Source organism: Kitasatospora phosalacinea (genome assembly GCF_030268885.1).
Lineage (GTDB): Bacteria > Actinomycetota > Actinomycetes > Streptomycetales > Streptomycetaceae > Kitasatospora > Kitasatospora phosalacinea_C.
Map to the genome: position 1 here is coordinate 1 of NZ_BSSA01000029.1, position 56,253 is coordinate 56,253.

The window sequence follows — 56,253 nt, forward strand, 5'->3', positions numbered from 1 at the left end:
GACATCATGCGATGCCTCAAGCGATTCGTCGCCCGCGAGGTCTACCGCGCCCTGACCAGGACACCCACCCCACAAATCACCCAAACCGACCTCGCTCCAGCAGCTTGACAGCCATAGGAGCATCCCCGACCCCGCCTGACCCCGCGGCCGGGCGGGCTCCGGGCTCGGGTCCGGGTTCCGGGCCCGGTCCGGGCTCCGGGGTTCAGGGACGGCGGGCCAGGAAGACGTACTCCTTGCCGGGCCGGTCCGGGGCGTCCCGGACCTCCAGGGGTTCGAGGCCCGCGGCGCGCAGGTCGGCCTCGACCTCCGGGCGTTCGCGGAAGCGCAGGGTGGAGTCCGAGGTGAGGTGCCGCCCGTCGGCGGCGAACACGTAGTGCCAGCGGAACGACACCAACGGGCCGACGACGGAGAGCAGTTCGACCCAGGTCTCGACCGCGCCGACGCCCGGGAGCTCGCCGACCCGGTGGGACGCCTCGCGCGTCCAGGACTCCCAGGCGCGCCGGGCCGGGATCCTGCTCTCGAACACCAGGCGTCCGCCCGGGCGCAGCGCGTCGTGCACGCCCCGCAGGGTGGCGCGCCACCGGGCCGGATCGGTGACCTCCTGGGCGGCGTTGGCCGTCATGGTGACCAGGTCGACCTGCAGCGGGGGCAGGTCCGTCGCGTCCCCCACCAGCCAGCGGACCCGGTCGGCGCCCGGCTTGCCGCGGGCCACCTCCACCGACGCGGCGGCCGGGTCGACGCCGAGCACCCGCACCCCGCGGTCGGCCAGCAGCAGGGCGAACACCCCGGTGCCGCAGCCCAGGTCGAGCACCTCGCCCGCGCCGAACTCCTCGACCAGGCCCAGGTAGGGGAGCAGGTCCGAGCGGTCCGGGTCGAGCGCGTCGTAGAGCGTCGCCAGCGCGGGCAGCGTGAAGCATTCGTCGGCCATCCGGGAGAAGGTAGTGCAGGAGGGGCCGGGTCGGAAAAGGGTTTGCCGGGGGGAGCGGCGGTCCGTACGGTGGGGCGTGTGAACACCGGAACGGCCACGGGCCACGCACGGATCGGCGACCCGGTGGGCGGCTGACCCCGCCCCGGGCGGCGCAGGGGTGCCCGCGCGCCCGAGGGCCGCCGCGGCCTGGGAGCAGAGACGCGCGCCAGCCCCCAGACCGACCGACCCCGGAACGAGGTTCACCCCGCCGTGCCAGCCGCCTTCAACCACACCATCATCGCCTCCAAGGACCGCACCGCGTCCGCCCGCTTCTACCGCGAGCTGCTGGAGGCCGAACAGGCGCCCTCCTGGGGCCCGTTCACCAACCTGAAGCTCGCCGACGGCGTGCTGCTGCAGTTCGCCGAACCGCCGGTGGAGATCCAGATGCAGCACTACGCCTTCCTGGTCGACGACGAGCTGTTCGACCGCGCCCACGCCCTGCTGCGCGAACGCGGCATCGACCACTGGGCCGACCCGCAGATGCAGCGCCCCGGCGAGACCAACACCGAGCACGGCGGCCGCGGCGTCTACGTGCTCGACCCGTCCGGGCACGGCCTGGAACTGATCACCCGCCCCTACCTGTAGGCCGGCGAGAGGGGAGGACGGGGCGATGGGCCCTCAGGAACTGCGTGCCGCCCTGGCGGAGGCGCGGCGGACCCTCGCCCCGCACCTCGACGCGGACTGGAGCGTCCCGGCGGGCCCACTGGAGTGGAGCTGCCGGGACACCCTGGCCCACGTCGGCCACGACCTGCTCGCCTACGCCGGGCAGGTCGCGGCCCTCCCCGAGGACGGCTACCTGCCCTTCGACCTGACGGTGCGTCCGGACGCCGGGCCGGGCGAGGTGCTGACCACCGCGCTGGCCTGCGGCGAACTGCTGGCCCTCGCCCTGGCCGCCGCCGGGCCCGGCGCGCGGGCCTGGCACTGGGGCCCGACCGACCCGACCGGCTTCGCCGCGATGGGCGTCGCCGAGACGCTGCTGCACACCCACGACATCGCCACCGGCCTCGCCCTGGACTGGACGCCGCCGCCGGTCCTCTGCGCCGCCGTCCTGACCCGGCTCTTCCCCGACGCCCCGCCCGGCGACCCCGCCCCGGTGCTCCTCTGGTGCACCGGCCGGGCCGCGCTCGACGGCCGCCCGCGCCGCACCTCCTGGACCTGGCGGGCGGCGCTCCGCGGGTGACCGGCCCGGGAGCCGCCCCCGGGTGCGGCGCGGACGGCATGTGATCATGTCGGTATGGCATCTGGTCGGATCATCTTCCTCAACGGCACGTCCAGTTCGGGAAAGTCGAGCATCGCCCGGGAACTCCTGGAGATCCTGGACGACGGCGTCTTCTTCCACCTGGCGGTCGACGGCTTCAACGCGATGCGCACCAAGCGGGAACTCGGGGCCGCGGAACTCGACGCCGCCCTGCGGCGGACCAGGGAGGGCTTCCACCGCTCGATCGCGGCCATGGCCGCCGCGGGCAACGACCTGGTGGTCGACCACGTGCTGAGCGAACCGTGGCGGCTGCTCGACTGCCTGGCGGTGCTGCGCCCCGAGGACGTGCTGTTCGTCGGCGTCCACTGCCCGCCGGACGAACTGACCCGCCGCGAACTGGCCCGCGGCGACCGCCCGCCGGGCCTCGCGGCGCACCAGTACGGCCTGGTCCACCGGCACGGCGACTACGACCTCGAGTGCGACACCGGCACGGCCACTCCCCGCGAGTGCGCCCAGCAGATCAAGGACTTCCTCCCGCACCGCCCCACCCCCACCGCCTTCACCCGCCTCCGCCGACGCCACCTGCCCGAAGCCGTGCACGAGGGCTGACCGGGACCGGGGCGGGCACGGCGGTCCGCCCCGCCCGGTGGGGCCCGAGCCGGGCGGCGGACGGAACCGGCGGCGGGCCGTGGCGCGGCTACCCCCGGACGGTCTGCTCGCCGCAGTGGTGCGCGACGGTCTCCGCGAAGGCGCGGGCCAGGGGGGAGAGGGCGTCCCAACGGCGCACCGCCCAGCCCGCGGTGAGGGCGGGGAGCGCGGGGACGGGAACCAGTCGCAGGTCCGGGTGTTCGGGGCCGCTCCAGGCGGGCAGGGCCGGGACGACGGCGAGGCCCAGTCCCAGTTCGGCCAGCAGGATCGCGGTGTCCCAGTCGGTGACGCTGGTGTCGAACACCGGCCGGATCCCCGCTTCGGCGAGCCAGGCGCCGAGCTGCAGGCGGGAGGTGGAGTTCCGCGGGAGCCCGATGAGCCGGGCGTCCTGCAGGTCGGCCGGTTCGACGCGGGCCCTGGCCGCCAACGGATCGGACGCCGAGACGGCGAGCGCCCAGGGGATCTTGACGACGGGGCGCTGCTCGACGGCGCGGACCGGGGGCCCCAGGGTGATCCAGGCGAGGTCGGCACGGCCGGCGGTGAGCGCGTCGAAGCAGCCGCGGCTGGAGGTCTCGGTCTGGAACTCCAGGCTGGCCCGGGGGAAGCGCCGCCGGAAGTCGACGACGGCCGCGGCCATGAAGTGGCGGACGGTCGTGGCCCCCGTCGTGATCCGCACCGATCCGCCTTCCGCGCGTGCGGCTTCCTTGAGCCGGCGCAGGACGTGGTCGATGCCGCCCAGTCCCTCGGTGACCGCCGCGCCCAGCGCGTGTCCGGCCGGCGTGGGCACCACGCCCCGGGTGTGCCGTTCCAGCAGGCTCAGGCCCAGTTCCCGTTCCAGCCGCTTCACGTGCTGGCTGACGGCCGACTGCGTGCAGGAGAAGTCGCGGGCCACCGCGCTCAGCGAGCCGGCCCGGCAGACCGCGGCGAAGACGCGGAGATCGTCAAGGGTCACGACGACCCAAGGTATCGCTTGGGGTGGTGCCAGTAAATCCGCTGATTGACTTGGGTCCGGGGGCACTTGATCATTGCTGTCCAGGGCGGCAACCCGCCCGTCCCCCTCCGTTCCGGACGCGGCGCGGCGAGCGGCCGGCGGGTGTCGACCCGTCTCGCGCCGAGGACGACAGGAGCTCAGATGAACGCAACCCCGCTGACGGTGGCCGTCCTCGGGCCGGGAGGTGTCGGAGGTCTGATCGGAGCGCTCCTCGCCCGCGACGGGCACCGCGTCGTCTGCCTGGCCGGCGAGGAGACCGCTGCCGCACTGGGCCGGGACGGCCTGCGGGTCGAGAGCGCCCAGTTCGGGGACTTCACCGCAGCGGTCGAGGCGGACACGCGGTTGCGGGAGCCGGTGGACGCCGTCTTCGTGACGGTCAAGCAGACCTCCCTCGAGCAGGCGCTCGACCGCGTCCCGCCCCCGGCCCTCGGCGGTGCACTGGTGGTTCCGCTGCTCAACGGCCTCGACCACCTCCGCCTGCTGCGCGAGCGCTACCCCTCGGCCGGGGTCGTCGCCGGCACGATCAGGGTCGAGGCCACGCGCACCGCACCGGGGCGCGTCGAACACACCAGCCCCTTCGTCGACCTCGAACTGGCCGCGCCGCTCGACGGGTTCGCGGAGCAACTGCGGCACGCCGGTCTCGGCGTGACCCTGCGGAGCGACGAGACGGCGATGCTCTGGGACAAGCTCGCCTTCCTCGCCCCGCTCGCCCTGCTGACCACCCGGCACCGCGCGGACGTCGGCAGCATCCGCAGCGACCGGCGACCGGAACTGCTCACCGTGCTCGACGAGGTCACCGCCGTGGCCCGGGCCGCCGGCGCACCGGTGACGGCCGAGGCCGTGCTCTCCTTCTTCGACCGCGTCCCGGACACCATGAGGTCCTCCATGCAGCGCGACGCCGAGGCCGGACGCCCCCTCGAGGTCGACGCCATCGGCGGAGCGGTCCTCCGCGCCGGGGCCGCCCACCACGTCGAGACCCCGGTCACGGCCCGGCTGGTGGCCGAAGTCGCACGCCTGACGGCCCGGGAGGTCTGAACCCGATGCGGCGATCCGTCCCGCCCGACGGCGGCCCACCGGACAGCGACCGCGACCCCGCGGTGCTCCGCCCCGCCGTACAGGCCCTCCTGCGCGCCCGGGGCGCCGCCGGGACGGAGCACCCCGGCGGCACGCTCCTGGACCACCTGAACCGCGTCGCACGCCTGCTGGCGGAGTGGGGCGCCGACCCGGACCTGCAGGCCGCCGGACTGTGCCACGCGGTGTACGGGACCGACGGGTACGACCACGCCCTGATGGGCACCGACGAACGCGCGCTCCTCGCCGGGCTGATCGGCGAACGGGCCGAGGCGCTGGTCCACCTCTACGCCAGCTGTGACCGCGCGGCCGTGCACCCCCGGTTGGGGAGCGGGCGACCGGTGGTCTTCCGCGACCGCTTCACCGGCCGTGAGCACACCCCGCCGCCGTCGGACGTGCGCGCCTTCGTCGAGATCACCGCGGCCAACGAACTCGACGTGCTCGCACACGACCCCGACCTCGCCGAGCGCCACGGCCCCGCCCTGCACGGGCTGTTCACCCGCTCGCGGGACCTGCTCTCCGCCCCGGCGCGGGACGCCTGCGAACGGCAGCTGGGGAGGTACGCCCCCGAACCGGGGCCGAGGATCCGGATCACCGGCCTGGACCACCTGGTGCTGACCGTCGCCGACGTCGAACGGACCGTCGACTTCTACGCGCGCGTGCTGGGCATGCGCCCGGTCACCTTCGGGGAGGGGCGCCGCGCCCTGGCCTTCGGCGCCAGCAGGATCAACCTCCACCGGGCCGGCGACGAGGTCCTCCCGCACGCCGCGCACCCCGTCCCCGGCAGCGCGGACCTGTGCCTGGTCACCGACGTCCCGCAGGAACAGGTCCTGGCCCGGCTGGCCGCCTGCGGAGTGCCCGTGCTGGAAGGACCCGTGCCGCGGACCGGCGCCCGAGGGGCCCTCACCAGCACCTACCTGCGCGACCCGGACGGCAACCTCGTCGAGATCAGCACCTACGACCCCCGTCCGGCGGCCGGACCGGAGCACCGGCCCGGGCCCGACCCGCACTGAGCCCGACCGGGTCCGCGACCGCGAGCGGCCCGGCTCACGGACCGGCCGGGCCGTCGGGACCGACCACCCGGAAGCGCTCCGCGACGACGAGGGTGCGGCCGTCGACGACCGGGGTGCGTCCCAGGTACTCGCTCACGCCCTCGCTGCGGAAGAACTCCTCGTGGGCGGCCCGCCACTCGGCCGCGTCGGCGTAGCCGCGCCCCTCGGCCCGCGCGAAGTCGTCGTCGATCTCCCCCAGGGGGACGACGCGCACGTCGACGACCTCGATCGTGACGGCCGGGCGCCCCCGGGAGTCGAGCACCGAGAACCGCTGACCGGCCGTCGGCACCGCCTCCCCGGCGTGTTCGTAGATCTCCAGGAGACCCGTGAGCGCGGTCTTCCGACCGCTCAGGATCGCCGCCACACCCCGGTCGCGCTCCGGACCGGGGAAGGCGAGTTCGAGGGTCGGAAGGTCGTCGTGTCCCATCGGGCGAGGCTACGGAGCCCGGCGGCGTCGATCAAGGGCCCCCGCCTCGCCCGCCCCCGCCCGCAGGGGCGCGGTCGGCTGCCGGCGACGCCTCCGGGCCGGATTGATCACCTCCCGACGCCCGCCCTAGAGTCGGGCCATGAGCGAGCAGGCGGAGCAGGTGGAGCAGGCGGTGCGGGCGCCGTTCGGGGAGTTCCCGCGGGTGCGGCGGGCGGTGGACGTCCTCGCGGAACTGGCGCCCCCGGTGGCCGGGTTGCTGGGCGGCTGGGAGGCGGAGCCGGCCCGACAGGTGCTGTACGTGGACACCGATCCGGAGCTGGCCGACACCGCCGCGTTCTGCGCCGCGTACGGCGTCCCGCCGGAGGCGTCCGCGAACTGCGTGGTGGTCGCCGCGAAGCGGGGCGGGGAGACCACGCTGGCCGCCGGGCTGGTGCTGGCCACCACCCGGCTCGACGTCAACAGGGCGGTCCGGGGTCACCTGGGCGCGCGGAAGGCCTCGTTCGCGCCGATGGACACCGCCGTGGGCGAGAGCGGCATGGAGTACGGCGGCATCACCCCCGTCGGCCTGCCCGCGCACTGGCCGCTGCTGGTGGACGCCGCGGTCGCCGCCACCCCGTACGTGCTGGTCGGCAGCGGGCGGCGGCGCGGGAAGCTGATCCTGCCCGGCGCGGTCGTCGCCGCGCTGCCCGGGGCGCAGGTGCTGGAGGGGCTGGCCGGCTGAGGCCCGGCCGACCGGGGGACGGGGAACGTCCGCGGTCGGGAACACCGCGGGCGGCCGGACGGTTGGACCGGATGGTCCCGCCGGGGTGATGCCCCCGGGCGGGACGAGTCGACGTCCCATGCGAGGAGTGAGTACGAGATGACCACGGACCGCGCTGTCCTGGCCGGCGGGTGCTTCTGGGGTATGCAGGAGCTGATCCGCAAGCTCCCCGGCGTCCAGTCGACCCGGACCGGCTACACCGGCGGCCAGAACGCGCACGCCACCTACCGCAACCACCCCGGCCACGCCGAGGCACTGGAGATCGTCTACGACCCGGAGCGGATCAGCTACCGGACGCTGCTGGAGTACTTCTTCCAGATCCACGACCCGAGCACCCTCGACCGGCAGGGCAACGACATCGGCAGCAGCTACCGCTCGGCGATCTTCTACGCCGACGAGGCCCAGCGCGCCACCGCCCTCGACACCATCGCGGACGTCGACGCCAGCGGCCTGTGGCCCGGCAAGGTGGTCACCGAGGTCACCCCGCTCGGCGACTTCTGGGAGGCCGAGCCCGAGCACCAGGACTACCTGCAGCACTACCCCAACGGTTACACCTGCCACTACCCGCGGCCGGGGTGGAAGCTCCCGGTGCGCGAAGGGGCCTGAACGGCGGCGCCGACGCAGGCGCGCGGGTGCGGAGCGTGAAGCGGCGGCGGCCACCGGTGGGGTGGCCGCCGCCGCGGCGTGTCCGGGGGCGGCAGCGAAGGCCCCTTGGGTAATTAATTTTTTGCCTAAAGGGCCTAGGTGGGGCTAGCGTGGTCCCCGTGAGAGAGCTGACCGACCCCGAGATCCGCGCCGCCTTCCTGAACTGCTCCAAGGGCGAGGCGAAGCGCATGAACCTGCCCCGCGAGCTGGCCGAGCAGCCCTGGGCCGAGCTGGACTTCCTGGGCTGGCGCGACCCGCAGGCCCCCGACCGCGCCTACCTGGTCACCGAGCTCGACGGCCGCCTGCAGGCCGTCGTCCTGCGGGCCTCCTCCGGCGCCTCCTGGCAGCCCCGCCGCAGCATCTGCTCGCTCTGCGTCACCACCCACACCGGCGGGGTCTCCCTGCTGGTGGCCCCCCTGGCGGGCCCCGCCGGGCGACAGGGGAACTCGGTCGGCGCGTACATGTGCAGCGACCTGGTCTGCTCGCTGTACGTCCGCGGACTGCGCGAGACCGGCAGCAAGATCCACGAGTCGCTGACGGTGGAGGAGCGGATCGAGCGGCTGCGCGGCAACCTGGCCGCCTTCCTGGCGAAGGTCCGGGGGGAGGGCGAGCAGGGCTGAGCCCCCCGGAGGAGGGCGGGCCGGGTCGCACCCCGGGACGGGACGGCGAGCGGTGCGGCGCCGGGCGGGCGGCGGGGGAGGGGCGAGGGCGCGATCGAGGCGTTCGACGCCCTGGAACGGCGGGCCCGGGGCGGGCGGGCCACCGCCCGCGCTGCGAGCCTCGCCCGGCTGCGCGCCCACCCCGTGCCCGCGCTGCTCGACGCCGCCCGGGTCACCGCCGAGGGGCGGTGGCCCGGTCCCGCGACCCGGGCCGCCTTCCCCGGCGAGGTGCCGCACCACCGGACCCCGGAGGTCCGGACCAGGACCGAGCGGGAGTTCGGGCGGCCGGTCGGGGAGTTCCGCGCTGCGGACGGTGCCCCGGCCCCCCGGAGGCGGCCTTGCTGGCCGTGGCCCGTTGCCGGGTGGCGGCCGGCCCGTTCCGGCCCGCGCGGGATGCTCCTATGGACGTCAAGCTGCAGGAGCAAGGTTGGTTTGAGTGATTTGCCGCGTTGGTGTGCTGGTTAGTGCGCGGTAGATCTCGCGGGCGACGAAGCGCTTGAGGCATCGCATGATGTCCTTCTTTGACAGGCCTTCCTTGGTGCGGCGTTCGACGTAGGCGCGGGTGCGTTCGTCGTAGCGCATGCGGACCAGCACGATGGTGTGCAGGGCGTTGTTCGCGGCCCGGTCGCCGCCTCGGTTGAGCCGGTGGCGGTGCGTGCGGCCGGAGGATGCCGGGATCGGTGCGACTCCGGCGAGGTGGGCGAAGGCGGCCTCGGAGCATGTGTTCGGGGTTGTCGCCGGCGGAGGCCAGGAGTTGGCCGGCGGTCTCGGGGCCGACGCCGAACAGGGCGAGTAGTTCCGGGGCGGCCTGCTTGAGCAGTGGGCCGATCTCGGCGTCGAGCTCGGCGATCTCGGCATCCAGGGCCTGGTGGCGGCGGGCCAGGCGCCGCAGCGCGGCCTTGGTCGCGGCGAGCGGGGTGGACAGGTCGCCGGCGGAGCGCAGGCGGGCGGCGGTGCGTATCAGCACGCTGCGATCGAGGCCGGCCAGTTGCTCGCGCAGCACCGCCGGAGCGGACACCAGCATGCCCCGGATCTGGTTCATGGCCTGGGTGCGGGCCTTGACCGCGCTGCGGCGTGTGACGCGCAGGACCCGGACGGCCTCGACCACGCCGTCACGGCTCTTCGGGATCCCGGTGGCCCGGCCGGAGGCCACCGCGGTTGCGGCGGCGTAGGCGTCGATCGGGTCGGACTTGCCCTTCATGCGGCGGGTCCTGCGGTCCGGCCGGTCGACGTCGACGACGGCGATGCCAGCCGCGGCGAGGACCCGGGCGAGTTCGGCTCCGTAGGCACCGGTGCCTTCCACCCCCACTGCGGTCGGGGTGCCGTGTGAGCGCATCCAGTCGAGCAGGGCCCGGTAGCCGGCGATGGTGGCGGGGAACTCGCGGTCGGCGAGGTGGCGGCCGAGTGGGTCGATCACGGCCGCGTGGTGTGTGAGGCCGTGGGTGTCGACTCCGCCGGTGATCTCCGGGCTGTGATGCGTCATGCTGGTGATGTCCGTCCTTGCCGCTTGTCCGAGCCGAGGGCGGCACGCGCCGGTCGGGCGGGTGGACAAGACAGTGACGGGGCTTCTGGCCAAGCTCCTATGAAGTCACAAACGCCCGTCCGGCCGCGTGCGTGATGGCCTGCTGATGAGCCGACAAATCCCAAACAGGACAGCCCGAGGCGTCAGTCAGGGGGCGGGTCAGGCTCATCAGCAGAACCACCAGTCACATCATCACTGTCAGGGGAGTTCGACGGAGAGTTGGGTGCCGAGTTCGCGGAAGCCGAGGCGGGCGGCGATGCGGCGGGAGGCGGGGACGCGGGCGCGCCACTGCGGGAGCAGGCCGGCGGCGAGGGCGTGTGCGGCGGCGGCCGCTGCGGCGGTGCGGGCCAGGCCGCGGCCGCGGGCGTCCGGGGCGGTGAGGACGCTGAACTGGGCGGTCCGGTACGGCCAGGTGCGGTAGCCGCAGGCGGCCAGCACGCGTTCGCCACAGAGGACGGCGAACGCGGGGGAGGTGATGTCGCCGAGGTCGGCCTCGTCGCGCTCCTCCTCGGTGACCCCGGCCGCCAGCTCGCGCAACGCCGGGTGGTGGGGCGGGAGTCGGCGGACGGCGCCCGGGGCCGGGGCCGCCGGTTCGAGAGCGTCCGGGGCGAGGTAGGTGAGTGCGGCGGGGCCGAGGATCCGGCCGACGGGGAGGGCCGCGCGCAGCAGGGCGGTGTCCCGGGCCGCCTCCGGGCGGGAGCGCAGGGCGGTGCGGAGCAGATCGACGCGGCGGGCGTCCGGCGCGGTCGCCAGCACCGCGCCGCCCAGGGTCAACAGGCCGACCCAGCCGGGCGGGCACAGGCCGGAGCGCGGGGAGACCACGACGGCGGCCGCGCCCGGCGCGGGGAAGGCGGCCGACCCGGCGGCCAGCCCCTCCCACAGGTCGGCCGCCCGGCGGAGCAGCGAATCGTCCGTCACCACCCCATCCTGGCAGGGAAGTCGGCCGCGGGCGGAGCGGTTCCGGCCGGGGCCGGGCCGTCAGTGGCCGCCCCGGGGGGTCTCGCAGCCGCCCTCGGCGTACGGGCCGTGCACCTCGATGTGCGGCGGGTCCGACAGCGTGCCCGACAGGCAGGGCCCGACCTGCGGGACGAAGAAGGAGAAGTGCACGCCCTGACCGGCCCGGGCGACGGTGGCTCCCGGGTAGCCGAGGCGGGTGAGCAGGGCCTTCGCCTGCTCGGGGTCGGCGGGGGTCTGCCGGGCCAGCTCGGCCGCGAGGCGGGCGGCGTGCGCGTCGCCGCGGCACTGCGCGAGGGGGCTCAGTGCGGTGGTCGTCAAGTAGCCGTGGTTCTCGGCGTACTTGGGGTTCTCGGGCTGCGGGCCGGAGGAGGCAGTGGGGGCCGCCGCGGTCGGCACGGCGGTGGACCTCCCCGCGCAGGACCGCGCGACGGCCGGGAACGCCCGGTCGTGCTCGGCGCTCGCCTGCTCCGCCTGCTGCTGGTACTTCTGCTGGGCCTCCGACGCGGTCTTCGACGCGTCCTGCTGCGCGGGCTTCGACGCGCCCGCGGCGGTGTCACCGGAGGTGCCGCCGGAACCGTGGACGGAGCCGCAGCCGGTGAGCAGGGCGCCGACGGCGAACAGGGCGGCGGCCGCGGCCAGGACGGGACGTTTCACGGTGGGTGCTCCGGTCGGCGGGCGGGCCCGAGCGGCCCGGCGGTCCGGTCATCGTTCCGTGTGCGGTGGATCTTCGGCTAGAGTACGCGTACTCAGACCGCACAGCGGAAGGGCCTCCGGGGGGAAGGTTGTACGTACGGTTCCAGGCGACGGAAGCCAACCGGCGCGGCACCTTTCCCGGCGTCTTCGCCCTGGTGAACGGCCTGGCGGCGGCGGGCAGGCTCACCCCCGCGCAGGAGTCCTTCCGCCGCTCCAGCTACGACTGGTACGACGCGCACCTCGCGAACCCGTCCCACGTCGACCCCACGGTCTACGACCGCGACCTCCACCACGGCGCGGAGGCCTGGTTCAAGGAGTCGGCCGTCGAGCACCTCGCGCAGGTCGCCGGTCACCTGGAGATCCTGACGCTGCACGGGGTGGGGTACGACGTCCTCCGCTCCACCGACCCGGGAACGGTCCTCTACGAGGACGAGCACCAGGTCGTCGTCCTGCCGCACCCGCCCCGCCCCGGCGCCGAACTCCCGGTCCGCTGACGCCGACGGGCCCTGCGCCGCCCCGCCCGCCCCCGCCCGGCCGCGATCAACGTCCAGGAGCCCCAGGTGAGTTCGACCGGCACGCTGTCCCCCGACGACCGTCAGGAGGACACCGCCCCGGACCGCAGGCCCTGGCCGGTGCGCCGGGGGCTGCTCCCGGAGCCCGGCCCCCGGCGCGGGCTGGCGCTCGGCGGGTTCGTCAACCAGCTCGGCACCGTGGCCTTCCTGGCGACGGCGCCGCTGTACGCCCTGAAGGTGGTCGGCCTGACGATCGGACAGGTCGGCCTCGCCCTCGGGATCGCGGGAGTGGTCGGCCTGCTCGCCGGGCCGCCCGTCGGGCACCTCGCCGACCGCCGCGGCCCGCGCGGGGTCTTCCTGGTCACCCTGCTGGTCCAGACCGTCTCCGTGCTGTCGCTGCTGTTCGCCCACTCGTTCGTGGCGTTCACGGTGTCCATGGCGGTGACCGACCTGGCCGGTGCCTCGGGGGGTGCAGCGCGCGGCCCGATGATCCGCCGGTTCGGCGGCGACGAGGTGCCGAGGTTCCGCTCCTACCTGCGCGCGACCGCCTTCCTGGCCAGCACCTTCGGCGCGCTGGCCGCCGGTGCGGTGATCCAGCTCGACTCCGGCGCCGCCTACCGCGCGCTCGTCGTCGCCGACGCCCTGACCTTCGTCGGCTGCGCGGCCGTCGTGCTCCGGCTGCCCGCGCTGGAGCCGCTGCCCGCACCGACCGGGACGGATCGGTGGCTCGCGCTCCGGGACGGGCCGTACGTGGCGTTCGTCGTGCTGGACGGCGTCCTGTGGATCCAGGGCGAGGTGATCACCTACGCCCTGCCGCTGTGGGTGGTCCTGCACACCCACGCACCCCGCTGGTTCGTCGGCGTCGCGCTCGCCGTCAACACCGTGATGGTGGTCCTCCTACAGGTCCGCACCAGTCGCGGGACCGAGGGCGGCCGGGCCGCCGGTCGGGCCACCCGGCGCGCGGGGCTGGCGTTCCTGGTCGGCATGGCGGTCATCGCGACCGCCCCGGCCCTGCCGGGTCCGGCCGCCGCGGCGGCCGTGGCCGTCGGGGTCGCCGTCCACACGGCGGGTTCGCTGTGGCACGCGGCCGGGTCGCTGGAGCTGCGCTTCCGGCTGGCCCCCGCGCACGCGCAGGGGCAGTACTCCGGCGTGTTCGGCATCGGCACGGGCCTGTGCTACACCGTCGCCCCGGGCCTGCTCGGCCTGCTCTGCCTGGGCTGGGGCGCCCCCGGCTGGCTGGTCATGGGCGGCGTCTTCGTCGCGGCCGGCCTGGCCGTGCCGCTCGTGGTCCGGTGGGCCGGACGGTCCCGGGAACTCGGCGGCTGAGCGGGCGGACCGGGCGGGCGCGCGGCCCGGCGCGGGGAGGGGAGTCGGCCGGTTCACGGGTGGCCGACGGCCGTGCGCAGGGCCGGGAGGTGGTCGGCGAGGAAGTCGTCGACGGTGCGGGCCGGGCGGCCGAGCAGGGTGGGGACTGCGGTGGTCACCCCGGCCAGCGAGCCCGCGGCGACCTCGCGCAGCAGCGCGGCCAGGTCGGCGGCGAAGGCGGGCGGGGCGCCCCGGGCGGTCAGCGCGGCGGCGGTCTCGTCCGGGGCGAGGGGGAGCAGACCGACCGGGCGGTGCAGCGCGCGGGCGACGCGGTCGGCCAACTCCCGGTCGGTGAGGGCCTGCGGGCCGGTCAGGACGAAGGACTCGCCCGGACGCGGCGGTCCCGTCAGCAGGACCTCCGCGCACTCGGCGACGTCCCGGGTGTCCAGGTGCGAGACGGGCGCGTCGCCGTAGCGGCCGACCAGCCGCCCGTCCGGGGTGAACGCCCCCGGGAGGAGCAGGTTCTGCAGGAAGCCCGAAGGCTGCAGCAGCGTCCAGCCGGGGAGCGCGTCGGCCAGGCGGCGGTCCAGTACGCCGTGCGCGCCCTGGGCCAGCAGGCTGTCGGGCGCGGCGTGCCACACCGAGACCTTCACCACCCGTTCGACGCCCGCCGCGGCGGCCGCCTCGATCGCGGCGGTGAACTGCCGGACCATCGGCTGCTCGCCGTCCACCGGCAGCGCGCCGGGGCCGCCGAGGAACAGCCGGTCCACGCCCGCGAAGGCGGCGGTCAGCGAGGCCGGCTCGTCGAAGTCGCCGACGGCGTACGCGCAGCCCAGGGCCCGGCCCTTGGCCTCGTCGCGGACCAGGGCGCGGAACTCGGCCCCCCGGGCGGCGAGTCGGCGGACCAGGTGGCGGCCGATCGAGCCGGTGGCTCCGGTCAGCAGGATCACGGCGGGTTCTCCCTGTCTGGGCGGTGGGCGGTGGGCGGTGGGCGGTGCGGGGCGGGCGGTGAGCGGTGGAGGGGCGGGGGCGCCCCGGTTAAACTGAGGTTGCCTCGACTTCGACACAAGTCGAGGATGCCTCGACTTGTCGGCCGGGCGCAAGGGCCCGGCCCGGAAAGGGAGTTGCCGTGACCGGAGCCGCCCCCCGCCGCCCGCGCGCCGACGCGCTGCGCAACCGCGAACGGCTGCTCGCCGAGGCCGACGCGGTCTTCCGCGACCAGGGCACCGACGCCTCGCTGGAGGGCGTCGCCCGCCGGGCCGGGGTCGCGATCGGCACCCTGTACGGCCACTTCCCGACCCGGACCGCCCTGATCGCCGCCCTGCTGGACGCCCGCAACCGGGAGCTGTTCGCGCACGGCGACGCCCTCGCCCAACACCCCGACCCGGCCCGGGCGTTGGCCGACTGGGTCCGCGCCGTCGTCCGGCACGCCGCCGCCTACCAGGGCCTGGCCGCCGCGCTGGCCGCCCGGGCCGACGAACTCCAGGACTCCTGCCACCGGTTGACGGCGATCAGCGAACGCCTGGTCGACCGGGCCCGCGCCGCGGGCGCCCTGCGCGGCGACACCACCGGCGCCGACGTGTTCACCCTGATGAACGCCGCCGCCTGGGCCCGCGCGCACGACACCCCCGCCCAGGCCGACCGGCTGCTCGACCTCGCGCTGGCCGGGATGATCGCCGGATGAGCGGGGAGGCCGGGGGCCGCGGCGTGGAGGTGCGCTGCGGGCGGAACGGGGCGGTCGGCGTCCTGCTGAACGACCGTCAGGAGGAGGACAGCGTGGTGCGGTTCGCGGTGCAGCTGCGGGCCCCCGGCCTGGCGGCCCGGCTGACCGAGGCGGTCGACCTGGCGCCGGACGTCGGGCTCGCGGGCTTCCTGGCCGCCCTGGCCGCGGACTTCCGGGGCTGGGAGGGCGAACGGGAGTGGCGCAACGCCGACGGCGACCTGGCGCTCCGCGCGGTGTTCCGCTCCGGCGGCCACGTCGGCCTGGCCTGGGCGCTGCGGCCCTGGCGCGCCGCCGACGGCGGTTGGCGGGCCGAGGCGACCACCTGGCTGGAGGCCGGGGAGCAACTCGCCGCCCTGGCCGCCGAGGTGGCGGCGTTCCTGGACGGCGGGGAGCGAGGGTGAACGGCTGGGTGGAGCTCGGACGGTGCGAGGCGGGGGAGGGGCGGCCGCCGGTGGCCGAGACCGTGGCGGGGTGGCTCCGGGAGCGGGGGATCGACGCGGCGGGCGTGACGGCCGATGACGTGCTGGTCCAGCCGCTGTGCGGGCGGGAGGCGGACGGGCGCCGGTCGCGGGAGTGCCGGGTGCTGGTGCGCCGGACCGTGCTGGGGGCGGGGGAGTAGGGGTGGAACGGCGCGGGTCGGCACCGTCCACGTTCCGTCGGCCGCACGGTCCACCTCCCGGTCGTGCAGCCGCCGCGGCGCCTGCACCGGACGGAGGTGGAGCACCTCGACGGGACTTGCGGCGGGCGGTGGGCGCCGTTCGGGCCGGGCGCGCGGCGCCGCGTCGTACGAGAGGGGTCGGCGGCCTCGGCGCCCGTCAGCCGTTTCCCCGCACGACCGGCCGGGCGGGCCCCCGGGAGGACCGGCGCCGAGGCGCCGTCGAAGCCACGAGCCGGTGGTACGCGGTCGCCAGGGACTGCGCCATCGCCGGTGCGGAGAAGCGGCTCGCCACGCTCCGGCGGCCCGCTTCCGCGACGCGGGCGAGTGCGTCGTCGGGGAGGCCGACCAGCTCGGTCAGCCGCTGCGCGAGGGCGGGGACGGAGTCCGTGGCCAGCAGGAACCCGTTGACGCCGTCGCGGACGTAGTGGGGGACGCCCCCGCGCTGCGGGCCGGCCACGGGGAGGCCGGAGTCCATCGCCTCCAGCACGGCCAGGCCGAACTCCTCCTTCGCGCTGGGACACACGTACAGCACGCGGCCCGTCCGGTCGCCGGAGGCCAGGGCCCTTTCGAGGACCCGGACCTCGTGGTTGGGCAGGGCGGGCCACAGGGCGATGCGCCGGCGCGCTTCCGGGTGGCCGGAGAGGAGTTTGGCGATCCTGGCCCGCATCTCCTCCTCGACGGGTGTGGCCGTGCCGGTGGCCGACCCGCCGATCAGGAGCATCGTCGTCGACCGGTGCAGGCCCGCTTCGAGCCAGGCCTCCACCAGCCGGTCCTGCTGCTTGACCGGGTGCAGGCGGCCGACGTTGAGGATCAGGCGCAGGCCGCGTGCGGCGGTGTCGACGCCGTCGGGGCGGGCACCGTCCCGGAAGAGCCGGTCCACGAGGGCGACGGCGACCTGCTCGTCGTCCGCGCGCGGGGCGAACGCCGGGATCCCCTCCGGGGCGGAGGCGGTGCGTCGGGTGCGCGCCGCGGTGCCCAACTGCGGGAAGTGCGCGGACAGGTCGTCGGCGCCGGTGCGTCCGGGGATGGTGACCAGCAGGTCGGAGCGGGCGACGAGGCGGTCACCGACGAAGATCCGGTGCAGGTCCAGGCGCAGGGCCGCCGCCGGTTCGCTCCGCGAGGTCCGCGGCACGCCCCGGTGCCGTTCGGCCATGGTGCGGTGCGGATCGGGGGCGACGGTGAACACGAAGCGGGAGCCGCACCGTCGCGCGGCGTCGGCCACGGCCAGCGAGCAGTCGTCCGCGAAGCGGGCGTGCACCACGTCCGGAGCGGCCCCGGGAAGCCCCAGGAGGCGGGCGGTCCACCAGGCGACGGCGGGACGCAGGTACAGCGCCGCGGCCGGGTCGACCTGCCCGTCGCCGGGCACCGGAACGTGCAGCGCCCAGTGACCGGAGCCGATCCGTTCGACCAGCGGACGGCCGCGGCGCAGCCGCGAGGGGTCGGCCAGGACGACGGTGAGGACCCGGGCCACCTCCCGGGTCGCCGCCATGGCGTCACCGACCCCGGCGAGCAGCACGCCCGTTCCTCCGCTGAGGCCGACACCGGGCTCGCCCAGCCGTCCCGTCGTCATCGACTGGGCCACGACCAGCCCGGTGGCGGGCCGGGCGGGCAGGCCCCGGACGGTCCGGCGGAAACCGGTGCCCGGCAGCGCGCCCGGCTGCGCCCGGTCCCAGGCCGCCGACAGCAGCAGCGACTCGTACGGATCCGAGGTGAAGGGCCGTCCTGGCAGTACGTCGCGGCCCCCCGGGACACCGGAGAGGTAGCGCAGGGCCGCGTGCCGCTCCCACCGGTCCCCGCTGCGTGCGCGGGGGGCGCACTCGGCGGCGGTGAGCGGCAGCAGGCCGTGCGCCTCGGCCAGGTCCAGCAGGCAGGCGGCCTCCGTCCCGGTGACGGGCAGCAGCAGCCTGCTCCGCAAGGCCGCGCCCGCACGGTCCCGGTGCCCCGCGGTGACGGTGACCGCCCACGCCTCGGCGAGGGCGCTGCGCAGCATCGGACCGCCACGGGCCGCGGTCACCAGCGCAAAGGGATCCCGCGGGGCGTCGGCACGCGCCGCCCTGCGCAACTGCGCGGTCCGGTGGTCCTCCGGAGCGAGTGCGTGCGCCCCGCGGCGCTCCGCGCCGTAGCCGTACTCGGCCCGGGCCAGCAGGGACAGCAGGTCGTCGCCCCCGGGCGCGGGCGAGGCGGGGGCCCACCAGTGGCGGCGCCACCGAGCCACCGCGTCGGGGACCGCAGGGGCCGCTGCGGTGGTGTCGTCGCCCGGAGCGGAGGTGTCGCGCGGCATCGGGGAGAGCCCTTCGTCGGTGGCGCTGCCGGGCGTGTTTCGGAGCGGGGGCCCCGACCGGATCGATCGGCCGGGCGTCGCGCGGACGGGCGCCGCGTGGCCCACCATCGAGGGGAGCCGCCACTCGCTCCCGGCCGTCACCGGCGACGGCCGGGAGCGGGTCGTCAACGGAGGATCCCGTGCCCCGAGTCGTCGTCATCAGCCCGCCCTTCCGCTCGCACGCCGCGCCCCTGGCCGTCCTGGGCGCCGCGCTGCGCGACACCGGGGCCGACGTCACGCTGGCCTGCGCACCGGCCTTCGCCGGCCTGGCCGAGGAGCACGGTCTCGACTTCGCCGAACTCACCGTCACCCGCAACGCCAACCACGGCGTCGCCGAGCGGACGGAGCAGGCGGACGACGAGGCCCGGCGGCTCCGGGAGTTCCTGGACGCCACGCGCGACGGCGCCGTCGCGACGCTGCTCACCCAGGCGCGCCACCGGCGGGACGACATGCTCGCCGACCCCGACCGGATCCTGGCGGAGGTCCGCGGCCTCGACCGGAAGCTACGTCCCGACTGGTACCTGGTGGACCAGCTGAGCTACCCCGTCACCCTGGCCGCGCACTGCCTGGACCTGCCCTACGCCACGTTCTGCCCCGGCCACCCCAGCTACCTCCCCGCCGGCCCGGAGGCGTTCTTCGGCCTGCCCCACGCCTGGCCCGAGGCGGTACGCCCCGAGCCGGACGCCCTCGCGCGACTGCGGGACGCGGTGGCCGCGAACGACGCGGCCTTCACCGAGGCCTTCCAGCGCGTGGCCGGGCGCCACGCGCCCGGGCGGCCCCGGCCCGAGCGGGCCTTCGCCCTGTGCTCGCCGCACGCCCTGGTGTTCAACTACCCGCCCCTGCCGTGGCTCCCACCCGCCCCGCCCGGCCCGGTGCCCGTCTACGCCGGGCACTGCACGCCGCGTCCGGTCGGGCTCGACGCGCACTGGCGGGCCGTCGTCGCCCGCCTGACCGCAGGCGGACGCCCGCTGGTCCTGGTCGCCTTCGGCACCTTCCTGTCGGCCCGCCACGACGTCCTGCGCACGGTCGCGCGGGCCGCGCTCGACCGCACGGACGCCTCGGTGATCGTCGCGGCGGGCGGCCGCACCGAGGAGCTCGCGCACGATCCGCAGCTGGCCGCGGCACCGCCGGAACGCCTGCACGTCGCCGCGTCCGTCCCCCAGCAGGCGCTCCTGGCGCACACCGCCGTGATGGTCCACCACGGCGGCAACAACTCCTTCACGGAGTGCCTGGTGGCAGGCGTCCCGGCGCTCGTCCTGCCCTTCTCCAGCGACCAGTTCGCCATCGCCCACGACCTCGAACGCGCGGGCCTCGGCCTCGCGCGCGACCCGAACACCCTCGACGCCGCGACCGCGGGCGCGGCCCTGCGGGACCTGCTGACGACCGGCGGGCCCGGCACCGGAGCCTGGCGCGCCGAGGCCCTGGCCGCGGGCCCGCACCACGCGGCCGACCGGCTCGTCCGCGCCATGCGGAACGCTCCCCGCGCCTTCGCGGCGTCGTAGCCCTGCCGCGCGCACCACGGGTGCGCAATCGATGCGACTCCCGGTCGGGGCGCGGGCGTGTGCACGCTGGTCAGCGGGGGCCCGACGGAACGAGGAGTGAGCGCCATGGCGATCGTTCGCAAGCTGCACGAGGCCGGTGTCACCAGTGAGCACGCCTACGCGGCCGCGCTCGGCTCGGTGGGGCTGTCCCTGCTGAGCTGGGTGGTGTCGATGAAGGCCGAGCAGGCGGGCGTCGAACGGGCCGACCGGTGGGGCATCTTCGTCGGCGAGTGGGCGCCGACCTTCTTCGGCCTCGGCCTGGCCCTCGCGCAGTACGAGGACCGGGACTGACCGGCGGGCGGTGAGGGGCCGGGATGCGGCCCGGGTCCGGTGCGCGGGGCACCGGACCCGGGCCCGTCCTACTGGTCCAGGTAGCGGCGGTACGCGGCCGCCACGTTCTCCAGGTACCGCCGGGCGCCCGCCCGCTCGGTGTCGTCCAGGTCCGCCGAGGCGTCGAGGAGCAGCCCGAGGAGCGGGGCGAGCTCGCCCATGACGTGCTCGAAGCCGCTCTCCGTGACGTCCAGGACCTGGCGGCGGCGGTCGCCGGGGTGGGGGCTGCGGGTCAGGTGGCCCTCCGACACCAGCCGGTTCACCGACTGCGTCGCGGCGGCGCTGGTCACCCCCAGCCGCCGGGAGAGCTCCACCGGCCCGATGGGGGCACCGGCGCCCCTGGCGATGACCACGTGCTCGACCGCCTCGACGTTGGTCAGCGGCATGTGCAGGCGCTCGGCGAGCGCGGCGCGCGCCAGTTGAGTGAGCGTCAGCACCTCCCGCAGCGCTTCCGAGAGCTCGTCGCCCCTCGGTGCGCCGCTCGGTTCGCCGCCGGGTCGATCGGCCCCGTCGGGTCGGCCATCCGAGTCGGGACCGGCTCCGAAGGAGTGGTGTTGCGCCATGGGGGCAATTCTGACACGGTAGAAATCGCTAAGCTACTTAACGACTTTAGAGGGTGCGTTCCGTGTCCCCACACATGGCCGGCCGTACGAGCCGGTCCGTCCCGCACACCGCTCGCACCACGGGGCCGCGGCGGCCCCGGACCGTCGCGTGGCTCGTCCTGCTGCTCACCGTCCTCGGCCTCGGCGCCGTCTTCGCCCTGGGGCCCTCGGACGCCACCACCACGGAGGCCACCGGCGCCTCGCTGCCGGCCTCCTCGCAGTCCGCGAAGGTCGCCGAGATCGTCAAGTCGTTCCCCGCCGGAGCCGTCGCCCCCGCGATCGTGGTCTTCAGCAACACCGACGGGAGCCCGCTCACCGCCGCGCAGCAGGAACTCGTCTCCCAGCGGTCGGCGTCGCTCGCCACCCTCGGCCTGGCGCCCGAGGTCGCCCGCCCGCAGGTGGTCGAGGACAAGGTGGCCACCGTGGCGGTCCTGCTGCCCACCGGCGCGGGCGACGACGAGAACACCACCGCCGTCGACCGCATCCGCCAGACCGCGTCCGCGGACCTCGCCGCGCCCCTCCAGGCCCAGGTGACCGGCGGGCCCGCCTTCCGCGCCGACGTGACCAAGGTCTTCGCGGGCGCCGACAGCACCCTCCTGATCGCCACCGCCTCGGTCGTCGCGGTGCTCCTGCTGGTCACCTACCGCAGCCCCGTCCTCTGGCTGGTGCCGCTGGTCGTCGTCGGCGTCGGCGACCGCACGGCCGGCATCCTGGTCGGCGCCCTCGCCCCGCACGTCGGCGTCGAGGTCGACGCCTCCGCCGCGGGGATCCTCTCCGTGCTCGTGTTCGGCGCCGGCACGGACTACGCGCTGCTGCTCGTCTCCCGCTACCGCGACGAACTCCACCTCACCGAGGACCGGTTCACGGCCATGGCACGGGCCTGGCGCGGCACCGCCCCCGCCGTCCTGGCCAGCGGCACCACCGTCGTGCTCAGCCTCCTCACGCTGCTCGCGGCCGAACTCACCGGCAACCGCGGGCTCGGCTTCGCCGGCGCCGTCGGCATCCTGACCGCCATGCTGTTCGGCCTGCTCGTCCTGCCCGCCGCCCTCGTCCTGCCCGGCCGGTGGCTGTTCTGGCCACTGGTCCCCAAGGTCGGCGACCCGGTGGCCGCGGACCGGCGCGGCGTCTGGTCGCGCATCGGCCAAGGCGTCGCCAAGCGGCCCGCCCAGGTCGCCGTCGCCGGGACCGCCGTCCTGCTGGTCCTCGCCTCCGGAGCACTCGGCCTCCGGACGGGCCTCCCGCAGGAGGACTCGTTCCGGAAGACCCCCGAAGCCGTGCTCGGACAGCGCACCCTCGCCGCGGTCCAGCCCGCGGGCGCCGTCGACCCCCTGACCCTGCTCTCCGGTACGGCCACGGGCGACCGGGTGGCCGAGGCCGCCCGCCAGGTCCCCGGCGTCTCCTCCGTCACCCCGGGCGGCGGCACCGACCGCTGGGCGCGCGCCGAGGTGGTCCTCGACTCCGCCCCCGGGACCGCCGCCTCCGACCGCACCATCGACCAGCTGCGCCAGCGCGTCGCCCAGGCCGACTCCGGCGCCCTCGTCGGAGGCACCACCGCGGAGGCGTACGACACCGCGCGCGCCAACGCCCACGACACCCGCGTCGTCGTCCCCCTCGTCCTCGCGATCGTCCTCGTCGTCCTGATCGCCCTGCTGCGCGCGCTCGTGGCGCCGCTCCTGCTGGTCGCGACCGTGATCCTCTCCTACTTCGCCGCCCTGGGCGCGAGTTGGACGGTCTTCCGCACGTTCTACGACTTCCCCGCCACGGACACCAACGTCCCCCTGCTGTCGTTCCTCTTCCTCGTCGCGCTCGGCGTCGACTACAACATCTTCCTGATCGCCCGCACCCGCGAGGACACCGTCGCCGGCCACGACACCCGCCGCGCCGTCCTGCGCGCCCTCGCCTCGACCGGAGGCGTCATCACCAGCGCGGGCATCCTGCTCGCCGCGGTCTTCGCCGTCCTCGGCGTCCTGCCCCTCATCACGCTCACCCAGATCGGCATCATCGTCGGCATCGGCGTCCTGCTCGACACCCTCCTGGTGCGCACCGTCCTCGTCCCGGCCCTGGTCCTGCTCACCGGGCGGCGCTTCTGGTGGCCGGGGCGGCCCGAGACCGCAGGGGGCCGTCAGCAGGCGCGCCTCCCGGAGTAGCGGACGTCGAGCGCCGCCGCCCGGCTCAGCCCAGCCCGGGGTCGCGGGCCAGCAGCGCCGCCTGGACCCGGTTGGTGACCCCCAGGGCGGTGAGGATGCGGCTGACGTGCGCCTTCACGGTGCTCTCCCGCATGCCGAGGGCGGCGGCGATCTCGGCGTTGGCGTCGCCGCGGGCGAGCCGGGACAGCACGTCGTGCTCGCGCGGGGTCAGGGCCTCGATCCGGGTGCGTGCGGCGGCCGCGCCGGGGCCGCCGGTGTGGTGGTAGCGGTCGATCACGCGCCGGGCGGCGGCCGGGTGCAGCATGGCGGACCCGGCGGCGACCAGGTGGACCGCCCGGAGGATCTCGGCGGGGTCGGTGTCCTTGAGCAGGAAGCCGTCGGCCCCGGCGGCCAGCGCGTCGTACACGTACTCGTCGAGGTCGAAGGTGGTCAGCGTGATCACCCTCGGCGGGTGCGGGAGGGCGCGCAGGCGGGCGGTCGCGGCAATGCCGTCCAGCCGGGGCATCCGCACGTCGACCAGGGCGACGTCGATCCGGTGCGCGGTGGCGAGCTCGACCGCCTGGAGGCCGTCGGCGGCCTGGGCGACCAGCTCGATGCCGTCGTCGCCGTCCAGCAGGTCGGCCAGCCCGAGGCGGACGAGGGCGTCGTCGTCGACGATCATGGTGCGGATCACGGGCGGGGACCGCCGTTCTGCTCGGGGTGCGAGGGATACGAGGGGTGGGGGAGGCGGGCCGCGAGCCGCCAGGAGCCGCTGCCGTTCGGCCCCGCGTCCAGGTGGCCGCCCAAGGCGTGCACCCGCTCGCCGAGGCCCACCAGGCCGAAGCCGGAGGCGGGCGCGGAGAGGTCCGTACCCGGGGCGGGGCGGCCCGGGCCGTTCACCAGCTCCACCACGGTGGCGGGCGGTCCGTAGTCGAGGCGCAGTCGCACCGGCGCTCCGGCCGCGTGCTTGCGCGCGTTCGTCAGCCCCTCCTGGACGATCCGGTAGAGCGCCAGCCGGTGGGCGGCCGGAGCCCGCTGCGGGTCGCCCGCGACGCTGACCTCGACCGGTTGTCCGGCCTCCCGGGCCTGCTCGACCAGCTCGTGCACGTCGCGCAGGACCGGGGTCCTGGCGCCCCCGCCCTCCTCGTCACCGGTGCCGTCGTGCAGGGCGCCCAGCACGTCGCGCAGGTCGGTCAGCGCCTCCGTGGCGGTGGTGCGCAGCAGCGCCAGGCGGTCGGCGACCGGCTCCGGCACGCTCCCGGTGCGGGCGGCCAGCACCCCGGCGTGCAGGGCGATCAGGCTGAGCCGATGCGCGAGGACGTCGTGCATCTCGGCGGCGATCCGGGACCGCTCGGCCGCCCGGGCCGCCGCCTCGCGCAGCTCGCGCTCCACCCGCAGGTGCTCCACCTCGGTGTGCAGCGAGGCCACCAGCCGCCGCCGGTTGCCCTGCCACAGGCCGCCCACCAGCGCCAGCAGCAGGAACAGCGCCGCGCCGTACGCCTGCGGCCGCCACAGCGACACCGCCGCCGGGGCGGCGGCGTTCGCCGCCAGCACCACCAGGCAGCAGGCCACCGCCTCCCGCCCCCGGCGCCGGGACGCCAGGTCGAACAGTGCCACCAGCAGCAGCGGCAGCATCGTCCAGCCCCACAGGCCGGTCGCCACCACGGTCAGGACGGGCGCGAGGAACCAGGGCGAGCGCGGCACGAGCAGGGCCGCCCCGCACAGCACCGCCAGGACGGTCCGGGCCGTCGCGTAGTCCCCGCCCGCGACCGCCGCGCCGTTCTGCACGGCGCCGGCCGTCAGCAGGACGACCAGGCCGCGGCGTCCGTACGTCGCCCAGGGCCGGGTCCGCTCTCCGCTCATGCTGCCGATGGTAGGCACCGGCCCCGGGCGGGGCCCTCCGCCGCCGGTCGTGGGCGCCCCCCTACTTTCGTCGGTGGAGGGGGTCGCAGATCGGCCGACCCATGGCCGAAGGGGCATCCATAGCGTCAAAGCCATGGACCAATGGACGACTTCCCGTGATCGTGTCCTCGCGCAGCGCCGCGCCGAGGGCTGGACGTTCCTGCTGGAGGCGGTGCGCGACCTCCACGCCACCGGGGCGGTCGCCCCCAGCAGCAGGGCCCTGGCCCGCGCCCTGTGCGCACCGCTGGACACCGCGCCCGGCGGCCCGCTCGACGTGCTGGAGGCCGGGGCCGGGACGGGCGCCGTCACCCGGGAGCTGATCGCCCGGCTCCCGGCGCGCAGCCGACTGGACGTGGCGGAGTCCAACCCCCGCTTCGTCCCCGCTCTGCGCCGGCTAGCGGACACCGGCACGGCACTGGAGGTACGGGTCCATCCGGGCCGGGTCGAGGAACTGGACACCGGACGCCGCTACGACCTGATCGTCTCCGGCCTGCCGTTCGCGAACTTCACGCCGCTCCAGGTGGAGGCGATCATGGACGGCTACCTGGAACGCCTCCGCCCCGGCGGCGTCCTCACCTACTTCGCCTACCGCGGCACCCGGCGCGTCCGCGCCCTGACCGGCCCCGCCCGCCCGGCCCGTCGGCACCGGGCCGTGGAGGAGGTGCTGCGCGCCTACCGCCGCGACCACGCCGCCGTCTCCAGGACGGTGTGGGCCAACCTGCCCCCGGCCAGGGTCTGGCAACTGCGCGTCCCGCCCCGGCCGCCCGTCCCCGCGGAGCCCCGCCGGGCCCGGGCCGGGGCGGACGGGTGACCGGGCCGGCCGAGGTGCTCGGCCTGCTCCCCGCCGGCGGCGCCTACGCCCTGGTGGCGGCGGTGGTCCTCGGCGAATCCGTGCTGGTGGTCGGAGCGTTCGTGCCGACGTTCACCGTGCTGCTCACCGCGGGCGCCCTCGCCCGCGCCGGGTGCCTCGACCTGCCGCTGCTGACCGCGACCGCGGCGGGCGCCGCCGCCCTCGCCGACTTCCTGGCGCACCGGACCGGCCGGGCCCTGGGACCGCGCCTGCGCACCTGCCGACCGGCCCGGCGGCTGCCCGCCGCGGCCTGGGAACGGGTGGAGAAGCTGCTCTCCCGCCACGGCGGCCGGGCCGTGTTCGCCGCCCGGTTCCTCCCGGTGGCCCGGACGCTCGCCCCGCACCTCGTCGGCGCTGCCGGGACGCCCTACCGCCGGATCGCGCCGTTCGGCCTCGGGGCGGCCCTCCTGTGGGCCACCGCCGAGACCGGCGCGGGCTACCTCGCCCTCGCGACCTGGCGGCCCGGAGCCGCGCCCGTCACCGGTGCCGTGATCGTGGTCGTCGCCGCCGTCGCCGTCCGGGCCCGACGGCGACGGCGGACGGTGCGAGGACGCAGCGGCGGAACACGGGGTGGTGGTGACGGCGGGGCTGTCCGCCGTGTCGCCAACGGTGTCCCGGAGTCATCGCTCGAAGGCGGGCGGAACCGGGTGGTTCGGGCGTGGTCGGGCACCGGAGGAGCGCAGGCGGGCCAGTCGCGGTCGTGTGCCCGCGGAGCTGGTGGAGGACCTGCTCGGGCCGTGGGGGAGCGCCGTCCGGTTCCGGGAGGACGAGCCCCTCGAGTCGCCCCCGACGTTCTGGCGGCCGTTGCCGCACCCCGTTCGTGCGGGGGCGCCACGGACTCCGAGATCCACGAGGACCGGCAGCAGCGGGCGGGGCGGAGGCCGCAGATCACCGGGACGGCTTCGCTCCTCCCGGTCCACCACGCTGCCGAGCAGGCCCCGCGCGTCCTGCGGCCCGGCGCCGCCGTCGGTCTGCCGTAGCCGCCCGCGGGCCCGTGTGGGCCGCGGCGGACCGGGCACACGCTGCGCAGTACTTCCCCTCCTGTCCGTCACGGGGTTCACTGGATCCGCCATGGCCGCACCCGGAAACACCGCCCACCACCGTCACCTGGACTTCCGTCCGGGCGGGCGCACCGGCCTGGGCACGGACTTCCTGCGCCGTGCCCTCGCGGACTGGTCCGTCGACCCGGTGGCCGGCGCCGATGTGCTCCTGGTCGGAGCCGAGCTCCTGTCCAACGCCGCCCGGCACGCGGACGGCCTGCGGCGCCTGGACCTGGACCTGGAAGCCGGGGTGCTGCGGGTGGCGGTCACCGACTCCTCGCCCGGCCTGCCCCGGGCCAGGCCGGACCCGCCCGGGGCGAGCGGCGGCTACGGCCTGGGCATCGTCGACCGGCTCGCCCTCGACTGGGGCAGCCTGCCTGCCGGGAACGGGAAGACCGTCTGGGCACGCCTGCCCGCCCCGCACGACGGATGAGCGGCGCCGCGCCCCCGGGGGGCGACGGCCTCCTCGACCGGACCCGACCCGGCACCGGGCGCGTTCGGCGGGCGCGCCCGAACGGGACGCGGTCCCGGTCGGCGGCGCCGTCGGCCCCTCCCGGGGGACTGCCGCCGGCGCCCGGCCGCACGGCGCAGCGAACGCCCCCGCTCCACCTCCTGCGTGTCGGCTCGGTGAAGAGTCCGGTACCGGTGCGGACGCGCCCGGCGCGTCGCCGTACGGTGGGGTACGGGGGTACGCCGACATGCAGAGAGGGACGCCTCCATCGACAGCGCATCGCAGAACCTGACCGTCACCACCGGCGACAACTGGGCCGGGCCGGTCCTCCTGTGCACCGGAGAGATCGACATCCACACCGCTCCCCGGCTGGAGCACCACCTGCGCCGCGCCCTCGCGATCCGTCCCGCACCGGCGGTCGTCCTGCTCGACCTGCAGGACGTCTTTTTCATGGACTCCAGCGGCCTCAACAGCCTGCTGACCGCTCGCCTGGAGGCCAACCGGCACGGCACCCTGCTCGCCCTGGCCCACCCCGGTCAGCAGGTGGCCCGGCTACTGCAGACGACCGGGACCGCCTCGCTGTTCCCCCTCAGCCCCCTGCCGCCCCGCCCGCAGCTACCACGCTGACCCGCGCCCCGCGCCGCGCGACCGGCGGCCGTCGCCGCGCGGGCGTGCTGGTGTCGGCGGCCGGTCGCGCGGCGGAGGGTCAGACGCTCTCGAACAGGAGTTGCGAACCGGCCGTGATCAGGCCCGGGACCTCGAACTCCAGCTCCACCAGGGTGCTGGCGCCGGGGGCCAGGACGTAGCGGCCGATCTCGCACCGCGGCACGGTGGGACGCACGTACAGGGTGCCGATCCGGGCCGGGCCGCCGTCCACCCGGACCGAGGCGGCGCCGTTCCAGGTGTCGCCCGGCACGTCGGTGGCGCCGGTGACGTTGGAGCCGAAGGTGAGCACTGCCGTGCGGCTCTGCGTCGAGGGGTTGGTCAGCCGGGCGCGCACGGCGTAGCGCATGCCGTAGTTGCCCCAGCTGCGCTGCGAGGAGTCGGACAGGGCGGCGGTGGCGGCCACCGTCTGGTCCAGCGCCGCGACCTGGCGCTGCGTGGTGTTGAGGGCCAGGCCCAGGTAGGCCCCCGCGGCGGGCACCGTGACGTCGAAGGTGCCGGTCTCCCAGCGGGAGGCGGCGTACACCCCGGCCTCGCGGCCGTAGGTGGTCGCGGTCTGGGAGGCGATGTTGCCGGGGGCGGCCTGCGCGTCGTTCTGGGTGTAGTTGACCGCGGTGGTGGTGCTGCCGTCGGTGGTGACCGCGGTGTACACGTACACGCCGCCCGAGGCGGTCACGTCCAGCAGGCCGTCGACGATCGAGGAGGTCATCGGGATCTTCGCGACCTCCACCACGGTGCGCGGCTGGACGGCGGTGGCGGCCAGGTAACTGCGGGTGGTCCCGGCCGCCCAGTCGTAGGAGGTGGCGTAGCAGGGGCCGGTGCCCGCCCGCTGGGCCGGGTCCTGGACCAGCGGCTTCTGGGCGTTGGTCCACACCGAGCCGGTGGCCTGGACGGTGACCGCGGTGCTGTTCGGGTTGGACACCAGGACGTGCAGGTAGGCCGTCGTGCCGGTGTTGTTCTGGTGGTACAGGTACACCGGGAAGGTGCCCGAGAGCGGGTGGGCCGAGCCGCCGCGGTTGGTGGTGGTGCGGGCGCACTGGGCGAGCCAGCCGGGGCCGGTGAAGGTCTCGGGGTTGTTGGAGACGAACATCTCCGCGCCGGTCGGGCCGCCGGGCAGCTGGAAGAGCTGGTCGCGCGGGACGGTCGGGCCGGGCGCGGACGGGGTGCCGACCGTCCAGGCGCCGACGTCGACGGAGGCGGCCAGCGCCTGGGCGCACCCGCAGGGGCCGTGGGCTGCTGACGAGTGGTCACTACCAGTCTTGGCGTGGGCCGGTGCGGCCGCGAGCGGGACGGCGGCCCCGGCGAGGAGGGCGGGGGCCAGGCCGAGCAGGGTCCGGCGGGTGGGGGAGGGGCGGTGGTTCACGTGTTTCTCCTCGTGAGAGTGGGGGATGCCCGGATCGCAGGCGTGCGGGGGCGGTCACGTGACGGACTCCGTGGCGGTCGACGACCGGCGCTTCGGAGCCATAGAGGTAGATACCAGAAGTGGCGGTGCGCCAGAAGTGGCTAGGACCGAATTGGCCGCCCCGTTGGATTGAATAGTGGCGCTATGTCCCTTTTGGTGGGGAAGACTTGGCGATTTGACCGGACGGAAGCCAACGGGGGGTTGACGCGAAGGGGGACCAGCTGCGAACTTTCTCGTCAAGTGGTCCGTACCACTTCCGGAACGATCCGGCCTCCTTCGCCTTTCCCCCGCCGTAGTAGGAGAGTCATGCCCAGCAGCAGAGGCATCCGCCTGGCCGCAGCCGCCGTCACCGTCGCCCTCGCCACGAGCGCCTGCGGTCTCGGATCGAGCGGCTCGTCCGCCGACCAGGGCGGCACGCCGTCCGGCAAGGTCGGCGGCACCGTCACGCTGGAGACGCTGCAGCTCAAGCCGACCTTCACCGACTACATGAACGGCGTCATCGCCGGGTACGAGAAGGAGCACCCGGGCACCAAGGTCAACTGGGTGGACATCCCGTTCCAGGGCGCCCAGGAGAAGCTGACCGCCGACGCCACGGCCGGCAACCTGCCCGACGTGGTCAACCTGAACCCCCAGTTCGCCCAGGCGCTGGAGGCCAAGGGCCTGTTCGTCGACCTGGACAAGGCCGCCGCCGACGTGAAGGCGTCCTACGTGCCCGGTGCCTGGTCGGCCTTCCAGGTGCCCGGACAGCAGGGGTCCTTCGGGCTGCCGTGGTACCTCACCTCCGAGGTCACCATGTACAACAAGGACCTGTTCAAGAAGGCCGGGCTGGACCCGGAGAAGCCGCCGGCGACCTTCGACGAGCTGCTCGCCGACGGCGCCAAGCTGTCCGCGGCCGGCCAGGGCGCCTTCTACGGCATCCACCCCGCGCTGGAGAACCGGTTCGTCACCGACCTCGCCAAGCAGGGCGTGCCACTGCTGGACGCCTCCGGCAAGAAGTGGACCTTCAACACCCCCGAGGCCGCCGCCTACCTGCAGAAGCTGGTGGACGCCTACAAGGGCGGCGTCTACCCGCAGGACTCGCTGACCCAGAACCACAGCAAGGAGAACGAGGCCTACCAGTCCGGCCGGATCGGCCTGCTGCCCTCGGGCCCCAACTTCCTCGCGACGATCAAGAAGAACGCCGCCGACATCGCCGCGAACACCGGCGTCGGCCCGCAGATCACCGGTGCGTCGGGCGCCACCAACATGTCCGTCATGGGCCTGCTGGTCCCGAAGTCGGGCAAGAACCAGGCCACCGCCCTGGACTTCGCCAAGTACCTGTCGAACGCGCAGAACCAGCTCGCCTTCAGCAAGATCGTCACGATCCTGCCGAGCACCCTCGAATCGCTCAAGGACCCCTACTTCAAGGCCGAGGGCGACACCAGCCCCGAGGGCACCGCCCGCCGGATCTCCGCCGAGCAGATCGCCAAGGCCGAGAACCTGGTGCCCGTGCAGTACGACTCGCGGGTGACCGCCGCCGTCATCGGCAAGGTCCAGCTCGCCCTGCAGGGCAAGCTGACGCCGCAGCAGGCACTCGACCAGGCGGTCGAGGAGGCCGACAAGATCACCGGCGCCGCCGGCTGATGCCCGGGGCCGGACGCCTCCCCCGCGTCCGGCCCCGCGGTCCTGCGCCACTCCCGGCGCGGTGCAGGACCCGCCGTCGCGGGCGGCCCCCCCGCCGCCCGCGACGGCGCCCCACCCGCGCCCGCCCACCCCGTACGACAGGAGACCCCCGTGACCGGCCGACGCTGGTACGTCCCCTGGCTCTTCCTCCTCCCGGCCCTGGCCATAGCCGTCTGCTTCTTCATCGTTCCGTTCGCCAACACCGCCGTGCTGTCGTTCACCGACGCCAGCACGCTGGGCGGCGGCACCTTCACCGGCACGCACAACTACGCGCGGCTGCTGCACGACGAGCAGTTCTGGCAGTCGGTGCGCAACACGCTGCTGTACATCGCCGTGGTGGTGCCCTGCCTGGTGGTGCTGCCGCTGCTGCTCGCGGTGCTGGTGCAGAAGCGGATCGCCGGCATCGGCTTCTTCCGGGCGGTCTTCTACTCGCCGGTGGTGGCGTCCATGGTGGTCGCGGGCCTGATCTGGTCCTGGCTGCTCTCGGACGACGGCCTGGTCAACTCGGTGCTGCGCGGGCTCCACCTGGCCGCCGGGCCGGTGCCGTTCCTCACCGACGCGCACTTGCTGCTGTTCAGCGCGATGGCGATGACGGTCTGGAAGGGCCTGGGCTACTACATGGTGGTCTACCTGGCCGCACTGGCCAACGTGCCCCGCTCGCTGCTGGAGGCGGCCGAGGTCGACGGCGCGGGTGCCGTGCGGCGCTTCCGCCACGTCACCCTGCCGCTGGTGCGGCCCACCATGGTGCTGGTCGCCACGCTGGCCGCGATCGGCTCCGCCAAGGTGTTCGCCGAGGTCTACACCCTCAGCGACGGCAGTGCCGGGCCGGGCGGCGAAGCCCGCACCCTGGTCTACACCATTCGCGAGGTCGGGCTCGGCCTGGGCGGCGAGGCGGGCTACGCCTCCGCGATGAGCATCGTGCTCTTCCTCGGCACCCTCGGCCTGTCCGTCGCCGTCACGCGCCTCAACTCCCGGGAGGAACGGGCATGACCACGCTGCAGACCCCGCAAGCCCCGGTCGCCGCCGACCCGCGCCGACCGGCCACCCCCGTCCCGACCGCCCGCCGGGTGCGCACCGCCGCCGGGCTGACCGGCCGCTACCTGCTGCTGGCGCTCGTGTTCGCCCTCACCGTCGGCCCGTTCCTGTGGCAGCTGTCCACCTCCCTCAAGGGCAACGGCGAGCGGGTCTTCGGCTACCCGCCCCAACTCCTGCCCGCCCACCCGACCCTGCACCACTACGCCGAGGTGCTGGACACCGTCCCCGTGCTGCACTACGCGGGCAACTCGCTGGTCGTGGCGCTCGGTTCGGTGCTCAGCAACTGCCTGCTCGGCTCGATGGCCGGCTACGCGCTGGCCCGGATGACGTTCCGCGGCCGCGGCCTCGCCGCCGGGATCTTCCTCGCCACCATGATCATCCCGTTCGAGAGCATCATGGTCTCCGAGTTCCTGGTCGCCCGCTCGCTGCACCTGACCGACACCCTGCTCGGCGTGATGATCCCCGGCGCCGCCTCCGGCCTGTCGGTGATGCTGATGCGCAACGCCTTCCGCCGCCTGCCCGCCGAGGTGGAGGAGGCCGCGGTCCTGGACGGCGCCGGGGAGTGGACGCGGTTCTGGCGGATCGCCCTGCCCTCCGTCCGCGGCACCCTGGCCGCCGTCGCCATCTTCAGCTTCGTCTTCAGCTGGGACGACTTCCTGTGGCCGCTGGTCTCCCTCTCCGACCAGAGCAAGTACACGCTGACCGTGGGGATCCAGTACCTGTCCGGCACGTTCACCAATGACCAGCGCGTGATCGCCGCAGGCACCATGATGGCCGTCGTGCCGCTGCTGGTCCTGTTCTTCGCCCTGCAGCGGTTCTTCTTCCGTGGCGTGGGTGAGGGAGCGGTCAAGGGATGAACACGACGACGAACGGCACCGCGCGCGGTGTCGGCAAGCAGACGCGGGCCACCGAGCCCCGCGAGCCCAAGCACGAGACGCTGCGCCGCGCCCTGCTCGACCTCGTCGAGGGCGCCGCGCCGCACGACCCGCTGCCCAGCGAACGCGACCTGATGGCCCGTTACGACGTCAGCCGGGTCACCGTGCGCCGCGCGATCGAACGCCTCAGCCAGGAGGGCCACGTCTACCGGGTCCAGGGCTCGGGCACCTTCGTCGCCGAGCGCGAGACGATCAGCAAGTCGCTGCACCTGACGTCCTTCTCCGAGGACATCCGCGCCCGCCGGATGACGCCCGCGGGCCGACTGCTGCTGATGGAACGCGTCCCGGCCGACGTCGTCAACGCCCGTCACCTGTTCGTCGAACCGGGCACCCCCCTGGTCCACCTGGAGCGGCTGCGCACCGCCGACGGCGAACCCATGTGCCTGGAGAACGTCTGGCTGCCCGAGACCCTGCTGCCCGGCCTGCTCGACCAGGGCGAACCCGCCTCGCTCTACACCCTGCTGGAGCGGGCCGGCGCCGCCCCCGAGAGCGCCCAGCAGACCGTCCGGGCCACCCTCGTGGACGCCGCCCAGGCCGCGCTGCTGAACGTGCCGCCGCAGTTCCCCGCCCTGTACGTCGAGCGGGTCACCCGCGACGCCCGCGGCCGCGCCGTCGAACGCGCCGTCAGCCTCTACCGCGCCGACCGCTACGACTTCACCTTCACCATCACCAGGGAACGCCGACCATGAGCACCACCCCCGAGCACCGCGCGGCGGTGCCACCGGTCCTGGCCGTGGACATCGGCGGCACCAAGACCACGGCGGCCGTCGTCACCGGAACCGACGGTCGACCCGTCCCGGCCGTCCGCCTCACCGTCCCCACCCCCGCCGCCGACGGCGGGGCCGCCGTCCTCGCCGCGGCCCTGCGACTGGCCCGGCTCGCGGCCGAGGAGGGCACCGCCCTCGGGGCCGCGCCGGTGGCCGTCGGGTTCGGCACGGCCGGTGTCGTCGACGCCCGCGGACGTCGCATCACCGCCGCCACCTCCGCGCTCCCCGGCTGGGCCGGGACCGAACTGGCCGCGGCCGCCGAGCGGGAACTGCAGCTGCCCGCCACCGCCCTGAACGACGTCCAGGCCTTCCTGGTCGGCGAGTGCGCCGCCGGAGCCGCCCGGGACACCGGGGTGGCCGTCGGCGTGATGGCCGGCACCGGCATCGGGGGAGCCGTCGCCGTCGGCGGCCTGATCCTGCGCGGCGCGCACGGCGCGGCCGGGCACCTCGGGCACCTGCCGGTCCCCGGCGCGGAGGGAACCACCTGCCCGTGCGGGGCGACCGGACACGTCGAGGCGCTGGCCGCGGGCCCGGCCATGGCCGCCGAGGCCCGCCGCCGGCTGCCCTACCGCCACCTGCCCGACCTCCGCGCCGTCGCGGCCCTGGCGAAGACCGGGGACCCGGTCGCCCAGTCCGTCCTGCACTCCGGCGGGTACGCCCTGGGCACGGCACTGGCGGGCGTCGTCGCCGGACTCGACCCCGACGTGGTGGTCCTCGGCGGCGGCGCGGCCGCCTCCGGCCCCTGGTACGAGACGGGCCTGCGCGCCGCCCTCGCCGTCCACACCCTGCCCCTGCTGGCCGACGTCCGGGTGGTGCGCTCCGCGCTGGACGCCGACGCCGTGCTGATCGGCGCCGCGGCGGAGGCTCGTCGACTGGTCGGGGCGGGGACCGGGGCCACGGATGCCCGTGCCGTGCGGACCGGGCGGACGCACGCTGTCGTCCCGGTGGGGGACAGCGGTGGGTCGGGGGGCGCGGACGCTCCCGGCGGGGGGACTGCCGAGGCCCGCAGGCCGGGCGGTGCCCGGCCGCCGTGGGCCGCGGATCCTGACGGACCGTCCGCCGCCCCGGGCGGTGGTGTCCGACGCACCGGCGGGCCCGTCGCCATCGGCGCCCGCCCGCCGCGGACCGGCGCCGCGTGCGCGGCGGTCCGCGCAGACGCCCCCGCACCGTCCGCCGCGCCGATCCGCGACACCCGCGGGCAGCGGGCCGCCGAACCCTCCGAAAGTGCAGGAACGCCGTGAGCTCCCCCCGCATCGCCCTGGTGCCGTTGGACGAACGTCCGGCCTGCGCCGAACTGCCGCGCCTGGTCGCCGCGGTCGCCGGCGCACGGCTGCTCACCCCGCCCGCCGAGGCCATGCCGGTGCTGCGGGAACCCGGCAGCCCCGCCGCCCTCGCCGGATGGCTCGCCGAGGTCGAGGCCGACGCGGCCGTCGTCTCCCTGGAGACGCTGGGCCACGGCGGCCTGATCGCCTCCCGCACCCGGCCGGCCACCGTCGCCTCCGTCACCGCCGCCTGGGCGTCGCTGCACGGCCTGGCCGCGCGCGGCGTCGCCGTCCACGCCGTCACCCTGATCACCCGCACCCCCGACTCGGCCGACGCCATGGAGGAACCCGCCTACTGGGACCCGCACGGCCCCGCCCTGCACCGGCTCTCCGCCGACCTGCACCGGAGCGCCGCCGACCCGGCCGCCGTCGCCACCACCCTGCGGGCCGCCGCGCTGCCGACCGACGTCCGCGCGGACTTCCTCACCCGGCGGGTGCGCAACCACGCCGTCAACCTGGCCGCGCTGGAACTGGTCGCCGACGGCACCCTGCGCACCCTGGTCGTCGGCGCCGACGACACCGCCGAACACGGCCTGGCCACCGCCGAACTCCGCTGGCTGGACACCTGGACGGCCTGGCTCGGCCTGGGCGAGCGGGTCAGCGTCCGGCCCGGCGCCGACGAGGCGTGCACCGTGCTGCTCGCCCGCACCCTGCTGGACCTGCTGGGCGGACCCGCCCCGACCGTCCGGATCGAGGCCGTCGACCCGGCCGGGCTGCGCCGCACCGCCGCCTACGAGAACGTGCCGGTGGCCACCACGGCAACCCGGCAGCTCCAGGCGTGCGGGGCGGTCGTCGTCCCGGAGGGGGACACGCCGGACGTCGTGCTGCTCGTGCACACCCCCGACGGCACCGGGGACTGGGCGGTCTCCCCGCCCGCCGCCACCGACCCCGCCCCGGCCCGGGCGCTGGCCGCCCGCGCGGCCGACCTGCTGGCCGCCGGGCAGGCCGTCGCCGTCGCCGACTGCGCCCAGCCCAACGGCGCCGACCCGCAGCTGGTCCGCGCCCTGGCCGAGGCCGGGGTCCTGGAGCAGCTGACCGCGTACGCCGGCTGGAACACCGCGGGCAACACGCTGGGCACGGTGGCCGCCCACACCGTGACGGCCGTCGCCGCCCGCCGGGCCGGGTGCTTCGACGAGCGCGCCCACCGGCGCCTGCTGCTGCACCGCCTGGTCGAGGACCGGGGCTGGATGAGCGGCGAACGCGCCCGGATCCGCGCCGTCCTCGGCAGCGACCCCACCCGGCACGACCACGTCCCCGACGGGCACCCCGTGCTCGCCGACATCGCCGACGGCCTGGCCCGGCGCCGCGCCGAACTGCCCGGCTTCGACGGCCTGGACATCGACCCGGAGTCCGTCCGACTGCCCTGGTCCCGGACCTTCGAGGTCGACTTCGCGCTCACCGACAGCGGCGGCGGCTGCGCCCCGGGCTCCGGCGCTGCTCCGGGGACCGGCGGCGCTTCCGCCAGCGGCTCCGGCCTCGCTCCCGGCAGCGGCGGCGGTTCCGTCAGCGGTGCCGGTCCTGCTCCGGGCCCCGGCACCAGGACCGGCAGCGGTTCCGGCGACGAAGCCCGTGTCGGCGGCGACTCCGCCCCCCTCCCCGGCTCCGTCGGCGCCGCCCACCCCGAAGCCGTCGCCCACCCCGAAGCCGCCACCCGCCCCGGCGCCCCGGAGGACGCCCGATGACACTCCACGAGACCGCCCACGTCCAGCAGTTGGCCGCCGAGATCGCCGTGATCGGCGGCGGGCTCGGCGGCGTGGCAGCGGCCCTGGCCGCCGCGGAAGCGGGTCGCACCGTGGTGCTGACCTGCGACCAGCAGGTGCTCGGCGGGCAGATCACCACCCAGCTGGTGCCGGCCCTCGACGAGCACCCGCACATCGAGGCGCCCGGCGGCGCGTCCGCCTCCTACCTGCGGCTGCGCCGCCTGCTGCGCGCCGAGTACGGCGGCGCCGACAACCCCGGCGGCGGCTGGGTCAGCCGCCTGTGCTTCGAACCCGCCGCGGCGCTGCGCGTCCTGGACGCGCTGCTCGCCCCGCACGTCGCCGCCGGTCGGCTGCGGATCGTCACCGGGGTGCGCCCCGTCCGGGCGGTGCGCGAGGACGGGCGCCTCACCTCGGTGCGACTGGGCGACCGGGACGGCCGCGAACTCGCCGTCGCCGCCGAGGTGTTCTGCGACGCCACCGAGACCGGCGAACTCCTCCCGCTGGCCGGCGCGCCCTGGGCGATCGGCTCGGAGGGCCGCACGGCGTTCGGCGAGAGCCTGGCGCTGCCCGGCGGCCCGCACCCGCACGCCGTGCAGTCCTGCACCACCGGCCTGCTGGTCGAGCACCGCCCCGGCGAGGACCACACCGTGCCGCGCCCCGAGGGCTACGAACGCTGGCGCGACGCCCAGCCGTTCACCCTGGAGATCGCGGGCTGGGACGACCGCGCGCACCGCTACCGGATGTTCACCGACGGACCGGACGGCCACCCGCCGTTCTGGACCTACCGGCGACTGCGCGAGGGTGCGCGGTTCGGCACCACCGACCTCGCCCTGATCAACTGGGCGGGCAACGACTACGCCGACGCCTCCCTCGTGCACGAGCCCGAACGGGCCCGCACCGAGTCCCGCCGACTGTCGCTGGCGTTCCTGCACTGGCTGCAGACCGAGTGCCTGCGCGACGACGGCACCGGCCGCGGCTACCCGGGCCTGCGCCCGGTCGCGGACGACGCCTGCGCCCCCGGCGGCCTGGCCGCCGAACCGTACGTGCGCGAGTCCCGCCGACTGGCCCCGCCCGCGCCCGTCCGGCAGCAGGACCTGGAGCCCGTCCCCGGCGCGGCCCGCGCCGCGAACCGGCCCGACAGCGGCGGCCTGGCCTTCTACCACATGGACCTGCACGCCCGGATCGGCCACGCGCAGTCCGCGTACTCGCCCACCGCGCCGTTCCAGGTGCCGCTGTCGGCCCTGGTGGCGGGCACCCCGCGCAACCTGCTGGCCGCCGCGAAGAACCTGGCGGCCACCCAGGCCGCCGCGGCCGCCTACCGGGTGCACCACGGCGAGTGGGCGGTCGGCGAGGCGGCCGGAACGCTGGCCGCGCAGTCCCTCGCCCGGGCCCTCGACCCGGCCGAACTGATCGACGAGCGCGATGAGTTGACGCTCCTCCAGCTCGCCCTCGTCCGGCGCGGCGTGCCGCTCGCCTGGCTGACCGACCTCGACCCGGCCGACCCGCTGTTCGCCCCCGCCCACCTGCTCGCCGCCGCCGGAGGTCTCGGCGGGGCGCGCCTGGAGCGGCTGACCGCCGACCCGAAGGAGCCCGCCGACGTGCCGGACCGGGCCGCGCTGTGCGCCGCCGCCGACCGGCTCGCCCCCGGCGCGGGCCGCGCCGCCGACCACCTGCCGGCCACCGCGCCCTGGCAGGACGTCGTCACCGCGCTGGGCGCGGCCGTCGAGCGCCGCCTCCCCGACACCCGCCGAGAAAGGCCGACCGTGCCCACCGCCGCACCGGCGTCCCGCCCGCCCCTGCCGCCCGGTCTGGCCGGACGGCTGGTGGTCTCCTGCCAGGCGCTGCCCGGCGAGCCGCTGCACGGGCCGCAGTACATGGCGCAGATGGCCGTCGCCGCGCACAGCGGCGGCGCCGCCGCCGTGCGGATCAACGGGCCGGCCGACATCGCCGCCGTCCGGATGGCGGTGCCGCTGCCCGTCATCGGCCTGTGGAAGGACGGCGAGGACGGCCCGTACATCACCCCGACCCTCGAACACGCCCTCGCCGTGGCCGAGGCCGGTGCCGACGTCGTCGCCCTGGACGGCACCGGCCGCCCGCGCCCCGACGGCCGCACCCTCGCCGAGACGATCGGGGCGCTGCACGCCCGAGGCGTCCCCGTCATGGCGGACGTCGCCACCCTGGAGGAGGGCCTCGCCGCGGCCGCCGCCGGGGCCGACCTGGTGAGCACCACCCTCTCCGGCTACACCCCCGACAGCCCCGACCAGGCCGGACCCGACCTGGCCCTGGTGCGCGCCCTCGCCGAGCGCCTCGACGTCCCCGTCGTCGCCGAGGGCCGCATCGCCACCCCCGAGGAAGCCGCCGCCGCGCTCGCCGCCGGTGCCCACACCGTCGTGGTCGGCGGCGCCATCACCCGCCCCGCCGCCCTGACCGCCCGCTTCGCCGCCGCCCTCGCCACCGCCCGCACCGCCCCGGAGGACCAGCCGTGACCACCACCCCGCCCGTGGACTGCCACGTCGTCACCCACGTGCACTGGGACCGCGAGTGGTACCGCCCGTTCGAGTCCTACCGCGCCCGCCTCGTCGAACTCGCCGAACGCGTCTGCGCCGAACTCGACGACGGCCGGATGACCACCTTCCACCTGGACGGCCAGACCATCGTGCTCGCCGACGTCCAGGCCCTGCGCCCCGACCTCGCCGACCGGCTCGCCGCCCACGCCCGGGCCGGACGGCTCACCCTCGGCCCCTGGCACGTGCTCGCCGACAACCAGCTCGTCTCCGGCGAGAACCTGGTCCGCAACCTGCTGACCGCCCGCCGCTGGGGCACCCGGGTCGGCGTGCTCGCCGACGTCGGCTACTGCCCCGACACCTTCGGCCACCCCGCCGACCTGCCGCGCATCCTCAACGGCTTCGGGATGGACACCGCCCTGGTGTGGCGCGGCGCCCCCGACGGCGTCGCCCGCTTCCACTGGCGCTCGCCCGACGGCTCCCAGGTACTGGCCGCCAACCAGGGCTACCACGCCGCCGAGGTGCTGTGGGCCGAACCCGACGGCGACAGCGGCCGCGCGGCCCGCCTGAAGGACTTCCTCGCCGCCGAACGCGACCGGCTGCCCGGCGGCCCCTGGCTGCTGATGAACGGCGGCGACCACCTCGCCCCCACCGACCCCGCCGGGGCGCTCGCCGCCACCGCCCCCGCCGCCGCCGAGCAGGGCGCCGTCCTCGGCGAGAGCACCCTGGCCGCGTTCTTCGCCGCCGCCCGCGCGGCCGCCGAGGCGGGCGGCGTCCCGCTGGTCGAAGGGCCGCTGCGCCACCGCCCCGGCCGGCTCACCTTCCTGCTTCCCGGCACCTTCTCGGCCCGCACCTACCTCAAGCAGGCCAACGCCGCCGCCCAGACCGACCTCGAGCGCTGGGCCGAACCCCTGCTGGCGCTGCACGCCCCCGACGACGCCACCCTCGCCGCCGAACTGCGCCACGCCTGGGAACTGCTGCTGCGCAACGCCCCGCACGACTCCATCTGCGGCTGCAGCGTGGACGAGGTGCACCGGGAGAACGAGGTCCGCTTCGAGCGGGTCCGGCAGACCGCCGACCACCTGGTGCTGCGCGCCCTGGGCGCCGCGGGCCTGGACACCCGCCGCTACGGCGACCCGGAGACCGAACGGGCCGCCTTCGCCGTCCTCAACCCGCACCCGCGCCCGCACACCGGCCCCGTCACCGTCGAGCTGCTGACCGCGCCCGGCCGCCACCCGCAGACGCTCACCGGCCCGGACGGCGCCCCCGTCCCGTTCGAGGCCGAACTCCTCGGCGAGGAGACCGCGTTCGAGGCCGACCTCGACCTGCTCCCGGACTCCCGCCCGGCCCTGCGCCACCGCCTGCACCTGCTGGCCGCCGACGTCCCCGCCCTCGGCCACGCGGTGCACACCGTCGTCCTGGGCGACACCCCGCGACCGGACGCGGGCGCCACCGTCGAGGAGGACGAGCGCGCCCTGCCGCTGCCCGACGGCGCCACCCTGACCGCCCGGGACGACGCCGCCCTGACCCTGCGGCTCGCCGACGGCACCGAACTGCCCGGCCTGGCCGCCCTGCTGGACGACGGCGACCGCGGCGACACCTACAACTTCGACCCCGTCCCGCACGACGCGCCCCGGGCACCGCGCCTGCTGGCCGCCCGCCGCCGCACCTCCGCGGTGCGCACCGTGCTGGAGCTCGACGCGGTGATCGAGCTGCCGACCGGCCTCACCGCCGACCGCGCCGCCCGCTCCGCCGACACGGTGGAGGTCCCGCTCACGGTCACCGTCGCGCACTGGCCCGGCCACGACGGCCCGCTGCGGTGGAACCTGACCTTCGACAACACCGCCGACGACCACCGGCTGCGGGTGCACTTCCCCACCCCGGCCCCGTCCGCCCGCTGGAGCGCCGACACCCACTACAGCCTGCTCGACCACCCGGTCGGCCCGGACCTCGGCCCGCTGCCCACCGAGCGCGCCCACGAGGCCGAGTACGGCTGCGTCCCCGTGCAGGGCGTCAGCGCGATCGGCGACGGCGAGCTGCGGATCGCCGTCGCCGCCGCCGGACTGCCCGAACGCACCGGCCTGGCCGCCGGGTCCAGCCCGTCCGGGCAGGACGAGCTGGTGGTCACCCTGCTGCGCTCGGTCGGCTGGCTCTCCCGCTTCGACCTGAACGCCCGCACCACCGGCGCGGGCCCGATGATGGCCACCCCCGAAGCCCAGTGCCGCCGCCGGCACTCCTTCGACCTGGCACTCGCCGTCGGCGCCCCCGTCGCCGCCGACGCCGACCTGGTCGACCTGGCCGAGGCCGCCACCGTCCCGCTGCGCGCCGCCCAACTGCGCCCCGGCACCGCCCCGGCGGCGACCGGCGCCCCCGGCCTGCGGGTGCGCGGCGCGCGGATGACCGCCCTCAAGGGCGCGGAGGACGGCAACGGCCTGGTGCTGCGCCTGTCCAACCCCACGGGGCGGCCCTCCGCCGTCGAGGTCGAACTCCCCGACGGCTGGCGGGCCGCGCCGGTCCGCCTGGACGAGTCGCCGACGGGAGAGCCGTACCCGACCGGAGCCCTCGCCCTGGACCTGGCCCCGTACGCCCTGGTCAGCCTGCGGTTGACCCGGAGCTGAGCCGGGCCGCTCAGCGGAGCCGTCCGGCCCGTTCCCTCCGCAGGGTCACCCTCCGGAGGGAACCAGCCCATCCGGTAACGGGCCTGACGGTTCGTTCCCGCTACCGCCGGGAACGGCAGGGTCGTCATGACCGGTGCGCGCACCGGCCGTCCTGTGCTATCACATCGAAGATCACCCGACCCGTCGAACGATCGGCCCATGCCCCTCACCGTCCGCGACCTCCTGGCCATCCCCGCCCTCCGGTTGCAACTCGCCGCGGGGGCCGCCGGGCTGGGTCGCACGGTCGGGGCCGCCCACGCCTCCGAGGCCACCGACCCGTCCGCCTGGCTGGAGGGCGGGGACGTGGTCATGACCACCGGCCTGCTGCTGGACTCCGCCCCCGACCGCCTGGCCGCCTTCGTCGGCGACCTCGACCGGGCCGGTGCCGCCGCGCTCGTGCTCGGCCTCGGCCCCTCCCTGCCCCACCAGCAGGTGCCGTCCGCCCTCGCCCGGGCCGCCGACCGGCACGGCCTCCCGCTGATCACCGTCCCCGAACGCACCTCGCCCGCCGCCGTCACCAAAGCCGTCTTCGACGCCCGCTCCGCCGAGGAGCGCCGCCTGCTGGAGCGCACCCTGCGCACCCAGCGCCGCCTCACCGCGGCCGCGGCCTCCCCGGACGGCCTCGCCGACCTGCTCACCGCCTGGTACCGCGCCACCGGCCTCGCCGTCGTGGTCTGCGACGTCCTGGCCAGACCGCTCGGCGCGGCCGGGGCCGACGCCGCCGAGGTGCTGGCGGGCGCCGCCACGATCCTGGACGCCGTCGCCCTGCGCGGCCTGCGCGGCAGCGGCGGCGGCGACCTGCCGGGCGGCCCCGTGCACGCCCAGCCGCTCGGGGCCGCCCGGCTGCGCGGCTTCGTCGTGCTGGTCGGCGCGGGCACCGCCGAGACCCGGCTGCTGGGCAGCGTCCTCGTCTCGCTGCTCTCCGTCGAACTGGAGCGCCGCCACCTCGCCGAGGAACCCCGCCGCCGCCACCGCACCACCGTGCTCAGCCGGCTCTTCGCCGCCGACCTCAGCGCCTCCCGGGCCACCGCCCTGCTCTCCTCGGTCAACCTGTCGGCCGGGCCGCTGCGCGCCCTCGCCGTGCACGTCGCCGCCCGCGCCGACCCGCCGCCCGGCACGGGTCACCCCAGCGAGGCCGCCGAGACCGCCGCCGACCTGGCCCTGGCGATACCCGGCGGCCTCGCCCGTGCCGTCGGCACCACCGTCGAGGCCGTGGTGCCCGAGGGCACCGACGCGCTCGCGCTGCTCGCCCGCTTCGCCCCCGGCCGCCCGGCGGGCATCGGCCCCGCGGTCGCCCCCCAGCACGCCGCGCTCTCCCTGCGCCAGGCCCACGCCCTGCTCCCGGCCAGCACCCAGGCCGGCCGCCCGGTCACCGCGGCCGAGGCGGGGTCGGTGCGGCTGCTGCTCAGCCTGGGCAGCCCCGCGCTGCTCGCCGCGTTCGCCGACACCGCGCTCGCCGCCCTCGACGCCGCCGACCCCGACCACGAACTGACCGAGACCCTGCGGGTCTGGCTGGAGACCAACGGGAGCTGGGCCGAGACCTCCGCCCTGCTCGGCCTGCACCGGCACACCGTGCAGAACCGCATCGCCAAGATCGGCCGCCTGACCGGCCGCCACATGGACCGGGCCGAGGACCGGATCGACCTGTGGCTGGCCCTGCGCGCCCGCGAGGCGGCCGCGCTCTGACCGCCCTTCAGTACGTCCGCAGGAAGCGGTCCAGCACCCGGACGCCGAAACCCAGCCCGGCGGCGGGCACCCGCTCGTCCACGCCGTGGAACATGCCGTAGTAGTGCAGGGACGGGTCCAGCAGCAGCGGGGCGAAGCCGTACGAGCGGACGCCCAGCCGGGCGAAGGACTTGGCGTCGGTGCCCCCGGACATCACGAACGGCACCGGCCGGGCCAGCGGGTCCTCGGCGCGCAGCGCCGCGGCCATCGCCGCGAACGCCGGGCCCTCGTGGTCGGCGGCCACCGCGTCCTCGCAGTTGATGAACTCCCGGGTGACGCCCGGACCGAGCAGCCGGTCCACGGTGGCCAGGAACTCCTCCCGGTGGCCGGGCAGGAACCGGCCGTCCACCTCGGCGTGCGCCCGGCCGGGCACCACGTTGACCTTGCCGCCCGCCGCCAGCACCGTCGGGTTGGCCGAGTCGCGCACCGTGCAGTCGAACAGTTCGCCGAGCTGCCCGAGCCGGACGGCCTCCTCCTCCAGCCGGGAGCGGTCGATGCTCAGGCCCAACTCCCGCTCCAGGGAGGAGAGCAGGGCCTCCACCGGCGGCGTCGGCGAGGTCGGCCAGCGGTGCGAGGCGAGCCGGGACAGGGCGTGCACCAGGGTCGCCACCGCGTTGTCCGGGTTCTGCTTGGAGCCGTGCCCGGCCGTCCCCCGGGCGGTCAGCCGCATCCACGCGGTGCCGCGCTCGCCGACCGCCACCGGGTACACCCGCAGCTCCCGCCCGGCCTCCGGCCCGCGCTCCGGCCGCGCGGTGATCGAGAAGCCGCCCGACTCGCTGACCGCCTCCCGGCAGCCCTCGAACCACTCCCGGTGCCGGGCCACCACGAACCGGGAGCCGAAGTCGCCGGTCGACTCCTCGTCCGCGAGGAACGCCAGCACGACGTCCCGCCGCGGCCGCACCCCGCTGCGCGCCCAGTGCCGCGCCAGTGCCAGCACCATCGCCACGGTGCCCTTCATGTCGACCGCGCCGCGCCCCCACAGGCAGCCGTCGACGAGGTCCCCCGACAGCGGGTGGCGCGCCCAGTCGGCGGCGTCGAACGGGACGGCGTCCAGGTGGCCGTGGACCAGCAGCGGCGGCAGCGAGGGGTCGTGGCCGCCGATCCGCGCCAGCACCGTGGAGCGGCGCGGCGCCGCCTCCACCAGCGCCGAGGCGATGCCCGCCGCGTCCAGCGCGGCGCCCACGTACTCGGCGGCCACCCGCTCGCCCGGGCCGGTGCCGTCACCGGGATTGGTGGTGTCGATGCGCAGCAGGTCGTGGCAGAGCCGGACGGCGTCGTCGCCCGCGGCGGCGAGGCCGGGCTCGGGAAGGGTGGTCATGGGCGGGTCCTCTCCGGTGCGGGGTGGCGGGGTGTCAGCCGTAGTGCGCTTCCGCGGCGGACGCCGCCACCGTGGTGCACACCTTGAAGGTGCGGGCGCCGTCGGTGGCGGTCGGCGCGGTGTAGGCGACGGTGCGCGGGCCGGTCCGCTCCACCGTCGGCACCGCCTCCACCGCCGCCGCCTGGTGGGTGGCGTGGAAGGTCACCTCGAAGCGGTGCTCGCCCGGCACCCCGGCCGGACGCCCCGCCGCGAGCGCGGCCCGCACCGCGGCCCGGGCCTGCTCCTCGATCAGGGCGGCGCTGCGGGCGGGCGGCAGGCAGACCGCCGCGTACCGGCTGACCGCCCGCTTGACGGCGGCGGTCCGCGCCCCCGGGGCCCAGCGCCCGGCGGCCGCACAGGTCAGGTCGTCCCCGGTGACCAGCAGCACCGGCACTCCGTGCTCGGCCGCGACCAGGGCGTTCATCCGGCCCTCGTCGGCGGCCCCGCCGTCGATCCGGAAGTCGACCAGGCCCGTGCCCAGGTAGGTGTGCGCGAGCACCCCCTCCTCACCCGCCCCGGTGTGGTAGCCGAGCATCACCACGCCGTCCGCGTCCTGCACCCCGTGCATCATGCCGAGCGGCTTGTGACGGCCGGTCAGGAGCTCGGCGCGCTCGTCCAGGTCCTCGATCAGGACGTTGCGCTGCGTGTAGTGGGCCTCGTTGACCAGCACCTCGGTGGCGCCGCCCGCGAACAGCCCCGCCACGCAGGCGTTGACGTCACCGGTCAGCAGGCGCCGCATCCGCTCCCAGGCCGCGGTGCCCGGCTCCACGTCGTCGGGCCAGGTGACGCCGGTGGCGCCCTCCATGTCGGCGGAGATCATGACGCGCACGGGTTGGTGTCCTTCCGGTCGTGGTGTGTCGGGTCGTGCTCCGCCGCGGCCGGGGGCGACAGCGGGGGCTCCGCGAGCAGCAGGGTGCTCGCGCCGGGCCCGGGGGCGGCGTTCAGTTCGGCGCGCACGCCCAGCGGCACGGTCAGCTGGACGCGGCCGTGCCCGGCCGGGAGCCCCGCCGCCACCGGCACGCCCAGCCCGGCCAGCCGGTCGTGCAGCAGCTCGGCCACCGCCGCGGGCGGCCCGCAGTCGGTGAAGTCGCCCAGCACGATCCCGGCGACGGCGCCGAACACCCCGGCCCGGCGCAGCTGGGTGAGGATCCGGTCCAGCCGGTACGGTTCCTCGCCGACCTCCTCCAGCAGCAGCAGGCAGCCGTCCGGGACGACCGGGTCGGGCCCGCCCAGCGAGGAGGCCAGCAGGCTCGCGTTGCCGCCGGCCAGCACGCCCTGCGCCCGGCCGGTCGCCAACGCCGCTCCGTACAAGGGCAGTTCGCGCACCGTCCCCGGGGCGAACAGCACCCGGTGCAGGTGCGCGGCGGAGCCCGGTTCGGCGAACGCCGCGGTGGCGACCATCGGCCCGTGCAACGTGGCCACGCCCAGCCGGGCGGCGAACAGGCGGTGCAGTTCGGTGACGTCGCTGAACCCGACCAGCGGCTTCGGCGCGGCCGCCGCCAGCGCCCGCCAGTCCAGCAGGTCCGCCGTCCGCTGGCAGCCGTAGCCGCCGCGGGCGCACAGCACCGCGGCGATCCCCGGATCGGTCCAGGCCGCCTGCAGGTCGGCGGCCCGGTCCGCGTCCCGCCCCGCCAGGTGCCCCAGGTGGGAGGCGGTCACGTGCGGCGCCACCGACACCCGCAGGCCCCAGGACTCCAGTACCTCGACCCCGTGCGCCAGCTGCTCCGGCTCCACCGGCCCGGCGGGCGCGACGACCGCCACCGCGTCGCCCGGGCGCAGGGCCGGTGGCCGCAGCGACGGGGGAGGGGTCCGGGGGTCGCTCACCGGTGGGCCTGCGGGGCGGGGGCGTCCGCGGTCCGACCGGCCTGATCGGCCGGTTCCGGCACCAGGCCGAAGATCCGCTGGTAGAAGGCGAGTTCGGCGCGCAGGGCGGCGACGATCGTGCTGCTGCGCCGCCAGCCGTGCTGCTCGCCCGGGAACTCCAGCAGCGTGCACGGCAGCCCGGCGGCCTCCAGCGCCGCGGCGAAGGCCCGGGACTGCTCCGGCCCCACCACGACGTCCTCCAGCCCGTGCATCAGCAGGGCCGGCCCGCTCGCCCGGTGGGCGTTGCGCACCGGCGAACGCTCCTCGTACCGGGCGACGGCCTCCGGGAGCGGGCCGATCAGCCCGTCCAGGTAGCGGGACTCGAAGTCGTGGGTGTCCGCGGCCCAGGCCAGCGGGTCGGTGATGCCGTAGTGCGAGACGGCGCCCGCGTACAGGCCCGCCGAGGTGAGCGAGGCCAGGGCGGTCCAGCCGCCCGCGCTGCCGCCGCGCACCGCCAGGCGCCGCTCGTCGGCCAGGCCGCGGGCGACCAGGCCGCGGGCCACCGTCGCGCAGTCCGCCACGTCCACGACGCCCCAGGTGCCGCGCAGCCGCTCGCGGTAGGCGCGGCCGTGGCCGGTGGAGCCGCCGTAGTCGACGTCGGCCACGCCGATGCCGCGGCTGGTGAAGAAGGCGATCTCCAGGTCCAGGGCCATCGGCGAGCTGCCGGTCGGGCCGCCGTGCACGAACACCACCCACGGCGGCAGCTCGCTCGGGGCGAGTGCGTGGTCGGGGTTGCGCGGCGGGTACAGCGCGGCGTGCACCCGCTGCCCGTCGGCGTCGTGGAACACCTCGGCGCGGGGGTGCGGCAGCCAGTCGGCGACGCGCGGCACGAGGGCCTCGCCGGTCAGCGCCTCGTGCGGGCCGCCCCCGGACAGGTCGGCCAGCACCACGCGGTGGTGGGCCCGCGGGGAACCGGCCACGCACACCGCGCGCCCGTCGGCCGCGTGCACGGTCGCCGCGAAGTCGCTGTAGGGCAGCGGCAGGTCGCGGACGCTGTCGTCGGACGGGTCGACCACACCCAGGCGGCGGTCGCTGCCGGTGCCGTGCACGGCCACCGCCCGGCCGTCCGGCAACGGCGCGAACCAGGCGGCGCCCGGCCGCCACAGCGCCCCGCCGAACTCCTCCGCCCGGGGGGCCACCGTCCGGCCCGGGCCGCCGTCCAGCGGCACCAGCCGCAGGTTCCACCAGCCGTCCGGATCGGCCACCGCCCACAGGGTCTGCGCGTCCCGCCACTCCGCCTGGACCACCGAGCAGTCCGCGCCGCCCGCCACCACCCGGGGCGCGCCGCCCGCGCCGTCCAGGGCGGCGACGCACAGCTCCGTCCCGTCCCACGGCATCGCGGGGTGGTTCCAGCCGATCCAGGACAGCTGCCGCCCGTCCGGGGACAGGCGCGGGCAGGCCAGGAAGTCGTAGCCGTCGGCCAGCACCCGCACCCGGGCCGGTTCGTCGACGGCCGAGCCGTCCAGCGGCACCGCCACCAGCGCGCGCCGCACCTCGCGCGGGCCCGCTCCGACGCTCTCGCGCACGCACCACACCTCGGCGCGGCCGGGCGGCGCGTACAGGTCGCCGTAGCGCACCTGGGGCCCGCCCGCCGCCTCCGGCGCGGCGGCGGTCAGCGGCCGCGGCCGCGTCCCGGGGACGGCCAGCAGCAGGCGCTGGTCGGGCCAGTCGACGAAGACCAGCGCGGGCGGGCCCCCGGCCGCAGCGCCGCCCGCCGGGTCGCCCGCATGGTCGCCCGCCGGGTCGCCCGCGGGCAGGGAGACCGGCCGCCAGGCGCGGCCGCCGTACTCGTGCAGCCGGCTGCGGGCGTTGAACCCCTCCGGCAGCAGGTCCTGCACCGTGCCGTCCGGCGAGCGCCGCACCACGCAGCGGCGGCCGCCCTCCAGCGGGCGGGGCTCGTCCCACCAGACGGCCAGGCCGGAGGGCTCGGGGACGAGTTCCGCCCAGCCGGGGACGCCGTCCGCGCGGGCCACGTCCTCGGCTTCGATCGGGGAGGGCCAGGCACCCGGGGCGGGGCGGCCGGGAACTGCTGAAGTCATGGGTCACCAATGCTCGTCGGGGGGCTGCTCGTTCGTGGGGTGGGGTCGGGAGCGGTTCGGGGCGGGTCAGTCGCCGGGGAAGCGGCCCAGCAGGCGGTCGGCCTCCTCCCGGCGCTCCAGCCGGCGCAGCGCCCCCTTGGAACGGGCGGCCGCCGCCGTCACCAGGGCGTGCCCGAGGGCCACCAGCGCGGTCGGCGAGTCGGCGAACGACGGGCCCCCGGTGGCCGCGGTCAGCGTCCGGTCGGCGAGCGGGGCGACCGGCGAGCCGTGGCCGTCCACGACGGCCACCAGGGGCACGCCGCGGTGGCGCAGCGCCTGCGCGGCCCGCAGCGTCCAGCGGTCGTAGCGGCGCACCGAGTAGACGACCGCCACGTCCCGGGGGCCCGCGTCGGTGAGGGCCTCCACCGCGCGGTCGGTGCCGCCGTCCAGCAGGACGACCCGACCGAGCACGCTGCCCAGGTCGGCCGCCAGCAGGTGGGCCAGGCCCCGGCTGCGGCCGGTGCCCAGGACGAAGCGCTGCCGGGCCGTCAGCAGCGAGCGCGCGGCGGCGTCCAGGGTGCCGTCGTCGTCGGCCTCCTCCAGGGTGGCGGTGACGTTCGCGGCCTCCCGCTCGGCCATCCGCCGGGTCAGCCCGGGGAGTTGGGCCGGACGCAGCCGGGCCCGGAACCGTTCCCGCGGGGCGGTCAGTTCCTCGTCCAGCCGCTCGGCGACCCTGGCCTGCAACTCGCCCAGGTCGCGGAACCCGGCCGCGCGCACCAGCCGGTGCAGGTCGCCGCCCCCGGCGCGGGCCTCGGCCAGCAGCGCGGTCGGCGGGCGCAGCGCCGAGTCGGGCCAGTCGGCGAGCATGGCCCGGGCCAACCGCCGTTCGGAGCCGCCGAGTTCGTCGGCGGCGTCGGCCAGCGTCGCGGCCGGCTCCGACCAGGCGGAGGCGTAGCCGGCGGTCGTCATCGGCGGACCCCCGAGGTCGGGCCCGGGCGGAGGGTGCGGTTCACGGCGTACTCCCTGCTGTCGGGACGGAGCGGGACCTGTAGCGTCGCCGGGAGGCTGGGCGTCCGGGCGGCGGGAGCCGGGCCGGGCGGACGGAACGGGGGAGACGGTGGGAACGGGTCGGGACGCGGCGGACGGCAGGGCGGGCACGGCCGGTGCGCGCGAGGACGGCGCGGCGGCCCGCCTCGGCGAGCGGCTGCACGCGGCCCGCACCCGCCTGCAGCTCACCCTGGACGGGGTGGCGCAGCGCAGCGGCCTGTCGCGCAGCTTCCTCAGCCGCCTGGAGGCCGGTGACGCCAACCCCACGCTGCGCACCCTGGAGCGGATCGCCGAGGCGGTGCAGACCCCGCTGTCGGTGCTGCTGGGCGGCGCCCCCGCGGCGGCCCGGCCGCCCGGGACGCCGTCCCCGTCCGCCGAGGTCGTGCACCGTCCGCGCCGCGAGCCCCGGGCGTGGCCGCCCGGGGAGGGGCGGACCTTCCCGCTGACCCCGGTCGGGGCGCGCCGCTTCGAGGCGGTGCTCGCCGAGGGCACCCCGGCCCACCACGCCTTCCCCACCGCCCACCCGGGCGAGGAGCTGTGCGTGGTGCTCGCCGGGCGGGTCGCCGCCGAGGTCGGCGGCGACCGCTTCGAACTGGAGGCCGGTGAGGCGCTGCACTACGACGCGGGCGTCGCGCACCGCCTGGCCGCGCTCGGCCCGGACGGACGCTACCTGCTGGTCGTGGCCGGTCCGGCCGCGTCCGCGGCGGGTCCGCGGCGACCCTGAGCCGCGGGCCGGACCGCGTCCCCGGCGGGCCCGGCCCGCCGGAACCGGCCGACCGTCCTGCACGGGAAGTTCCACGTCCGCCACGGTACGAGCACCGCCGCGGCCCGGACGATCGACGAATCGTCGAGCCCCGGGCCCGGGCCCGCGACATCAGGTCCAGGCCCGACGGCGCGTCAGTGCACCGCCGCGGCCTCGGTGGCCACCACCCGGCGCGCCCGCGGGTGCAGGCAGGCGTGCCGGTGCGCCCCGTCGGCCGGGAGCGCGGTGAGCCCGGGCCGCCCGTCGGCGCACCCGTCGGTCGCGAAGGGGCAGCGCGGGGCGAACAGGCAGCCCGGGGTGGCCACCCGCTCGTCCAGGGCGGCGAGCGGCACCAGCCGGTCGGGCCCCGGTTCCTCCAGGCCGCGCAGCACCGGGACCGCCGACAGCAGGCACTGGGTGTAGGGGTGCACGGGCTGCTGCACGACGGAGTCGGTGGGGCCGCGTTCGATGACCTGGCCGCGGTAGATGACGTGCAGTTCGCCGCCCTCGCCGAGGTAGCGGGCGGTGGCCACGTCGTGGGTGATGAACAGCAGCGAGATGCCGAGCCGCTCGCGCAGGTCCCGCAACAGGGACAGCACGCCCAGCCGCATCGACACGTCGATCATCGACACCGACTCGTCCGCGACCAGCGCCTCCGGGTCCACGGTCAGCGCCCGGGCGATGACGACCCGCTGGCGCTGCCCGCCGGAGAGCTGGTGCGGGTACTTGGCCAGTGTGCCGGGGCGCAGGCCGACCAGCTCCAGGAGCTCGGCGGCGCGCTCGCGCTGCTGCGTGCGGGTGGCGCCGGTCTCCCGGGCGCGCATCCGCAGCGGGTCGCCCAGGATCTGGCCGACGTCCCGGGTCGGGTTGAGCGCCGAGTACGGGTCCTGGTGGATCAGCTGGATCCGCCGGAAGTACGGTGCGCGCCTCCGCGCCGACAGCTTCGACAGGTCGGTGCCGTCGACCAGCAGTTCGCCGCCGTCGAAGCTCTCCAGCCCGGTGAGGATCTTGCCCAGGGTGGTCTTGCCGCAGCCGGACTCGCCGATGAAGGAGACGGCGCCGCCCCTGGGCAGGGTGAAGTCGACGCCGCGCAGGGCGTGTACCGTGCGGGTGCCGGTGAAGGCGCCGCGGCCGGTGTAGGTGCGGGTGATGTTCCTGGCCTCGATCACGGCCGTCCTCCGGTCGGGTCGTCCTGGGCCCGGGGCGCGGGCACGGCGGCGGGCGCGGGGGCCCGGCCCACCGGGTCCGCGTGGCAGGCCCGGAACCGGCCCGGGGTCCACTCGGACAGGGCGGGGTCGCTCTCCTCGCACACCGGCATCGCCAGCGGGCAGCGGTCCCGGAAGACGCAGCCCCGCCGGGCGAGGGTGGTGAGGTCCGGCGGCTGCCCGGGCAGCGCCCGGGCGAGGCGGGTGTCGCCGACGATGCGGGCGGTGGCGCCGATCAGGGCCCGGGTGTACGGGTGCGAGGGCCGCCGGAGCAGTTCCCCGGCGGGGCCGTGCTCCACGATCCGCCCGCCGTACATGACCGCGAGCCGGTCGGCGATCTCGGAGACCACCCCCATGTCGTGGGTGACCACGAGGGTGGCGAGCCCGTTCTCCCGGTGCACGCTGCGCACGATGTCGAGCACCGCGGCCTGGGAGATCATGTCGAGCGCGGTGGTCGGCTCGTCCAGGACCAGCACCTCGGCGTTGAGGACCAGCGCGAGCACGATGCCCACGCGCTGGCGCATGCCGCCGGACAGCTCGTGCTGGTAGGAGTCCAGCACCCGGTCGGCGTCCAGCCCCATCCGCTCGCACAGCTCCCTGGCCCGGCGCACCAGGGCGCGCAGGTCCTCGACCTCGTGGGAGCGGCCGAGGTCCAGCAGCTGCTTCCCCACGGTCTTCAGCGGGTTGAGCGAGTTCTGCGAGGCCTGGAAGACGTAGCCGAGCGCGCCGCCCCGGGCGCGGCGCAGCCGTCGCCCGGTCAGCCGGGTGACGTCGCCGACGCCCGCCACCTCGACGCTGCCGGAGGTGATCCGGCCCGGGGCGGGGACGGCGTTGAGCAGGGAGAGCGCCAGGGTGGACTTGCCGGAGCCGGACTCGCCGACCAGGCCGGTGATCTCACCTGCCCGCAGCTCCAGCGAGGCGTGCGAGACGGCGGGCAGGTCGCCGTGCTCGGTGCGGTAGACGACGGTCAGGTCGCGGATCGCGACCTCGGCCGGGCGGGCCCCGGCCGTCGCGGCCCCGTCGTGGTGCGGCGTCGGATCGGTCATGACCGCTCCCGCAGTCTCGGGTTGAACAGTTCGTCGACGGCGTCCATGAACAGGACGATGCCGAGGGTGATGAGCAGGATGCAGGTCAGCGGGGCCAGCAGGTACGTCAGCGCCTCGGGACTGCTCATCACGCCGCCGGAGAAGACCGCCTGGTTGAGCATCACGCCCCAGTTCTCGCTGGAGAACGGCACGACGCCGAGGAAGAACAGCGCGACCTCGGCCCCGATGAAGCCGATCACCGACAGCAGCAGGTTCATCGCGACGTACGGGGCGATGTTCGGCAGCAACTCGCGCAGCAGGATGTGCCGTTGCGGCAGTCCCAGGCCGCGGGCGGCCTCCAGGAAGCCGCGCTCGCGCAGCGACAGGGTCTGCGCGCGCACCGCGCGGGCGACGCCGCCCCAGCCGGTGGCGCCCAGCACCAGGCCCATCTGGAACGCGCTGCCGAAGCTCCACAGCGTGGACAGCACGATCAGCAGCGGCAGGCCGGGCAGGGTCAGGACGAAGTCGGTCAGCCGCATCAGGCCGGAGTCCGCCAGGCCGCGCCGGAAGCCCGCGACCAGGCCCACCAGGGTGCCGACGGCGGCGGCGACCAGCGCCGCGACCGCCGCGGTCAGCAGCACGTAGCGGGCGCCGACCACCACCTCCTGGAGCACGTCGGAGCCGGCGAAGTCGGTGCCGAGCCAGTGCTCGGCGCTGGGCGGGGCGTAGACCGCCTCCGGGTCGACGGCGATCGTCCCGGGGTACAGCAGCGGCCCGAAGGCGGCCAGCAGGGCGAACAGCACGATGATGCCCAGGCCGACGACCCGGCCGGGGCGGCGGGTCAGCACCCGCAGGGTCCGGGCGCGGCGGGAGGACGGGCGCGGGGCGGCGGGAACGGACGGGAAGGTCACGGTCATCGCCTCACCCGGGGGTCGATCACCGAGTACAGCAGCTCGGCGAGGATGTTGGCGACCACGATGGTCACCGTGATCAGCAGGAAGGCGCCGCCCATCAGCGGGTAGTCCCGGTTGCCGATGCTCTTGAGCAGCAGGTTGCCCAGGCCCGGGTAGTCGAAGACGTCCTCGATCAGCACCGAGCCGGCGAACATGTGGCCGACCGACAGGGCGAGCGTGGTGAACAGCGGCAGCACGGCGTTGCGGCCGACGTAGCGCATCCGGGTGGCCGGGGCGATGCCGCGCAGTTCGGCGGCCAGGATGAAGTCGTCGCCGAGGACGGAGGCCACGCTGGACTTCATGGTCAGCAGCCAGCCGCCGTAGCCGAGCAGCGCGTAGGTGGCCACCGGCAGCACGGCGTGGGTGGCGACCGAGCCGAGGTACTCGGCGGTGAAGCCGGGGGCGATGGTCACGTCGCTGGTGTCGCCGTAGGGCAGCACGTTCCACAGGGTGTGGAACAGGAAGGCCAGCAGCAGGGCCAGCACGAAGGACGGCACGCCCGCCATCAGCGAGCCGGACAGCGAGAGCAGGCTCCCGCTGCGGGAGTTGCGCCGCAGGGCGGCGACCACACCGGCGGTGCAGCCGACCAGGAAGCTGAGCAGCAGCCCGGACAGCACCGGCAGCACCGTCCAGGGCACGGCCGCGCGGATCACGTCCGCGACCGGGACGCCGCTGTAGGAGATCGACACCCCCAGGTTGCCGTGCAGCAACTGCCCCAGGTAGCCCAGGTACTGGTCCACCAGCGGCTCGTGCGAGGTGAACCCGTACACCACGGAGACCTTGGCCCGGGCCAGTTCGGGCGGCATGCCGCCCAGCACGTACCCCTCGTAGGCGGCGTCGCCGGGGTTGCCCGGCAGGGCGTGGACGAGGAAGAAGGTGAAGGTGGCTACGGTGAACACCATCACCAGGCCGGCGGCCAGCTTGGCCGCCAGCCGGAGGAGGAAGCCCTTCATCCGCGGCTACTTCTTCTTGGGCTGGACGTAGCCCTGCATCATCCAGACGCCCGGCGAGTTGCTCAGCAGGCCGTCCTGGCCGGACTTCGGGAAATCGGTGAACCGCTTGTCGTTCACGAACTGCACGTTGGTGTAGTCCCAGACCTGGATCACCGGCAGCTGCTGGTTGGAGAGCCGGGCCAGCTGCTGGACGATCTCCTTCTGCTCCTCCGGCTTCAGGACGGTCAGCTTCGCGGTCAGCTCGCCGGGGTTGACGGTGGCGCCGTCCAGGGTGAAGGAGGTCGGGGTGTTGAGCCAGTTGCCCGAGCCCTGGCCGGACTTGTGGGTGACGGTGGCGCCGATCGCGGTGAAGCCGTCGTCCGCGCCGTACAGGCGCTGGAAGGCGGCGTCGGTGCCGGGGCCCAGCGCGGTCAGCCAGAAGCCGACCGGGTACTTGCCGTCCGCCATCTCCTTCTTGTAGGTGCTGAAGTCGGCGGTCAGCGCGGTCTTGGTCGGGATGCCGAAGGCGGTCAGCTGGTTGGCGACGACGGTGCCGCCGGCGATCCAGTCGCTGAAGCCGTTGACGGTCTGCAGGGTGAGGGTCCACGGCGTGCCGTCGGGCAGGTGCCAGGTGCCGTCCTTCTTGGTGAGCCCGGCCCGCTGGAGCAACTCGGCGGCCTTGGCCTCGTCGTGCCGGTACGGGTCGAGCGCGGCCTGCTGCTCGGGGGTGAGCCACTTCTCGGCGACCTTGTCGATCAGGCCGGTGGTGGCCTTCGACGCGGTGCCACCGACCGGCTGGCCGACCTTGGTGACGGCCTCGCGGTCGATGACGTGCGCGAGCGCCTGGCGGACCTCCACCTTGTCGAACGGGGCGACGCCCTGGTTGAAGGCGATCGCCGCATCCACGTAGTTGACGGCGTCGACGCGCCGGTTGCCCGCCTTCAGGATGCGCTGGAGCACGTTGTCGGGGATGGCGGTGAACGGCGCGGCGTCCAGCTCGCCGTTGGTCATGTAGCTCCAGATCTGCTCGTTGCCGGTGTAGTTGCGCACCACCACCTGCTTCGGGCCGATCTTGCCCGCGGCGAAGAAGTGCGGGTTGCGGTCGAGGACCGCGGAACCCGGGTTGACCCGGGTGATGACGAACGGGCCGGCCGAGACGTCCTTGGCGGGGGCGAACGCGGAGACCTTCTTGCCGATCTCGTTGAGCCTGTCGACGGCCGCCTTCGCGGCGTCGGCCCGCCCGGGGTCGGCGCTCTGGCTGGCGTGGATCACGTCCCACACGTCGGCGGGCAGCAGGGAGCCGTACACCGAGGCGGGGACGATCTTCTGGGTGAGCACCAGGCGCGGGAACTGGACGTTCTTCGCCCCGGGCACCTGGCTGATCTCGAAGGTGTGCGGCGCGGTCTCCTTCACCTCCGCGACGTCCAGGCCCTGGGTGAGCAGGCCGGCCCCGACGGTGGCCGAGCCCTGGGTGAGCGCGATGGCCATCGAGGCCCTGACGTCCTCGCCGGTGACGGGCGTGCCGTCCGACCACTTCGCGTCGGGCTCCAGCTCGACCGTGATCGAGCTGTCGGTGACCTTCCAGCTCCTGGCCAGGCCGGGGAAGAAGTCGTTCGGGTCCTGCGGGTTCTTCTTGGTGAAGCCCAACTGCATGGTGTCGTAGCCGAGGAAGGTGTTGCCCGCGGCGTTGAACGGGTTCATCGGGGCGCCGGCCGAGATCGGGTGGTTGCCGTCGATGGTGGTGAACGTTCCGCCCCCGGCGGAGTCCGAGGATCCCGCGCCGGGGGAG

General features: G+C 75.9%; 51 protein-coding genes and 2 pseudogenes (1 of these 53 only partly in view). 31 read left to right on the forward strand and 22 right to left on the reverse strand.

Going from position 1 to position 56,253, the window contains the following annotated elements; translation table 11 throughout:
* Positions 1-202 precede the first annotated feature (202 nt).
* Complete coding sequence (locus tag QSK52_RS30635; protein WP_285739470.1) at positions 203-928, reverse strand: class I SAM-dependent methyltransferase; 726 nt, start codon at positions 926-928, stop codon at positions 203-205.
* A gap of 249 nt (positions 929-1,177) precedes the next feature.
* Between QSK52_RS30635 and QSK52_RS30640 the strand changes: the two genes are divergently transcribed.
* Genes QSK52_RS30640 through QSK52_RS30650 form a run of 3 tightly spaced genes read left to right on the forward strand, consistent with a single transcriptional unit; the run spans position 1,178 to position 2,774 of the window.
* Complete coding sequence (locus tag QSK52_RS30640) at positions 1,178-1,552, forward strand: VOC family protein (RefSeq protein ID WP_285739471.1); 375 nt, start codon at positions 1,178-1,180, stop codon at positions 1,550-1,552.
* A gap of 25 nt (positions 1,553-1,577) precedes the next feature.
* Positions 1,578-2,147: a maleylpyruvate isomerase N-terminal domain-containing protein gene (locus QSK52_RS30645; RefSeq protein ID WP_285739472.1), complete on the forward strand. Its 570-nt coding sequence runs from the start codon at positions 1,578-1,580 to the stop codon at positions 2,145-2,147.
* Positions 2,148-2,201: 54 nt separating this feature from the next.
* Entirely contained in the window at positions 2,202-2,774 is a 573-nt protein-coding gene (locus tag QSK52_RS30650) for a chloramphenicol phosphotransferase CPT family protein (RefSeq protein WP_285739473.1), read from the forward strand.
* Positions 2,775-2,862: 88 nt separating this feature from the next.
* Here the strand turns inward: QSK52_RS30650 and QSK52_RS30655 are convergent, their stop codons facing one another.
* Positions 2,863-3,765, reverse strand: coding sequence for a LysR family transcriptional regulator (locus QSK52_RS30655; protein ID WP_285739474.1), 903 nt, complete (start codon positions 3,763-3,765; stop codon positions 2,863-2,865).
* Between the two features lie 180 nt (positions 3,766-3,945).
* Here QSK52_RS30655 and QSK52_RS30660 point away from each other — a divergent pair, with 180 nt between their 5' ends.
* Positions 3,946-4,839 (forward strand): ketopantoate reductase family protein, encoded by an 894-nt coding sequence (locus QSK52_RS30660; protein ID WP_285739475.1) that lies wholly within the window; start codon positions 3,946-3,948, stop codon positions 4,837-4,839.
* A gap of 5 nt (positions 4,840-4,844) precedes the next feature.
* The gene (locus QSK52_RS39545) at positions 4,845-5,888 is read left to right on the forward strand and encodes a VOC family protein (protein WP_352230328.1); all 1,044 of its coding nucleotides are present in this window, start codon (positions 4,845-4,847) and stop codon (positions 5,886-5,888) included.
* A 34-nt stretch (positions 5,889-5,922) separates the two neighbouring features.
* On the opposite strand, the gene QSK52_RS30675 is transcribed toward QSK52_RS39545, so the two are convergent.
* Complete coding sequence (locus tag QSK52_RS30675) at positions 5,923-6,354, reverse strand: ASCH domain-containing protein (protein ID WP_285739476.1); 432 nt, start codon at positions 6,352-6,354, stop codon at positions 5,923-5,925.
* A 139-nt stretch (positions 6,355-6,493) separates the two neighbouring features.
* On the opposite strand from QSK52_RS30675, the gene QSK52_RS30680 reads away from it, so the two are divergent.
* From QSK52_RS30680 to QSK52_RS30690, 3 genes are all read left to right on the forward strand, one after another.
* Entirely contained in the window at positions 6,494-7,075 is a 582-nt protein-coding gene (locus QSK52_RS30680; protein WP_285739477.1) for a YbaK/EbsC family protein, read from the forward strand.
* 138 nt (positions 7,076-7,213) lie between these two features.
* The gene (msrA, locus tag QSK52_RS30685; RefSeq protein ID WP_285739478.1) at positions 7,214-7,720 is read left to right on the forward strand and encodes a peptide-methionine (S)-S-oxide reductase MsrA; all 507 of its coding nucleotides are present in this window, start codon (positions 7,214-7,216) and stop codon (positions 7,718-7,720) included.
* A 158-nt stretch (positions 7,721-7,878) separates the two neighbouring features.
* Positions 7,879-8,379 (forward strand): FBP domain-containing protein, encoded by a 501-nt coding sequence (locus tag QSK52_RS30690; RefSeq protein ID WP_285739479.1) that lies wholly within the window; start codon positions 7,879-7,881, stop codon positions 8,377-8,379.
* Positions 8,380-8,826: 447 nt separating this feature from the next.
* On the opposite strand, the pseudogene QSK52_RS30695 reads toward QSK52_RS30690, so the two are convergent.
* The 3 genes and pseudogenes from QSK52_RS30695 to QSK52_RS30705 all read right to left on the reverse strand — a co-directional run bounded on the left by QSK52_RS30695 (position 8,827) and on the right by QSK52_RS30705 (position 11,551).
* A pseudogene (locus tag QSK52_RS30695) lies at positions 8,827-9,901 on the reverse strand (IS110 family transposase).
* Between the two features lie 237 nt (positions 9,902-10,138).
* A complete protein-coding gene (locus tag QSK52_RS30700) occupies positions 10,139-10,858 on the reverse strand; it encodes a GNAT family N-acetyltransferase (RefSeq protein WP_285739480.1) in 720 nt (239 codons plus the stop codon).
* Positions 10,859-10,918: 60 nt separating this feature from the next.
* Entirely contained in the window at positions 10,919-11,551 is a 633-nt protein-coding gene (locus tag QSK52_RS30705; RefSeq protein WP_285739481.1) for a hypothetical protein, read from the reverse strand.
* Between the two features lie 128 nt (positions 11,552-11,679).
* Between QSK52_RS30705 and QSK52_RS30710 the strand changes: the two genes are divergently transcribed.
* Both QSK52_RS30710 and QSK52_RS30715 read left to right on the forward strand, forming a co-directional pair.
* Positions 11,680-12,084 carry a hypothetical protein gene (locus tag QSK52_RS30710; protein WP_285739482.1) on the forward strand — a complete coding sequence of 135 codons (405 nt, stop codon included), beginning with the start codon at positions 11,680-11,682 and terminating at the stop codon, positions 12,082-12,084.
* Positions 12,085-12,150: 66 nt separating this feature from the next.
* Positions 12,151-13,428: an MFS transporter gene (locus QSK52_RS30715; RefSeq protein WP_285739483.1), complete on the forward strand. Its 1,278-nt coding sequence runs from the start codon at positions 12,151-12,153 to the stop codon at positions 13,426-13,428.
* Positions 13,429-13,481: 53 nt separating this feature from the next.
* Here the strand turns inward: QSK52_RS30715 and QSK52_RS30720 are convergent, their stop codons facing one another.
* A complete protein-coding gene (locus tag QSK52_RS30720) occupies positions 13,482-14,357 on the reverse strand; it encodes an NAD(P)H-binding protein (protein ID WP_285739484.1) in 876 nt (291 codons plus the stop codon).
* A 179-nt stretch (positions 14,358-14,536) separates the two neighbouring features.
* On the opposite strand from QSK52_RS30720, the gene QSK52_RS30725 reads away from it, so the two are divergent.
* The 3 genes from QSK52_RS30725 to QSK52_RS30735 are packed head-to-tail and all read left to right on the forward strand — an operon-like array spanning position 14,537 to position 15,749.
* Complete coding sequence (locus tag QSK52_RS30725; RefSeq protein WP_285739485.1) at positions 14,537-15,091, forward strand: TetR/AcrR family transcriptional regulator; 555 nt, start codon at positions 14,537-14,539, stop codon at positions 15,089-15,091.
* Positions 15,088-15,531 (forward strand): DUF6228 family protein, encoded by a 444-nt coding sequence (locus QSK52_RS30730; protein ID WP_285739486.1) that lies wholly within the window; start codon positions 15,088-15,090, stop codon positions 15,529-15,531. The genes QSK52_RS30725 and QSK52_RS30730 overlap by 4 nt, the downstream gene beginning before the upstream one ends.
* Positions 15,528-15,749 carry a hypothetical protein gene (locus tag QSK52_RS30735; protein ID WP_285739487.1) on the forward strand — a complete coding sequence of 74 codons (222 nt, stop codon included), beginning with the start codon at positions 15,528-15,530 and terminating at the stop codon, positions 15,747-15,749. The genes QSK52_RS30730 and QSK52_RS30735 overlap by 4 nt, the downstream gene beginning before the upstream one ends.
* A 196-nt stretch (positions 15,750-15,945) precedes the next feature.
* Here QSK52_RS30735 and QSK52_RS30740 read toward each other — a convergent pair whose 3' ends face one another.
* A complete protein-coding gene (locus QSK52_RS30740; protein WP_285739488.1) occupies positions 15,946-18,069 on the reverse strand; it encodes a glycosyltransferase family 4 protein in 2,124 nt (707 codons plus the stop codon).
* Between the two features lie 179 nt (positions 18,070-18,248).
* Between QSK52_RS30740 and QSK52_RS30745 the strand changes: the two genes are divergently transcribed.
* Both QSK52_RS30745 and QSK52_RS30750 read left to right on the forward strand, forming a co-directional pair.
* Entirely contained in the window at positions 18,249-19,610 is a 1,362-nt protein-coding gene (locus QSK52_RS30745) for a glycosyltransferase (RefSeq protein WP_285739489.1), read from the forward strand.
* 105 nt (positions 19,611-19,715) lie between these two features.
* Positions 19,716-19,940: a hypothetical protein gene (locus QSK52_RS30750; RefSeq protein ID WP_285739490.1), complete on the forward strand. Its 225-nt coding sequence runs from the start codon at positions 19,716-19,718 to the stop codon at positions 19,938-19,940.
* 68 nt (positions 19,941-20,008) lie between these two features.
* On the opposite strand, the gene QSK52_RS30755 is transcribed toward QSK52_RS30750, so the two are convergent.
* Positions 20,009-20,416 (reverse strand): MarR family winged helix-turn-helix transcriptional regulator, encoded by a 408-nt coding sequence (locus QSK52_RS30755; protein ID WP_285739491.1) that lies wholly within the window; start codon positions 20,414-20,416, stop codon positions 20,009-20,011.
* 200 nt (positions 20,417-20,616) lie between these two features.
* On the opposite strand from QSK52_RS30755, the gene QSK52_RS30760 reads away from it, so the two are divergent.
* Complete coding sequence (locus QSK52_RS30760; protein WP_285739492.1) at positions 20,617-22,728, forward strand: MMPL family transporter; 2,112 nt, start codon at positions 20,617-20,619, stop codon at positions 22,726-22,728.
* A 25-nt stretch (positions 22,729-22,753) separates the two neighbouring features.
* Here the strand turns inward: QSK52_RS30760 and QSK52_RS30765 are convergent, their stop codons facing one another.
* Together QSK52_RS30765 and QSK52_RS30770 are read right to left on the reverse strand one after the other, a co-directional pair.
* A complete protein-coding gene (locus QSK52_RS30765; RefSeq protein ID WP_285739493.1) occupies positions 22,754-23,401 on the reverse strand; it encodes a response regulator in 648 nt (215 codons plus the stop codon).
* Complete coding sequence (locus QSK52_RS30770; RefSeq protein ID WP_285739494.1) at positions 23,398-24,570, reverse strand: sensor histidine kinase; 1,173 nt, start codon at positions 24,568-24,570, stop codon at positions 23,398-23,400. Before QSK52_RS30770 ends, QSK52_RS30765 begins: the two co-directional genes overlap by 4 nt.
* Positions 24,571-24,703: 133 nt before the next feature.
* Here QSK52_RS30770 and QSK52_RS30775 point away from each other — a divergent pair, with 133 nt between their 5' ends.
* From QSK52_RS30775 to QSK52_RS30790, 4 genes are all read left to right on the forward strand, one after another.
* Positions 24,704-25,420: a class I SAM-dependent methyltransferase gene (locus QSK52_RS30775; RefSeq protein WP_285739495.1), complete on the forward strand. Its 717-nt coding sequence runs from the start codon at positions 24,704-24,706 to the stop codon at positions 25,418-25,420.
* The gene (locus QSK52_RS30780) at positions 25,417-26,439 is read left to right on the forward strand and encodes a DedA family protein (RefSeq protein ID WP_285739496.1); all 1,023 of its coding nucleotides are present in this window, start codon (positions 25,417-25,419) and stop codon (positions 26,437-26,439) included. Before QSK52_RS30775 ends, QSK52_RS30780 begins: the two co-directional genes overlap by 4 nt.
* Positions 26,440-26,530: 91 nt before the next feature.
* The gene (locus QSK52_RS30785) at positions 26,531-26,932 is read left to right on the forward strand and encodes an ATP-binding protein (RefSeq protein ID WP_285739497.1); all 402 of its coding nucleotides are present in this window, start codon (positions 26,531-26,533) and stop codon (positions 26,930-26,932) included.
* 306 nt (positions 26,933-27,238) lie between these two features.
* Complete coding sequence (locus QSK52_RS30790; protein ID WP_285739564.1) at positions 27,239-27,577, forward strand: STAS domain-containing protein; 339 nt, start codon at positions 27,239-27,241, stop codon at positions 27,575-27,577.
* A 79-nt stretch (positions 27,578-27,656) separates the two neighbouring features.
* On the opposite strand, the gene QSK52_RS30795 is transcribed toward QSK52_RS30790, so the two are convergent.
* Positions 27,657-28,976 carry a DUF3370 family protein gene (locus QSK52_RS30795; RefSeq protein WP_285739498.1) on the reverse strand — a complete coding sequence of 440 codons (1,320 nt, stop codon included), beginning with the start codon at positions 28,974-28,976 and terminating at the stop codon, positions 27,657-27,659.
* Positions 28,977-29,321: 345 nt separating this feature from the next.
* Here QSK52_RS30795 and QSK52_RS30800 point away from each other — a divergent pair, with 345 nt between their 5' ends.
* The 10 genes and pseudogenes from QSK52_RS30800 (at position 29,322) to QSK52_RS30845 (ending at position 43,283) form a co-directional block, all read left to right on the forward strand.
* On the forward strand, positions 29,322-30,638 hold the full coding sequence (locus tag QSK52_RS30800) for an ABC transporter substrate-binding protein (RefSeq protein WP_285739499.1): 1,317 nt from the start codon (positions 29,322-29,324) through the stop codon (positions 30,636-30,638).
* Positions 30,639-30,788: 150 nt separating this feature from the next.
* The gene (locus tag QSK52_RS30805; RefSeq protein ID WP_285739500.1) at positions 30,789-31,667 is read left to right on the forward strand and encodes a carbohydrate ABC transporter permease; all 879 of its coding nucleotides are present in this window, start codon (positions 30,789-30,791) and stop codon (positions 31,665-31,667) included.
* Positions 31,664-32,569 carry a carbohydrate ABC transporter permease gene (locus QSK52_RS30810; RefSeq protein ID WP_285739501.1) on the forward strand — a complete coding sequence of 302 codons (906 nt, stop codon included), beginning with the start codon at positions 31,664-31,666 and terminating at the stop codon, positions 32,567-32,569. Before QSK52_RS30805 ends, QSK52_RS30810 begins: the two co-directional genes overlap by 4 nt.
* A complete protein-coding gene (locus QSK52_RS30815) occupies positions 32,566-33,336 on the forward strand; it encodes a GntR family transcriptional regulator (RefSeq protein ID WP_285739502.1) in 771 nt (256 codons plus the stop codon). The genes QSK52_RS30810 and QSK52_RS30815 overlap by 4 nt, the downstream gene beginning before the upstream one ends.
* Positions 33,333-34,655 carry an ROK family protein gene (locus QSK52_RS30820; RefSeq protein WP_285739503.1) on the forward strand — a complete coding sequence of 441 codons (1,323 nt, stop codon included), beginning with the start codon at positions 33,333-33,335 and terminating at the stop codon, positions 34,653-34,655. The genes QSK52_RS30815 and QSK52_RS30820 overlap by 4 nt, the downstream gene beginning before the upstream one ends.
* The gene (locus QSK52_RS30825) at positions 34,652-36,418 is read left to right on the forward strand and encodes a DUF4127 family protein (RefSeq protein ID WP_285739504.1); all 1,767 of its coding nucleotides are present in this window, start codon (positions 34,652-34,654) and stop codon (positions 36,416-36,418) included. Before QSK52_RS30820 ends, QSK52_RS30825 begins: the two co-directional genes overlap by 4 nt.
* Positions 36,415-37,833 (forward strand): annotated as a pseudogene (locus QSK52_RS30830) (FAD-dependent oxidoreductase); the annotation flags it as partial. The gene QSK52_RS30825 and the pseudogene QSK52_RS30830, both read left to right, overlap by 4 nt.
* Positions 37,834-38,232: 399 nt before the next feature.
* Positions 38,233-38,922, forward strand: coding sequence for an N-acetylmannosamine-6-phosphate 2-epimerase (locus QSK52_RS30835; RefSeq protein WP_285739565.1), 690 nt, complete (start codon positions 38,233-38,235; stop codon positions 38,920-38,922).
* Positions 38,919-41,558: a glycosyl hydrolase-related protein gene (locus QSK52_RS30840; protein WP_285739505.1), complete on the forward strand. Its 2,640-nt coding sequence runs from the start codon at positions 38,919-38,921 to the stop codon at positions 41,556-41,558. Before QSK52_RS30835 ends, QSK52_RS30840 begins: the two co-directional genes overlap by 4 nt.
* Positions 41,559-41,756: 198 nt before the next feature.
* On the forward strand, positions 41,757-43,283 hold the full coding sequence (locus QSK52_RS30845; protein ID WP_285739506.1) for a PucR family transcriptional regulator: 1,527 nt from the start codon (positions 41,757-41,759) through the stop codon (positions 43,281-43,283).
* Positions 43,284-43,290: 7 nt separating this feature from the next.
* Here QSK52_RS30845 and QSK52_RS30850 read toward each other — a convergent pair whose 3' ends face one another.
* The 5 genes from QSK52_RS30850 to QSK52_RS30870 all read right to left on the reverse strand — a co-directional run bounded on the left by QSK52_RS30850 (position 43,291) and on the right by QSK52_RS30870 (position 49,529).
* Positions 43,291-44,640: a M20/M25/M40 family metallo-hydrolase gene (locus QSK52_RS30850; protein WP_285739507.1), complete on the reverse strand. Its 1,350-nt coding sequence runs from the start codon at positions 44,638-44,640 to the stop codon at positions 43,291-43,293.
* A 34-nt stretch (positions 44,641-44,674) separates the two neighbouring features.
* Positions 44,675-45,508, reverse strand: coding sequence for a M55 family metallopeptidase (locus QSK52_RS30855; protein WP_285739508.1), 834 nt, complete (start codon positions 45,506-45,508; stop codon positions 44,675-44,677).
* The gene (locus tag QSK52_RS30860) at positions 45,496-46,503 is read right to left on the reverse strand and encodes a S66 peptidase family protein (RefSeq protein ID WP_285739509.1); all 1,008 of its coding nucleotides are present in this window, start codon (positions 46,501-46,503) and stop codon (positions 45,496-45,498) included. The genes QSK52_RS30855 and QSK52_RS30860 overlap by 13 nt, the downstream gene beginning before the upstream one ends.
* Positions 46,500-48,581 carry a prolyl oligopeptidase family serine peptidase gene (locus QSK52_RS30865; protein WP_285739510.1) on the reverse strand — a complete coding sequence of 694 codons (2,082 nt, stop codon included), beginning with the start codon at positions 48,579-48,581 and terminating at the stop codon, positions 46,500-46,502. Before QSK52_RS30865 ends, QSK52_RS30860 begins: the two co-directional genes overlap by 4 nt.
* A 66-nt stretch (positions 48,582-48,647) precedes the next feature.
* Positions 48,648-49,529 carry a MurR/RpiR family transcriptional regulator gene (locus QSK52_RS30870; RefSeq protein ID WP_285739511.1) on the reverse strand — a complete coding sequence of 294 codons (882 nt, stop codon included), beginning with the start codon at positions 49,527-49,529 and terminating at the stop codon, positions 48,648-48,650.
* A gap of 148 nt (positions 49,530-49,677) precedes the next feature.
* Between QSK52_RS30870 and QSK52_RS30875 the strand changes: the two genes are divergently transcribed.
* Positions 49,678-50,331: a helix-turn-helix domain-containing protein gene (locus QSK52_RS30875; protein ID WP_285739512.1), complete on the forward strand. Its 654-nt coding sequence runs from the start codon at positions 49,678-49,680 to the stop codon at positions 50,329-50,331.
* 173 nt (positions 50,332-50,504) lie between these two features.
* Here QSK52_RS30875 and QSK52_RS30880 read toward each other — a convergent pair whose 3' ends face one another.
* The 5 genes in view from QSK52_RS30880 to QSK52_RS30900 are tightly spaced (at most 6 nt apart) and all read right to left on the reverse strand, a layout consistent with a single transcriptional unit that may run on beyond the window.
* Positions 50,505-51,518 carry an ABC transporter ATP-binding protein gene (locus QSK52_RS30880; RefSeq protein ID WP_285739513.1) on the reverse strand — a complete coding sequence of 338 codons (1,014 nt, stop codon included), beginning with the start codon at positions 51,516-51,518 and terminating at the stop codon, positions 50,505-50,507.
* Positions 51,515-52,600 carry an ABC transporter ATP-binding protein gene (locus QSK52_RS30885; protein ID WP_285739514.1) on the reverse strand — a complete coding sequence of 362 codons (1,086 nt, stop codon included), beginning with the start codon at positions 52,598-52,600 and terminating at the stop codon, positions 51,515-51,517. The genes QSK52_RS30880 and QSK52_RS30885 overlap by 4 nt, the downstream gene beginning before the upstream one ends.
* Entirely contained in the window at positions 52,597-53,496 is a 900-nt protein-coding gene (locus QSK52_RS30890) for an ABC transporter permease (protein ID WP_285739515.1), read from the reverse strand. Before QSK52_RS30890 ends, QSK52_RS30885 begins: the two co-directional genes overlap by 4 nt.
* A complete protein-coding gene (locus QSK52_RS30895) occupies positions 53,493-54,485 on the reverse strand; it encodes an ABC transporter permease (protein WP_285739516.1) in 993 nt (330 codons plus the stop codon). The genes QSK52_RS30890 and QSK52_RS30895 overlap by 4 nt, the downstream gene beginning before the upstream one ends.
* Positions 54,486-54,491: 6 nt before the next feature.
* Positions 54,492-56,253, reverse strand: the 3' portion of a protein-coding gene (locus QSK52_RS30900; RefSeq protein WP_285739517.1) for an ABC transporter substrate-binding protein. 68 nt of this gene lie beyond the right edge of the window; the window shows 1,762 of its 1,830 coding nt (coding positions 69-1,830); its start codon lies off the right edge, out of view — the gene reads right to left on this strand; it ends in the stop codon at positions 54,492-54,494.

Bases quoted from the DNA above. Each gene is read 5' to 3' on its own strand.
- QSK52_RS30870 (WP_285739511.1), bottom strand. From the start codon at position 49,529: ATGACGACCGCCGGCTACGCCTCCGCCTGGTCGGAGCCGGCCGCGACG.
- QSK52_RS30865 (WP_285739510.1), bottom strand. From the start codon at position 48,581: ATGACTTCAGCAGTTCCCGGCCGCCCCGCCCCGGGTGCCTGGCCCTCC.
- QSK52_RS30885 (WP_285739514.1), bottom strand. From the start codon at position 52,600: ATGACCGATCCGACGCCGCACCACGACGGGGCCGCGACGGCCGGGGCC.
- QSK52_RS30635 (WP_285739470.1), bottom strand. From the start codon at position 928: ATGGCCGACGAATGCTTCACGCTGCCCGCGCTGGCGACGCTCTACGAC.
- QSK52_RS30775 (WP_285739495.1), top strand. From the start codon at position 24,704: ATGGACCAATGGACGACTTCCCGTGATCGTGTCCTCGCGCAGCGCCGC.
- QSK52_RS30785 (WP_285739497.1), top strand. From the start codon at position 26,531: ATGGCCGCACCCGGAAACACCGCCCACCACCGTCACCTGGACTTCCGT.
- QSK52_RS30820 (WP_285739503.1), top strand. From the start codon at position 33,333: ATGAGCACCACCCCCGAGCACCGCGCGGCGGTGCCACCGGTCCTGGCC.
- QSK52_RS30660 (WP_285739475.1), top strand. From the start codon at position 3,946: ATGAACGCAACCCCGCTGACGGTGGCCGTCCTCGGGCCGGGAGGTGTC.
- QSK52_RS30845 (WP_285739506.1), top strand. From the start codon at position 41,757: ATGCCCCTCACCGTCCGCGACCTCCTGGCCATCCCCGCCCTCCGGTTG.
- QSK52_RS30810 (WP_285739501.1), top strand. From the start codon at position 31,664: ATGACCACGCTGCAGACCCCGCAAGCCCCGGTCGCCGCCGACCCGCGC.
- QSK52_RS30730 (WP_285739486.1), top strand. From the start codon at position 15,088: ATGAGCGGGGAGGCCGGGGGCCGCGGCGTGGAGGTGCGCTGCGGGCGG.
- QSK52_RS30890 (WP_285739515.1), bottom strand. From the start codon at position 53,496: ATGACCGTGACCTTCCCGTCCGTTCCCGCCGCCCCGCGCCCGTCCTCC.
- QSK52_RS30645 (WP_285739472.1), top strand. From the start codon at position 1,578: ATGGGCCCTCAGGAACTGCGTGCCGCCCTGGCGGAGGCGCGGCGGACC.
- QSK52_RS30680 (WP_285739477.1), top strand. From the start codon at position 6,494: ATGAGCGAGCAGGCGGAGCAGGTGGAGCAGGCGGTGCGGGCGCCGTTC.
- QSK52_RS30895 (WP_285739516.1), bottom strand. From the start codon at position 54,485: ATGAAGGGCTTCCTCCTCCGGCTGGCGGCCAAGCTGGCCGCCGGCCTG.
- msrA (WP_285739478.1), top strand. From the start codon at position 7,214: ATGACCACGGACCGCGCTGTCCTGGCCGGCGGGTGCTTCTGGGGTATG.
- QSK52_RS30740 (WP_285739488.1), bottom strand. From the start codon at position 18,069: ATGCCGCGCGACACCTCCGCTCCGGGCGACGACACCACCGCAGCGGCC.
- QSK52_RS30650 (WP_285739473.1), top strand. From the start codon at position 2,202: ATGGCATCTGGTCGGATCATCTTCCTCAACGGCACGTCCAGTTCGGGA.
- QSK52_RS30750 (WP_285739490.1), top strand. From the start codon at position 19,716: ATGGCGATCGTTCGCAAGCTGCACGAGGCCGGTGTCACCAGTGAGCAC.
- QSK52_RS30815 (WP_285739502.1), top strand. From the start codon at position 32,566: ATGAACACGACGACGAACGGCACCGCGCGCGGTGTCGGCAAGCAGACG.
- QSK52_RS39545 (WP_352230328.1), top strand. From the start codon at position 4,845: ATGCGGCGATCCGTCCCGCCCGACGGCGGCCCACCGGACAGCGACCGC.
- QSK52_RS30850 (WP_285739507.1), bottom strand. From the start codon at position 44,640: ATGACCACCCTTCCCGAGCCCGGCCTCGCCGCCGCGGGCGACGACGCC.
- QSK52_RS30800 (WP_285739499.1), top strand. From the start codon at position 29,322: ATGCCCAGCAGCAGAGGCATCCGCCTGGCCGCAGCCGCCGTCACCGTC.
- QSK52_RS30770 (WP_285739494.1), bottom strand. From the start codon at position 24,570: ATGAGCGGAGAGCGGACCCGGCCCTGGGCGACGTACGGACGCCGCGGC.
- QSK52_RS30760 (WP_285739492.1), top strand. From the start codon at position 20,617: ATGGCCGGCCGTACGAGCCGGTCCGTCCCGCACACCGCTCGCACCACG.
- QSK52_RS30675 (WP_285739476.1), bottom strand. From the start codon at position 6,354: ATGGGACACGACGACCTTCCGACCCTCGAACTCGCCTTCCCCGGTCCG.